This is a genomic window from Alcaligenes sp. Marseille-Q7550 (assembly GCF_965112015.1).
Genome location: NZ_CBCOPU010000003.1, coordinates 1 through 55,968 on the forward strand (window position 1 = coordinate 1; position 55,968 = coordinate 55,968).

General features: G+C 64.6%; 50 protein-coding genes, 2 tRNA genes and 2 pseudogenes (1 of these 54 only partly in view). 31 read left to right on the forward strand and 23 right to left on the reverse strand.

The annotated features are described in order from the left end of the window. Position 1 precedes the first annotated feature (1 nt). Both ACWPWO_RS16490 and ACWPWO_RS16495 read left to right on the forward strand, forming a co-directional pair. Positions 2-1,231: a RuBisCO large subunit C-terminal-like domain-containing protein gene (locus tag ACWPWO_RS16490; protein WP_454007519.1), complete on the forward strand. Its 1,230-nt coding sequence runs from the start codon at positions 2-4 to the stop codon at positions 1,229-1,231. 14 nt (positions 1,232-1,245) lie between these two features. Next, positions 1,246-2,589 carry a four-carbon acid sugar kinase family protein gene (locus tag ACWPWO_RS16495; RefSeq protein WP_454007520.1) on the forward strand — a complete coding sequence of 448 codons (1,344 nt, stop codon included), beginning with the start codon at positions 1,246-1,248 and terminating at the stop codon, positions 2,587-2,589. A gap of 69 nt (positions 2,590-2,658) precedes the next feature. On the opposite strand, the gene ACWPWO_RS16500 is transcribed toward ACWPWO_RS16495, so the two are convergent. After that, positions 2,659-3,096, reverse strand: a complete 438-nt coding sequence (locus tag ACWPWO_RS16500; protein WP_454007468.1) for an Lrp/AsnC family transcriptional regulator — start codon at positions 3,094-3,096, stop codon at positions 2,659-2,661. Positions 3,097-3,265: 169 nt separating this feature from the next. Here ACWPWO_RS16500 and rocF point away from each other — a divergent pair, with 169 nt between their 5' ends. Together rocF and ACWPWO_RS16510 are read left to right on the forward strand one after the other, a co-directional pair. Continuing rightward, complete coding sequence (gene rocF / locus ACWPWO_RS16505; RefSeq protein ID WP_454006352.1) at positions 3,266-4,285, forward strand: arginase; 1,020 nt, start codon at positions 3,266-3,268, stop codon at positions 4,283-4,285. 54 nt (positions 4,286-4,339) lie between these two features. Then, entirely contained in the window at positions 4,340-5,392 is a 1,053-nt protein-coding gene (locus ACWPWO_RS16510) for an ornithine cyclodeaminase (RefSeq protein WP_454007521.1), read from the forward strand. Between the two features lie 66 nt (positions 5,393-5,458). Here ACWPWO_RS16510 and ACWPWO_RS16515 read toward each other — a convergent pair. Next, a tRNA-Leu gene (locus tag ACWPWO_RS16515) sits at positions 5,459-5,543 on the reverse strand. Between the two features lie 106 nt (positions 5,544-5,649). On the opposite strand from ACWPWO_RS16515, the gene rnr reads away from it, so the two are divergent. From rnr to ACWPWO_RS16530, 3 genes are all read left to right on the forward strand, one after another. Continuing rightward, positions 5,650-8,127, forward strand: coding sequence for a ribonuclease R (gene rnr / locus ACWPWO_RS16520; protein ID WP_454007522.1), 2,478 nt, complete (start codon positions 5,650-5,652; stop codon positions 8,125-8,127). Positions 8,128-8,195: 68 nt separating this feature from the next. Continuing rightward, positions 8,196-8,942, forward strand: a complete 747-nt coding sequence (gene rlmB / locus ACWPWO_RS16525; RefSeq protein ID WP_454007523.1) for a 23S rRNA (guanosine(2251)-2'-O)-methyltransferase RlmB — start codon at positions 8,196-8,198, stop codon at positions 8,940-8,942. Positions 8,943-9,252: 310 nt separating this feature from the next. Then, the gene (locus tag ACWPWO_RS16530) at positions 9,253-10,488 is read left to right on the forward strand and encodes a cystathionine gamma-synthase family protein (RefSeq protein ID WP_454007808.1); all 1,236 of its coding nucleotides are present in this window, start codon (positions 9,253-9,255) and stop codon (positions 10,486-10,488) included. A gap of 21 nt (positions 10,489-10,509) precedes the next feature. Here the strand turns inward: ACWPWO_RS16530 and pdxR are convergent, their stop codons facing one another. Further along, positions 10,510-11,976 (reverse strand): MocR-like pyridoxine biosynthesis transcription factor PdxR, encoded by a 1,467-nt coding sequence (gene pdxR / locus ACWPWO_RS16535; RefSeq protein ID WP_454007524.1) that lies wholly within the window; start codon positions 11,974-11,976, stop codon positions 10,510-10,512. 315 nt (positions 11,977-12,291) lie between these two features. Here pdxR and ACWPWO_RS16540 point away from each other — a divergent pair, with 315 nt between their 5' ends. The 4 genes from ACWPWO_RS16540 to ACWPWO_RS16555 all read left to right on the forward strand — a co-directional run bounded on the left by ACWPWO_RS16540 (position 12,292) and on the right by ACWPWO_RS16555 (position 15,483). Beyond that, positions 12,292-13,836: a cytochrome D1 domain-containing protein gene (locus ACWPWO_RS16540; protein WP_454007525.1), complete on the forward strand. Its 1,545-nt coding sequence runs from the start codon at positions 12,292-12,294 to the stop codon at positions 13,834-13,836. A gap of 13 nt (positions 13,837-13,849) precedes the next feature. After that, complete coding sequence (locus ACWPWO_RS16545) at positions 13,850-14,194, forward strand: c-type cytochrome (RefSeq protein WP_454007526.1); 345 nt, start codon at positions 13,850-13,852, stop codon at positions 14,192-14,194. Between the two features lie 48 nt (positions 14,195-14,242). Further along, on the forward strand, positions 14,243-15,223 hold the full coding sequence (locus tag ACWPWO_RS16550; RefSeq protein WP_454007527.1) for a precorrin-2 dehydrogenase/sirohydrochlorin ferrochelatase family protein: 981 nt from the start codon (positions 14,243-14,245) through the stop codon (positions 15,221-15,223). 125 nt (positions 15,224-15,348) lie between these two features. Then, complete coding sequence (locus ACWPWO_RS16555; RefSeq protein WP_454007528.1) at positions 15,349-15,483, forward strand: hypothetical protein; 135 nt, start codon at positions 15,349-15,351, stop codon at positions 15,481-15,483. On the opposite strand, the gene nirJ is transcribed toward ACWPWO_RS16555, so the two are convergent. From nirJ to cobA, 7 genes are read right to left on the reverse strand one after another with little or no spacing between them, the layout of a single operon-like run. Continuing rightward, positions 15,446-16,591 (reverse strand): heme d1 biosynthesis radical SAM protein NirJ, encoded by a 1,146-nt coding sequence (gene nirJ, locus ACWPWO_RS16560; RefSeq protein ID WP_454007529.1) that lies wholly within the window; start codon positions 16,589-16,591, stop codon positions 15,446-15,448. The two genes, ACWPWO_RS16555 and nirJ, sit on opposite strands and share 38 nt — an antisense overlap. Before the next feature lie 2 nt (positions 16,592-16,593). Continuing rightward, positions 16,594-17,097 (reverse strand): siroheme decarboxylase subunit beta, encoded by a 504-nt coding sequence (gene ahbB / locus ACWPWO_RS16565; RefSeq protein ID WP_454007530.1) that lies wholly within the window; start codon positions 17,095-17,097, stop codon positions 16,594-16,596. Positions 17,098-17,099: 2 nt separating this feature from the next. Then, positions 17,100-17,585 carry an Lrp/AsnC family transcriptional regulator gene (locus ACWPWO_RS16570; RefSeq protein ID WP_454007531.1) on the reverse strand — a complete coding sequence of 162 codons (486 nt, stop codon included), beginning with the start codon at positions 17,583-17,585 and terminating at the stop codon, positions 17,100-17,102. Then, positions 17,578-18,573, reverse strand: coding sequence for a siroheme decarboxylase subunit beta (ahbB, locus tag ACWPWO_RS16575; RefSeq protein ID WP_454007532.1), 996 nt, complete (start codon positions 18,571-18,573; stop codon positions 17,578-17,580). Before ahbB (ACWPWO_RS16575) ends, ACWPWO_RS16570 begins: the two co-directional genes overlap by 8 nt. Further along, positions 18,563-19,720: a cytochrome D1 domain-containing protein gene (locus ACWPWO_RS16580; protein ID WP_454007533.1), complete on the reverse strand. Its 1,158-nt coding sequence runs from the start codon at positions 19,718-19,720 to the stop codon at positions 18,563-18,565. The genes ahbB (ACWPWO_RS16575) and ACWPWO_RS16580 overlap by 11 nt, the downstream gene beginning before the upstream one ends. Next, positions 19,717-20,067, reverse strand: a complete 351-nt coding sequence (locus ACWPWO_RS16585; RefSeq protein WP_454007534.1) for a c-type cytochrome — start codon at positions 20,065-20,067, stop codon at positions 19,717-19,719. The genes ACWPWO_RS16580 and ACWPWO_RS16585 overlap by 4 nt, the downstream gene beginning before the upstream one ends. Beyond that, positions 20,064-20,846, reverse strand: a complete 783-nt coding sequence (gene cobA / locus ACWPWO_RS16590) for a uroporphyrinogen-III C-methyltransferase (protein WP_454007535.1) — start codon at positions 20,844-20,846, stop codon at positions 20,064-20,066. Before cobA ends, ACWPWO_RS16585 begins: the two co-directional genes overlap by 4 nt. A gap of 489 nt (positions 20,847-21,335) precedes the next feature. Between cobA and ACWPWO_RS16595 the strand changes: the two genes are divergently transcribed. The 3 genes from ACWPWO_RS16595 (at position 21,336) to ACWPWO_RS16605 (ending at position 23,188) form a co-directional block, all read left to right on the forward strand. Continuing rightward, positions 21,336-21,608, forward strand: coding sequence for an HU family DNA-binding protein (locus ACWPWO_RS16595; protein WP_003799450.1), 273 nt, complete (start codon positions 21,336-21,338; stop codon positions 21,606-21,608). Positions 21,609-21,694: 86 nt separating this feature from the next. Then, positions 21,695-21,770, forward strand: a tRNA-Val gene (locus ACWPWO_RS16600). A 938-nt stretch (positions 21,771-22,708) separates the two neighbouring features. After that, the gene (locus ACWPWO_RS16605) at positions 22,709-23,188 is read left to right on the forward strand and encodes a low affinity iron permease family protein (protein ID WP_454007536.1); all 480 of its coding nucleotides are present in this window, start codon (positions 22,709-22,711) and stop codon (positions 23,186-23,188) included. A gap of 30 nt (positions 23,189-23,218) precedes the next feature. Here ACWPWO_RS16605 and ACWPWO_RS16610 read toward each other — a convergent pair whose 3' ends face one another. Further along, positions 23,219-23,830: a hypothetical protein gene (locus ACWPWO_RS16610; RefSeq protein WP_454007537.1), complete on the reverse strand. Its 612-nt coding sequence runs from the start codon at positions 23,828-23,830 to the stop codon at positions 23,219-23,221. 339 nt (positions 23,831-24,169) lie between these two features. On the opposite strand from ACWPWO_RS16610, the gene ACWPWO_RS16615 reads away from it, so the two are divergent. The 11 genes and pseudogenes from ACWPWO_RS16615 to ACWPWO_RS16665 all read left to right on the forward strand — a co-directional run bounded on the left by ACWPWO_RS16615 (position 24,170) and on the right by ACWPWO_RS16665 (position 34,951). Further along, positions 24,170-24,532 (forward strand): carboxymuconolactone decarboxylase family protein, encoded by a 363-nt coding sequence (locus ACWPWO_RS16615; protein ID WP_454007538.1) that lies wholly within the window; start codon positions 24,170-24,172, stop codon positions 24,530-24,532. Positions 24,533-24,691: 159 nt separating this feature from the next. Next, positions 24,692-25,686 (forward strand): annotated as a pseudogene (locus ACWPWO_RS16620) (sulfate ABC transporter substrate-binding protein). A gap of 24 nt (positions 25,687-25,710) precedes the next feature. Continuing rightward, positions 25,711-26,631 carry a sulfate ABC transporter permease subunit CysT gene (gene cysT / locus ACWPWO_RS16625; protein WP_454007539.1) on the forward strand — a complete coding sequence of 307 codons (921 nt, stop codon included), beginning with the start codon at positions 25,711-25,713 and terminating at the stop codon, positions 26,629-26,631. Beyond that, positions 26,628-27,515: a sulfate ABC transporter permease subunit CysW gene (gene cysW, locus ACWPWO_RS16630; RefSeq protein WP_454007540.1), complete on the forward strand. Its 888-nt coding sequence runs from the start codon at positions 26,628-26,630 to the stop codon at positions 27,513-27,515. Before cysT ends, cysW begins: the two co-directional genes overlap by 4 nt. A 21-nt stretch (positions 27,516-27,536) precedes the next feature. After that, positions 27,537-28,634: a sulfate/molybdate ABC transporter ATP-binding protein gene (locus ACWPWO_RS16635; RefSeq protein WP_454007541.1), complete on the forward strand. Its 1,098-nt coding sequence runs from the start codon at positions 27,537-27,539 to the stop codon at positions 28,632-28,634. A gap of 339 nt (positions 28,635-28,973) precedes the next feature. Next, on the forward strand, positions 28,974-29,747 hold the full coding sequence (locus tag ACWPWO_RS16640) for an energy transducer TonB (RefSeq protein ID WP_454007542.1): 774 nt from the start codon (positions 28,974-28,976) through the stop codon (positions 29,745-29,747). A 9-nt stretch (positions 29,748-29,756) separates the two neighbouring features. Beyond that, positions 29,757-30,602: a MotA/TolQ/ExbB proton channel family protein gene (locus ACWPWO_RS16645; RefSeq protein WP_454007543.1), complete on the forward strand. Its 846-nt coding sequence runs from the start codon at positions 29,757-29,759 to the stop codon at positions 30,600-30,602. A gap of 2 nt (positions 30,603-30,604) precedes the next feature. Continuing rightward, a complete protein-coding gene (locus ACWPWO_RS16650) occupies positions 30,605-31,117 on the forward strand; it encodes an ExbD/TolR family protein (RefSeq protein ID WP_394060173.1) in 513 nt (170 codons plus the stop codon). 85 nt (positions 31,118-31,202) lie between these two features. Continuing rightward, positions 31,203-31,877 (forward strand): response regulator, encoded by a 675-nt coding sequence (locus ACWPWO_RS16655; RefSeq protein WP_454007544.1) that lies wholly within the window; start codon positions 31,203-31,205, stop codon positions 31,875-31,877. A 45-nt stretch (positions 31,878-31,922) separates the two neighbouring features. Beyond that, positions 31,923-33,062 carry a sensor histidine kinase gene (locus tag ACWPWO_RS16660; protein WP_454007545.1) on the forward strand — a complete coding sequence of 380 codons (1,140 nt, stop codon included), beginning with the start codon at positions 31,923-31,925 and terminating at the stop codon, positions 33,060-33,062. A 2-nt stretch (positions 33,063-33,064) separates the two neighbouring features. After that, complete coding sequence (locus ACWPWO_RS16665) at positions 33,065-34,951, forward strand: potassium transporter Kup (RefSeq protein ID WP_454007546.1); 1,887 nt, start codon at positions 33,065-33,067, stop codon at positions 34,949-34,951. 8 nt (positions 34,952-34,959) lie between these two features. On the opposite strand, the gene ACWPWO_RS16670 is transcribed toward ACWPWO_RS16665, so the two are convergent. The 4 genes from ACWPWO_RS16670 to ACWPWO_RS16685 all read right to left on the reverse strand — a co-directional run bounded on the left by ACWPWO_RS16670 (position 34,960) and on the right by ACWPWO_RS16685 (position 37,338). After that, positions 34,960-35,649, reverse strand: a complete 690-nt coding sequence (locus ACWPWO_RS16670; protein ID WP_454007547.1) for a DJ-1/PfpI family protein — start codon at positions 35,647-35,649, stop codon at positions 34,960-34,962. A gap of 78 nt (positions 35,650-35,727) precedes the next feature. Beyond that, positions 35,728-36,378, reverse strand: coding sequence for a helix-turn-helix domain-containing protein (locus ACWPWO_RS16675; protein WP_454007548.1), 651 nt, complete (start codon positions 36,376-36,378; stop codon positions 35,728-35,730). A 150-nt stretch (positions 36,379-36,528) separates the two neighbouring features. Further along, positions 36,529-36,852 (reverse strand): ferredoxin family protein, encoded by a 324-nt coding sequence (locus ACWPWO_RS16680; RefSeq protein ID WP_454007549.1) that lies wholly within the window; start codon positions 36,850-36,852, stop codon positions 36,529-36,531. Between the two features lie 54 nt (positions 36,853-36,906). Continuing rightward, entirely contained in the window at positions 36,907-37,338 is a 432-nt protein-coding gene (locus tag ACWPWO_RS16685) for a cupin domain-containing protein (RefSeq protein WP_454007550.1), read from the reverse strand. Between the two features lie 211 nt (positions 37,339-37,549). On the opposite strand from ACWPWO_RS16685, the gene ACWPWO_RS16690 reads away from it, so the two are divergent. From ACWPWO_RS16690 to ACWPWO_RS16700, 3 genes are all read left to right on the forward strand, one after another. Beyond that, the gene (locus tag ACWPWO_RS16690) at positions 37,550-38,917 is read left to right on the forward strand and encodes an MFS transporter (protein ID WP_454007551.1); all 1,368 of its coding nucleotides are present in this window, start codon (positions 37,550-37,552) and stop codon (positions 38,915-38,917) included. Between the two features lie 467 nt (positions 38,918-39,384). Further along, positions 39,385-40,335: an IS110 family transposase gene (locus ACWPWO_RS16695; RefSeq protein ID WP_454005135.1), complete on the forward strand. Its 951-nt coding sequence runs from the start codon at positions 39,385-39,387 to the stop codon at positions 40,333-40,335. 235 nt (positions 40,336-40,570) lie between these two features. Next, entirely contained in the window at positions 40,571-40,729 is a 159-nt protein-coding gene (locus ACWPWO_RS16700) for a hypothetical protein (RefSeq protein ID WP_454007552.1), read from the forward strand. Here the strand turns inward: ACWPWO_RS16700 and ACWPWO_RS16705 are convergent. The 7 genes and pseudogenes from ACWPWO_RS16705 to ACWPWO_RS16735 form a co-directional block, all read right to left on the reverse strand. Then, the gene (locus ACWPWO_RS16705) at positions 40,723-40,881 is read right to left on the reverse strand and encodes a hypothetical protein (protein WP_454007553.1); all 159 of its coding nucleotides are present in this window, start codon (positions 40,879-40,881) and stop codon (positions 40,723-40,725) included. The genes ACWPWO_RS16700 and ACWPWO_RS16705 overlap by 7 nt on opposite strands. A 462-nt stretch (positions 40,882-41,343) precedes the next feature. Then, on the reverse strand, positions 41,344-41,760 hold the full coding sequence (gene mnhG, locus ACWPWO_RS16710) for a monovalent cation/H(+) antiporter subunit G (RefSeq protein WP_454007554.1): 417 nt from the start codon (positions 41,758-41,760) through the stop codon (positions 41,344-41,346). Further along, a complete protein-coding gene (locus tag ACWPWO_RS16715) occupies positions 41,757-42,038 on the reverse strand; it encodes a K+/H+ antiporter subunit F (RefSeq protein WP_454007555.1) in 282 nt (93 codons plus the stop codon). Before ACWPWO_RS16715 ends, mnhG begins: the two co-directional genes overlap by 4 nt. Next, complete coding sequence (locus ACWPWO_RS16720; RefSeq protein WP_454007556.1) at positions 42,035-42,520, reverse strand: Na+/H+ antiporter subunit E; 486 nt, start codon at positions 42,518-42,520, stop codon at positions 42,035-42,037. Before ACWPWO_RS16720 ends, ACWPWO_RS16715 begins: the two co-directional genes overlap by 4 nt. Next, positions 42,520-44,154 carry a monovalent cation/H+ antiporter subunit D gene (locus tag ACWPWO_RS16725; protein WP_454007557.1) on the reverse strand — a complete coding sequence of 545 codons (1,635 nt, stop codon included), beginning with the start codon at positions 44,152-44,154 and terminating at the stop codon, positions 42,520-42,522. Before ACWPWO_RS16725 ends, ACWPWO_RS16720 begins: the two co-directional genes overlap by 1 nt. Then, positions 44,151-44,492 (reverse strand): Na+/H+ antiporter subunit C, encoded by a 342-nt coding sequence (locus ACWPWO_RS16730; protein WP_454007558.1) that lies wholly within the window; start codon positions 44,490-44,492, stop codon positions 44,151-44,153. The genes ACWPWO_RS16725 and ACWPWO_RS16730 overlap by 4 nt, the downstream gene beginning before the upstream one ends. Next, positions 44,492-47,418 (reverse strand): annotated as a pseudogene (locus ACWPWO_RS16735) (monovalent cation/H+ antiporter subunit A). Before ACWPWO_RS16735 ends, ACWPWO_RS16730 begins: the two are co-directional and overlap by 1 nt. A 196-nt stretch (positions 47,419-47,614) precedes the next feature. Here ACWPWO_RS16735 and hemN point away from each other — a divergent pair. Together hemN and ACWPWO_RS16745 are read left to right on the forward strand one after the other, a co-directional pair. Further along, positions 47,615-49,036 (forward strand): oxygen-independent coproporphyrinogen III oxidase, encoded by a 1,422-nt coding sequence (gene hemN, locus ACWPWO_RS16740; RefSeq protein ID WP_394060142.1) that lies wholly within the window; start codon positions 47,615-47,617, stop codon positions 49,034-49,036. 112 nt (positions 49,037-49,148) lie between these two features. Further along, positions 49,149-50,297, forward strand: coding sequence for an NAD(P)H-dependent flavin oxidoreductase (locus ACWPWO_RS16745; protein ID WP_454007559.1), 1,149 nt, complete (start codon positions 49,149-49,151; stop codon positions 50,295-50,297). Positions 50,298-50,316: 19 nt separating this feature from the next. On the opposite strand, the gene ACWPWO_RS16750 is transcribed toward ACWPWO_RS16745, so the two are convergent. Continuing rightward, a complete protein-coding gene (locus ACWPWO_RS16750; RefSeq protein ID WP_454007560.1) occupies positions 50,317-50,865 on the reverse strand; it encodes a hypothetical protein in 549 nt (182 codons plus the stop codon). Between the two features lie 359 nt (positions 50,866-51,224). On the opposite strand from ACWPWO_RS16750, the gene ACWPWO_RS16755 reads away from it, so the two are divergent. After that, a protein-coding gene (locus ACWPWO_RS16755; RefSeq protein ID WP_454007561.1) for an alpha-2-macroglobulin family protein crosses the window boundary here: on the forward strand, positions 51,225-55,968 show its 5' portion. It continues 1,163 nt past the right edge of the window; only the first 4,744 of its 5,907 coding nucleotides appear in the window; it begins with the start codon at positions 51,225-51,227; the stop codon falls past the right edge of the window.

The following is a 55,968-nucleotide window of genomic DNA, read 5'->3' on the forward strand; positions in this document are numbered from 1 at the left end:
GCTGCCGCCTGAACAGGTCGCCGAAGTGATCGCCGGCGAACAGTCCTGCGGCACCTTCACCCGCGTGGCCGGCGAGACCGACGAACTGCGCGAACGGGCCCGCGCCACCGTGGAACGCATCCTGGAGCTGGACAGCGCGCCGCTGCCCAGCCTGTCCAATGCCCTGCTGGAGCGGCGCGGCATACGCGGCCCCTGGCGGCGCGCACAGGTGGACATCCGTTTCCCCATCGCCAACATCGGCGCCAACCTGCCCACGCTGGCGGCCTGCGTGACCGGCAATCTGTTCGACCTGGGCGAGGTCACGGGCCTGCGCCTGGAATCCCTGGAGCTGCCCGCCCACTATCGCCGCCGCTTCGATGCGCCGGCCCTGGGCATTGCGGGCACGCGCCGGCGCACAGGCGTGGACCAGGGCGCCCTGGTCGGCACCATCATCAAGCCCAGCGTGGGACTGCGCACGCCGGACATCGTCCAGCTGGTGGAAACCTTATGCCGGGCCGGGGTGGACTTCATCAAGGACGACGAGGTCTGCGCGGATCCGGCGCACTCTCCCTTGGATGAACGCATACCGGCCGTGATGGGCGTAATCCGGGACCACGAGCAGCGCAGCGGCAAGCATGTGATGTACGCCTTCAACATCAGCGACGAGACCGACGCCATGAAACGTCATGCCGATCTGGTCGAGCGCGAAGGCGGCAGCTGCGTGATGGTCAGCCAGAACTGGGTGGGCTACTCGGCGCTGCAGACCCTGCGCCGCCACACCGGACTGGCCCTGCACGCCCATCGCAACGGCTACGGCGCACTGTCACGCCATCCCTTGCTGGGCATTTCCGTCTCGGCCTACCAGACTCTGTGGCGACTGGCCGGCGCGGACCATATCCACGTCCACGGCCTGGAGGGCAAATTCGCCCAGCCCGACGCCGAGGTGCGCGAAGCCATCGCGCACTGCCTGCACAGCTTGGACGACTGGAGCGACGACCGCGTATTGCCCGTGGTGTCGTCAGGCCAATGGGCCGGCACCGTGCCCGCGACCTGGGAGGCCGCCGGCGGCACGGACGTGCTGTTCATGGCCGGCGGCGGCATCCTGGCCCATCCGGACGGCGCGCAGGCCGGCGTGCTGAGCCTGCGCCAGGCCTGGGAAGCGGCCGGCCAGGGCCTTGCCCTGCAGGACAAGGCGCGCGCCTGCCCCGAGCTGGCGCACGCGCTGGAATTCTTCGGTCCCAAGGTGGCCTGACCAGGCGGATGCACATGACTTCCGGTCCACTCCGCCCGCGCTACGCCTGGTACGGCGACGACTTCACCGGCGCCAGCGACACCCTGGCCACCTTGAGCCAGGGCGGCCTGCGCGCCGTCCTGCTGCTGGGCACGCCAACCCAGCGACGCCTGGCGCAACTGGCCGGCGTACAGGCCGTAGGGCTGGCCGGCGCCACCCGTTCACTGGAACCGGCCCGCATGCGCGCCGTCCTGGAGCCCGCCGCCCGTTTCTTCGCCGCGCTGCAGCCGCAGGTGCTGCACTACAAGATCTGTTCCACCTTCGACAGCGGCCCGGAAGTCGGCAATATCGCCACAGCCCTGGATTGCCTGCGTCCGGCCGCCCAGGTTCCGGTGACGCCCATCCTGGGCGGGCAACCGAGCCTGGGACGCTACTGCGTTTTCGGGTATCTGTTCGCACGGGCGGGACAGGACGGCGACGCGCACAGGCTGGATCGCCATCCCACCATGAGCCGTCATCCCGTGACCCCCATGCAGGAAGCGGACCTGTTGCGGCACCTGCAGGCGCAAGGGCTGACGAACCTGATCGCCATGCCCTACACGGAATACGGCAGGCCGGACTGGACAAGCCGCGGGCAGACGGACGCCTGGCTGCAGGCCGCCGTACGGCAGGGCCATCTGCATCCGGTGCTGGACATCAGCCGGGACGAGGATATCGCCCGCGCCGGTGCGCTGCTGGAGGAACTGAGCCATGTCGGCACCGTACTGGCAGCAGGCGCCAGCAGCGTCGCCCAGGCCTACTTGAGCCGGCAAGGCGATTTGACGCCCCTGTCGCAGACCAGCCTCCAGGCCGCGGCCAAGCCGGCTCTGATCGTCGTGGGCAGCCAGTCGCCCGTCACTGCCATGCAGGTGGCGCGATGCCGCCAGGCGACGGTGCTGGACCTGGATCCACGGCAATTGCATCAATCGCCGACCTACGCGCAGGAACTCCAGGAGACGGTCTGCCGCATGCTGCAGCAAGGCCGCCACACCTTGCTGAAAACGCGTACGGCCGACGCCTCGTCACCCCTGCCGGTTGACCTTGTATCCCAGGATACGGCACGGCTGGTGGGCGGCCTGGCGCGACGTCTGCGGCGCGAGGACATGCTGTCGCGCCTGTGCATCGCCGGCGGCGACACGTCCAGCCTGAGCACGCAAGCGCTGGGCATCTGGGGATTGAGCCATCTGGGCCAGGTCAGCCCCGGCGTCTCGCTATGCCAATGCCACAGCGACGACGAGCTGCACGGCCTGGAGCTGGTGCTCAAGGGCGGACAGATGGGGCAGGAAGACTTCTTCGATCGGGTTATCCTGGGCGAATCCCCGAGCCTGCACAGCTCATAGAAAAACCGGCTGTCTTTCGACAGCCGGTCTTCTTTCAGATCAGCCATGACACCGACAACAGGTCTGCGTCTATCTGGCGTCGGGCGCGGCGCGCAGGGTCTCCAGGTGGATGCTGGTTTCCGAATTGCTGATGCCCTTGATCAACCGTATCCGCTCAAGTGCATGAGCCAACTCCGGCAAGGTCGCCACCTGCAGCTCGACCAGCAGGTCCCATCGTCCATTGGTGGCGTGCAAGGCCAGCACGCTAGGCTCCCCCAGCAAGGATGCGGCCACGCGACGGGCGTCGTTTCCTTCGATCGCGACGCCCATCCATGCATGCAAACCGCCGGTTTCTGTCTCGGGACGCAAACGCACGGTGTAGCCCACGATCACGCCGCGCTCCTCCAGTCTGTTCAGGCGGTTGGTCACGGTGCCCCGCGACACGCCCAGGCGCGACGCCAATGTGGCCACGCTTGCGCGCGCGTTGTGGCGCAAATGCGCGATCAATTGCTGGTCGATCTTGTCCAGACTGTTCATTTTGCCAATCCAACCTGACTTAATGGCAATAATTATGCAATGTGACAGCAGAATTTGCCATTTTGTTTGTCTCTCTTCCGTGGGATGCTATGCGCATGTACGGATGGAAACGATGTTGCGCGCATGCTGTCTGTACTTTCATGAGGAGCCGTGTCCAAAAATGAGCGACCATCAATTTCCCACCAGCCCCGACCAACCCTTGACCCGAGTCACCCTGATCGGCGTGCCCACCGATGTAGGCGCAACCAGGCTGGGCGCGTCCCTGGGTCCAGACGCGCTGCGTGTCGCGCAGCTCGGGCCCGCCTTGAAACGCTTCGGGGTCGACGTTCGCGACCTAGGAAACCTGGCCGGCCCGCCCAATCCGCAGGGCGCCCGGGATCCGCAAGCACAAGGCCTGCGCAACCTGGCCGAATGCATAGCCTGGAACCGGGCCGCACACGACGCCGTGCATACGCAGTTGATCGAAGGCCGCGTTCCCATCATGCTCGGCGGCGACCATACATTGGCGACCGGATCCATCAGCGCCGTGGCGCGCTACTGCCGCGCGGCAGGCAAACGCCTGCGCGTGCTCTGGCTGGATGCGCACTCGGACTCCAATACGCCCGAAATCTCTCCCAGCGGGAATGCCCATGGCATGCCGGTGGCCAATCTGTATGGACTGGGACCCGCGGCGCTCACAGGCATGTCTGGAGCAAGGCCTGCACTGCGGCCTGGCGAGGTCTGCCAGATCGGCTTGCGCAGCGTCGATGAAGCCGAGAAACGCATGATCCAGCAGCTCGGCCTGGAGGTCTACGACATGCGCGCCATCGACGAGCTGGGCATGCGCGAGGTCATGCGCAGCGCTCTGGCGGGACTGGACGGGGAAGACGCCGACAAGGTGCACCTGCATCTGAGCTTCGACATCGATTTTCTCGATCCCGAGATCGCCCCCGGCACCGGCACCATCGTGCGGGGCGGACCCAACTACCGCGAAGCGCAGCTCTGCATGGAAATGATCGCGGACACGGGCAGGCTGGCCTCGCTCGACATCGTCGAACTCAACCCCGCGCTCGACATCCGCAACCAGACCGCCGAACTTGTCGTTGACCTGGTGGAAAGCCTGTTCGGCAAGAGCACGCTGGTACGCCCATGGAAGCGCGAGGAGCAAGCACGCGGGCGGGATTCGTCGCCAGCAACTTGATCCTCCGGCGTACTGGTCCGGCAGGCGGGGGTTCATTCCAAGGAGAGTCCAACCATGACGCGTTTCATCGATGTGTCCACCATGTCGCAACTGATCGAAACGATCGGCGCCGATACCTTCATCGCCGATCTGGCCGACAACATAGAAAGCGACTTCATCCGCTGGCCGGAATTCGACAAATCGGCCCGCGTCGCCAGTCATTCGGACATAGGCGTGATCGAATTGATGCCCGTCTCCGATACCCACCGTTATGCCTTCAAGTATGTCAACGGCCATCCCCGCAATACGGCGCGCGGCTTGCATACCGTCATGGCATTCGGCGTCCTGGCGGAGGTCGAGACCGGTTATCCGATACTGCTGTCCGAGCTCACCGTGGCCACCGCCCTGCGCACCGCCGCCACCTCGCTGATGGCGACGCGCGCCCTGGCGCGCCCCGACTCACGCCGCATGGCGCTGATCGGCAATGGCGCACAAAGCGAATTCCAGGCGCTGGCCTTTCACAAGCATCTTGGCATTCGGGAAATCGCGGCCTACGACATCGACCCGGGCGCCACTGCCAAGCTGATGCGCAATCTGGCCGAATACGCCGACCTGTCCATCCGGCGCGTCGAATCGATAGCAGAGGCGGTGCAAGGCTCCGATATCGTGACCACGATCACTGCCGACAAGGCCCGCGCCACGATTCTCACGCCTGACATGATCGAGCCGGGCATGCATATCAATGCCGTTGGCGGGGACTGCCCTGGAAAAACCGAACTGCACGCCGACGTCCTGCGTGCAGGACGCGTATTCGTCGAATACGAACCTCAGACGCGCATCGAAGGCGACCTGCAACAGATGCCCGCCGACTTTGCGGTTGAACAACTCTGGCGGGTTCTGGCAGGAGAGACGCCGGGCCGCCGCAGCCGGAGCGAGGTGACGATCTTTGATTCGGTCGGGTTCGCCCTGGAAGACTATTCCACGCTGCGCTATATCAACGAACAAGCGGAGAAACGAAACTTCGGCGTCAAGATCGAGCTGGTGCCCTGGGTCGATGACGACCCCAAGGATGTATTTCGCCATACCCGTGGCCGCGGCTCCAGCGCGCGCATCCGCCGCGTCGCCTGAGTGAACGCATAGGCCGGATAAAGCAAAAAGCCGGCTGTCTTTCGACAACCGGCTTTTCAAGGAATCTGGTGCCCAGGAGAGGACTCGAACCTCCAAACCTTGCGGCACATGGACCTGAACCATGCGCGTCTACCAATTCCGCCACCTGGGCATAACGTTGTATGCTTATGTCTGTGCCAAAAGCCTGCAACGTCTTGCTGCGTGAGCAGCAAAGAAAAGGATTATAGGCATAATTTTTTAATAATGGAAGTGTCCTTTTGATCAAAAAATTCCAGAACAGTACCGAGGACCTGATTGAACCAACGGGTCGTTACGAATTGCCGCCTGATTTCGACCCCGATACCCCTTCGCGGGAGCGTATCCTGGCGGTGGTGCGGGATTTCTCGGAAGCGCAGGACATTCAAAGCCTGGCTCTCAAGCTGGGCCTTGCGTTGCCGGTTTCGGTGGGGTTCGAGCGACGCGTGCGCGCCATGGAGCGCGACGGCCAGCTGCTAGTGGGAGCCGATGGCAAGATCCGCAAGAACACGCAGACCGGCTTCATCGCCGGCCGGGTGTTGGGCCATCGCGACGGCTTCGGCTTTCTGCAGCGCGACGATGGTCAGCCCGACCTGTTCCTGTCGCCTCGGGAAATGGCCAAGGTATTGCATGGCGACCGCGTCCTGGTACGCATCGACGGCGAATATCGCGGCAAGCCCGACGCCTCCATCGTCGAGGTCACCGAGCGCCATACCAGCAAGCTGGTGGGGCGCTTCCTGCGCGAGCGCGGCGCCTTCATCGTGGTGCCCGAGGACCAGCGCATCAAGCACGACATCCTGATCCCGCCCGGCGAACAGGGCGAGGCCGAGTCCGGCCAGGTCGTGACCGTACAGATCACGCAGCAGCCCGAGCGCCATCGTCAGCCGCTGGGCCGCGTGATCGAAGTGCTGGGGGAAATCGACGATCCCGGCATGGAAATCGAGATCGCCGTGCGCAAGTTCGAGGTGCCGGTGGATTTCTCCGAGGCCGCCCTCAAGCAGGCCGCCCGCATCCCGGCCAAGGTCAAGCCGACCGAATACAAGGGGCGCGTGGACCTGCGCGACGTGCCGTTCATCACCATCGACGGCGAGGACGCGCGCGACTTCGACGACGCCGTGTATTGCGAGCAGGTGGACATAGGCACCGGCAAGCGCCGCCGCCTGGCCTGGCGCCTGCTGGTCGCCATTGCGGACGTCAGCCACTACGTGCGCTCGGGCGACGCCCTGGATGCCGACGCCCTGGAGCGCGGCACCAGCGTGTACTTCCCGCGCCGCGTGATCCCCATGCTGCCCGAGAGCCTGTCCAACGGCATCTGTTCGCTCAACCCGGCGGTGGACCGCCTGGTCATGGTGTGCGACATGGTGGTGCTGGCCGACGGGCCCAAGTCGGGCACGGTGTCGGCCTACCAGTTCTATGAGGCCGTCATCCATTCGCATGCGCGTACTACCTACACCGACATCTGGAGCGCGCTGCAGCAGCCCACCGGGCCGGCCGCCCAGCAGATCCAGCACGTGCTCGAGCCCGTGCAGAATCTCTATGCGCTGTATCGCCTGCTGGCCGAGCGTCGCGCGGCGCGCGGCGCCATCGACTTCGACACGGTCGAGACCAAGATCATCTGCAATCCGCTGGGCCGCATCGAGCGCATCGAACCGCTGGTGCGCAACGACGCGCACAAGCTCATCGAAGAATGCATGCTGGCGGCCAACACCTGCGCGGCCGATTTCATCGCCCGCAACCGCCGCAACGGCCTGTACCGGCTGCACGACGGCCCCACGCCGCCCAAGCTGGAAGCGCTGCGCGAGTACTTGCGCAGCCTGGGCCTCGCGCTGGAAGGCGGGGACGAGCCCACAGCGGCCGACTACGCCAAGGTGGTGGCCGCCGCGCGCGGGCGGCCGGACTTCGCGGTGATCCAGACCATGTGCCTGCGTTCCATGCAGCAGGCCATCTACAGTCCGGAAAAGACCGGCCACTTCGGCCTGGCCTATCCGCTGTATGCGCATTTCACCTCGCCCATCCGACGCTATCCGGATCTGCTGGTGCATCGGGTCATCAAGTCCATCCTGAAGGACGAGCGCTACGTACCGGCCATCGAGGACGAGCCGGGCGATGCGGCCTTGCCGGCCAGCAAGCGCGACTTCGCCCGCTGGGAGCGGCTCGGGACCTTGCTGTCGGCGCGCGAGCGCCGCGCCGACGAAGCTTCCAAGGATGTGGAAGCCTGGCTCAAGTGCTGGTTCGTCAAGGAGCACGTGGGCGAGGAGTACTCCGGCAAGGTCAGCGGCGTCACCAGCTTCGGCCTGTTCGTCACGCTGGATACCCTGTACGTGGAGGGTCTGGTGCACGTGTCCGAGCTGGGCGCCGATTATTTCCAGTACAACGAGACCTTGAACGAGCTGCGCGGCGAGCGCACCGGGATACGCTATCGCCTGACCGATCCGGTGCAGGTGCAGGTTGCGCGCGTGGACCTGGAAGCGCGCCGCATCGAGTTCCGTCTGGTCAAGGGCACGGGCTATAAGGCTTTGAAGGCGGCGGCCGCCGCGCCCGAGCAGCCCGAGCGCCACATCAAGAAGGCTGCCTCCGCCAAGCCGGAAGCCCTGAAGGGCACGACCGCTTCGCAGCGGCGCGCCACCCAGAAGCAGACCGCCCGCGACGAGAAGCGCGCCACCGAGAAAGCCGCCAAGGCCGCCAAGTCCACGCGCAGCCCCAGGGGGCGGCGCCGATAGGCGTACAATACAGGGCCGGGCGCACCTGTCCGGCTCTGTCTTTGCCCTCCGTTTCTTCAAGGATTGTTATGCCCCAGCAGGTTTTGGCCGGCTTTCATGCCGTAGTAGCCCGAGTTCGTCACGCCGCCTCGTCGGTGCGCGAGGTATACGTGGACGAGACCCGGCGCGACAAGCGCATGCTGTCCTTCATCGACCAGATCCAGCAGGCGGGGCTGAAAGTCATCCCTGTGCAGGCGGAACGTCTGAACGGTCTTTCCAAGGGCACCCGCCACCAGGGCGTGGTCGCGCTGGCCGACGAGCAGGAGCTGGCGGTGGATGTCAACGAACTGCTGGACGATCTGGAGGAAGCCGGACAGGTTCCTTTCCTGCTGATCCTGGACGGCGTCACGGATCCGCATAATCTGGGCGCCTGTCTGCGTACCGCCAATGCGGCCGGCGCGCATGCCGTGATCGCCCCGCGCGATCGCGCCGTCGGCCTGAACGCCACGGTCTCGCGCGTGGCCTGCGGCGGCGCGGAGTCCACGCCTTACATCACCGTGACCAATCTGGCGCGCACCATGCGCCAGTTGCGCGAACGCGACGTCTGGCTGGTGGGTACGGACGACCAGGCCGCGCATTCGCTGCACCAGGTCGACGCGCGCCGACCCATGGCCTGGGTCATGGGGGCGGAGGGCGAGGGCATGCGCCGCCTGACCCGCGAAACCTGCGATGAACTGGTCTCCATCCCCATGATGGGCGCCGTGGAGAGCCTGAATGTCAGCGTGGCCAGCGCCGTGTGCCTGTACGAAACGCTGCGCCAGCGCAGCTCGGCTTAGGGCGGCGAGTTCGCTACATAACTTATCTGTATAAAAAACTCAGGCTGACCGTCTGCGCTTCCCAAGATAATAGATAGTCAGCCGCCAGAAACGCGAAGCCCAGGCTTCGCTTTTTTGTCGCCGGACCACCCCAAGACAAAACCCCCCCTCTGGGGATGGGCACGGACACGTTGCAGCCCCCGCGGACTGTGGCGCGCCTGGCCAACCGGAGCGGCATACAGGCCGCGAGGCGGGCGGCAAGCAGGCATGGCCTGCGCGGCGTGGGGCATTCTTCATCTGGCGCACGCAAACTTAGGTTTTGAACACGATCATGGACGAAAACGGCTTTACTACTTCCACCCTGCATTCCGACCGCCGCCTGGGCACTCAGCACGGCGCCATCCACCAGCCGCTGCATCCGTCCACCGAATATGGTTTCAGCGATGCCCGCGAATTGGCGGCCGTTTTCCAGGGCAAGGCCGGCTTTACCTACTCCCGCCAGGGCACGCCCACCACGGCGGCGCTGGAGGCCAAGGTCACGCGCATGGAGAAAGGCGTGGGCAGCGTCAGCTTTGCCACCGGCATGGCGGCCTTGACCGCGACCTTCTTCACCCTGCTGCGCCAGGGCGACCACCTGATCACCAGCAAGTACATCTTCGGCAACACCAACAGCCTGCTGGGTACGCTGCGCGAGCTGGGCGTGGAGATCACGTTGGTGGATGCCACCGACCTGGCACAGGTGCAGGCCGCCCGACAGCCCAACACCCGCATGGTGTTCGTGGAAACCATCGCCAATCCGGGCACGCAGATCGCCGATCTGCAGGGCGTGGGGCAGTGGTGCGAAGAGCAGGGCCTGGTCTACGTGGTGGACGCCACGCTGTCCTCGCCCTACCTGCGCCCGTCGCGCGATTTCAAGGCCTCCCTGGTGGTCAACTCCCTGTCCAAGCACATCGGCGGCCATGGCAATGCCCTGGGCGGCATGGTCACGGACACGGGGCTGTTCGACTGGAGCGACTATCCCAATATTGCCGAGGTCTACCGCAACGGCAATCCACGCTCCTGGGGGCTGACCCAGATCAAGAAAAAAGGCCTGCGCGACATGGGCGGCACCTTGTCCTCGGACGTGGCCCATCGCCTGGCCGTGGGTTCCGAGACCCTGCCTTTGCGCATGGAGCGCATCTGTTCCAACGCCCTGGCGCTGGCGCGCTTCCTGCAGGCGCATCCGCGCGTGCGCAAGGTGCAGTATCCCGGCCTGGAGGATCATCCCCAGCACGAGCGCGCCGCCGATTTGTTCGGCAATCGTTTCGGCGGATTGATGAGCGTGGTGCTGGCCGAGGACGTGGAGGTGTTCGATTTTCTGAATCGCCTGAACGTGTTCATCCTGGCCACGCATCTGGGCGACAACCGCAGCCTGGTGCTGCCGGTGGCTCACACCATCTATTACGAGATGGGCGCCGAACAGCGCGCCATCATGGGCATTGCCGACAATCAGCTGCGCATTTCCGTCGGCATCGAGGATATCGCCGACCTGACCGGCGACTTTGATCAGGCGCTGGCCCGGTCCTGATCGCCGGCCGGGCGGTGCGCTTCAGGTGATGGCGCGCTGCACGGCTCCCAACAGTTTCATGGCCTGGCGGATTTCGACGCATTCCAGGCGGGCGTAGCCGAACAGCAGATGGCGGGGATCCGCCGTGTCGGACTCCCGGCTGGCCGCCTGGGCTAGTGGATAGAGCCGGATGCCGTGGCGCAGCGCCGCATTGGCCAGGATGTGGGCGCCGGGACTGTGGTCTGGAAGGCGGAAGGCCAGGTGCATGCCGGCATTCTGGCCGCTGACGGTTCCCGCATCGCCCCAGATGTCGGCCAGCCCCTGCAGCAGGGTGTCGCGCTGTTCCAGGTAGCGGCGTCGCAGGACCTGCAGGTGGCGGGCGAAACTGTATTCGTCGAAGTAGCGCGCCAGCACGGCCTGGGCCAGCCAGGGCGAGCCATTGTTCAGCAGCGCCTTGCGTTCGATGAAGTCTCGCGCCAGCGCCGGCGGACAGACCATGTAGCCCAGCCTCAGGCCCGGCCCCAGCGTCTTGGAAAAAGAACCCAGGTAGATGACCTGCCGCGGGCTCATGGCCGCCAGCGGCGGGGGCAGGGCGGGACCGGAGCAGAAGTCCCCGTCGTAATCGTCCTCGATGATGATGGCGCCCGTGCGTCCAGCCCACTCCAGCAGTTGCCGGCGCCGCTCCATGGACAGGGTGTGGCCCAGCGGGTATTGGTGGGACGGCGTGACGAATGCCAGGCGCACTGGCGCGTCGGGCAGGAGATCCGTGCGCAGGCCCTGTTCGTCCACGGGCACGGGGCAGGCCTGCGCCCCGTGGCGGCGCAACAGGTTGTAGAAGCCGGTGTAACCCGGCGATTCGTGCACGGCCGCGCTGTTGTGATCCAGGAAATGCGAGGCGATCAGGCTGAGCGCCTCCTGGCTGCCCGCCGTGACGATGACGTGTTCAGGATCGGCCTTGATCCCCTTGGTGGCGGCCAGGTAGTCGGCGATCTGCAGCCGCAGGCCCCACAGACCTTCGGGCGGCGTGTAATCGGCCATGGCCGAGCCGGCATGGCGCAGCAGTTGGTTGGACAGATGGATGAACTGGCGCAGCGGAAAAGCATGCACGGACGGACGGCCCACCTTGAAGTCGAACCGTATGGGCACGGGCGGCGGAGGGACGTGCACGCCGCTGGCCCTGGCCAGATTCACCGGATCCGTATGGACGGAGGCCGGTCCATCCTGCACGAAATCAGGATCCGCGCTCTTGGAAGACCCGCGTCGATGCGCGGTGACGAAGAAGCCGCGGCTGGGCTCGCTGTGGATCAGGTTGGAGTCGATGAGCAGGTCGTACGCTCCCATGACGGTGTTCTTGGAGACCTGGAGCAGGGAGGCCATGCGGGTGATGGAGGGCAGGCGGTTGCCGTCCTGCAGGCGGCCGGAGCAGATGAGGGTTTCGATCTGGCGCGCGATCTGCCGCTTGTAGGGCGAGCCGTGCGCATGAGTCAGGGTGATGGGCAATGAGAACATGGCATGGAACGGGTAAATCGGAGGCTGTCTGCAATCGAGCCGTACCCTACGACTATAGGCCTGAGGCAGGCATTGGGGCCTTGCGCTGCGTCAAGCAGTCATTCGTTCGTGATAAATATGTCCAGCCTGCACACCAGGGACGCTGAGTAGGGCCTGAAAGCCAAGCCGGCCTGCGTTTTGCGCCTGAGTCAATCCGTAACCAGCGGCGATCCTGTATCTGTACCTTTTCAAGAAAAAATCACAATCGTTATAGTGCAGTCGGCCTTGCCGTTCTGCAGGGCGATTGTTGGAGGTACTAGGATGTACAGAAAGCTCATGACTCTGGCGCTCCTGCCGGCCGCGGTCGGTTCGGCCCTGGCCGCAACGACCGAGGAGCAGGTTCGGGTCGATCATTTGTTTCAACAGAATTGCGCTGTCTGTCACGGCGCGGACCGGGGCGGCTATATCGCTCCCGCCCTGACCAGCGACAGGCTGGTGCAAAGCGAGATCGCCTTGCGGGGCACCATCATGACCGGCATACCGGACACCTTGATGCCGCCGTTCGCCGGACGCCTGGCCGACGAGGACGTCCGCGCGCTGGCGCACCTGATCAAGACGGAGCCGGCGGCGGATCTCAAATGGGGCATGGACGAGATCCGCGCCAGCGTCAAAGTGCTGGTGGACGAGGCCACGCTGCCCGCCAAGCCTGCCTATGCCATCGATTCGGTCTACGACCTGATGGTGGTCATGGCGCGCGGCCGCTACGGCCGCGGCGACGAAGGCAACAATGCCCGCACGGTGTTCCTGGACGGCAAGACCAACCAGGTGGTGGGCGAGATCGCCACGCCCAGCGCGCCGCACATCATGGACTTCAGCCCGGCCAGCGAACGCTGGGCCTGGCTCAAGAGCGATGACGGTCACGTCTACAAGATCGACCTCTACACGTTGCAGATCGTGCGCCAGGCCAAGGTCGGCCTGACCGGGCCGGGCATCGCCGTTTCCAAGGATGGAAAATGGCTTGCCATCAGCTCCTTCGTGCCGCGCAGCGTCGCCATCCTGAAGGCCGACACGCTCGAACCGGTCAAGTACATGGACCTGGAGGGCGAGGACCCCGATGGCAAGTTCGTCAAGTCCGCTGGCGGGCCCGTCATCGGCAGCCGCATCAACAACAAGTTCGCCCTGACGCTGCGCCAGGCCGGACAGATCTGGATCATCGATCCGGACAAGCCCGGCATGCCGGTGACCAAGCTCAAGAAGGTGGGCCGCCTGCTGCACGATACCTTCCTGACGCCCGACGGCCGCTACTCCATGGTGGCGTCCTACGACGACAACAAGTTCGTTGCCATCGACCTGAAGGAAGACAAGGTGGTGCGCGACATACCGGCGGGCTGCCAGCCGCATGTAGGCTCGGGCTCGGTAACCGAGATCAATGGCCGCATGCTGGCGTTCGGCACCAATATGGGCACGTGCAAGAAAGGCTCCGTGGTCACGGTCTGGGACCCCAAGGATTTCTCGGTGGTCAAGCAGATCCCGGTGGCCGGCGCCACGGAGTCGCCGGCCGCGCACCCGAATGCGCCGGACGGGGCGGGGGACATCGTGGACAAGGACAAGCCCGCCCCCTGGATCCAGCTCATCGACAAAAACACACTGGAAGTCGCCAAGACCCTGGACGTGGGCGGCCATTCCTTCTTCCCGAACTACAACCGTACGGGCGATTTCCTGTACGTCAGTTCCGGCTACTGGGGAGACCGCCTCAAGATCTACGACAGCCGCACGCTGGAACTGGTGGCCGAACACAAGATGGAAAGCCCCTCCGGGATATTCTCCCGGGCCCGTACGCGCTGGCTGACCATAGGCCAGCCTGAAACCCAGAAATTCTGATGAAGGGGAAACCATGAAATCGATGCTTGGAACCGCCATCGTGCTGTGCGGCCTTGGCCTGGGCCAGGCCTGGGCGACGGACGCGAAGCCCGAACTGGTCGGCGAGACGCCGCAGACCGATCTTTCCGTACAGGCGGGCTCGCTATTGCCCATGTGCGCTTCGTGCCATGGGGGCGATGGAATCAGCAGCGTGGGCCTGTACCCCAATCTTGCGGGGCAGAAAGCGGAATACCTGGTCAAGCAGTTGCATGCGTTCAAGACCCGCGAGCGCAACGACCCTGTCATGAGCTCGATGGCGGAGCCGCTCAGCGATGAAATCATCCGCGAGCTGGCAGAGTATTTCGCCGGCCTGAAGTAATTCTCGTACCGGCGCCGGGCCATCCCGGCGCCGCAAGGATAGTGTGGAATGAACCTGTTTCCTTTGTTCTTCGACCTGGCGGGCAAAGCGGTCACCGTAGTGGGCGGCGGCGTGGTGGCCGAACGCAAGGTCAGACTGCTGCTGCGCTCGGGCGCCAACGTCACCGTGGTGGCGCCCGAGCAGACGCCCTGGCTGCGGGCCAGCGCCCAGGCGGGCGCTTTGCGCAGCGTATTCGCCTTGTTTGCGCCCGCCCACCTGGAAGGCAGTTGGCTGGCGATCGCCGCCACCGGTCGGCGCGACGCCAACCAGGCCGTGGCGACGGCGGCCCATCAGTTGCGCATGCCGTGCAATGTCGTCGACGATGCGCAATTGTCTTCCGTCCAGGTGCCGGCCATCATCGATCGTTCGCCCCTCATGGTAGCCGTGTCGTCGGCCGGTTCGGCGCCCGTACTGGCGCGCCGAACCAGGGAGCGCATCGAAGGCGTGCTGGAGGAATCACTAGGCCTGCTTGCCGCGCTGGCCGCGCGCTACCGGCGCGATATCAAGCTGGCTTTCCCCGACGTGAACGCCCGGCGCCGCTTCTTCGACTGGCTGCTGGACAGCGAGGCGCAGGCGCTGCTTGCCGCCGGCAGGACAGACAAGGCCGAGGCCTTGCTGGAATCCGCCTTGCAGGCCCGCACGCAGCTCGGACAGGCGCAGGTCAGCATCGCCGCCATTGCGGATCTGCCGGCGGCCGATCTGTTGACCCTGCGTGCATTGCGCGCCCTGAACCAGGCGGATCGGGTCCTGTACTTGCCCCAGACCTTGCCGGAAATACTGGAGAAGGCCAGGCGCGACGCCGGCTTGCTGGCGCTGGACGAAGCCGGCGGCGTTCTGCAGGGGGATTTGCTGGATGCGCCGTTCTGGCAGGGTCTGTGCCGATCCTGGGCGCGGGGCGAGCGCATTGTCATCACATGGAAGTCCACTTGGGACGCCCAGGTGCTGGCCGCGCTGCTGGCGCAACAGGGCGTATGTTGCACAGTGATCTGAGCCTGGCAAGCTGATTCTTCAGGTTTAACTCGGATTTTCATGGCGATTTGCAATGTCGTGGCTTCCCAGGCCCATGCGCCGGGGAAGCATCTTGATGCGCGTTCGGGAGGGCTTATTTCTTTTTCGTGCTGCTGCTGCTGCTGCTGCTGCTGCTGCTGCTGCTGCTGCTGCTGCTGCTGCTGCTGCTGCTGCTGCTGCTGCTGCTGCTGCGCTCAGCCTGGCTCAGGCCGTGCCGGGCGCAGCGATCTCCTGTTCCGTAAGGTAGCAGCCGGGATCTTCCGCCCAAAGGTCGCCTGTTTTCTTCTGGGCGCGGGTGCGGGTGTTGCCATTGCAGATGGCCAGGTAGGCGCAGCGGGCGCAACGGCCTTTGACGGGGCGGGGACGTTGGCGCAACTGGGCCAGAAGCGGTTCGGACGTGTCTGCCCAGATGGCCGAGAATGGGCGCGACAGGACGTTGCCCAGCTTGTGGTGCCACCACATGGTGTCGGGGTGTACATTGCCGCGATTGTCGATGTTGGCCACATTGACGCCCGAAGCATTGCCGCCCCACTGGAGCAGCCTGGCCTGGATCCGGGCTGCCTGTTCGGGATAGTGGCGTCGCACCCAGTGCAGGAAGAATACGCCGTCGGCATCGTTGTTGCCGGAGGTGAACTCCTTGGGCTGACCGGCCTGCATGTAGGCCAGGCAGGCTTCGAAGACCTGCTCCATGGCTTGCCGGGTCATCTGGTGGTGGCTGTCCTGCCGGCGGTGGCGCGCGCCCCGGCCGGCGTAATTCAGATGGGACAGATAGAAGCGGTCTATGTCTTCGTCGCCCAGCAAGTCCAGCAGGCCGGGCAGATCGACGGCGTTTTCCTGCGTCAGGGTGAAGCGTATGCCCACTTTCAATTGCCGGTCGCGGCATAGCCTCAGCCCCTTCAGGGAGGCGGAATAGGCGCCGTCCTGGCCGCGGATGCGATCGTGGCGCGCTTGAAGTCCGTCCAGGGAGATGCCTACGTAATCGAAGCCGCTGTCCGCAATGGCATCGATGTTGTCCTCCTTGATCAGGGTGCCGTTGGAGGACAGGCCCACGTACAGTCCCAGGCTGCGGGCGCGGCGGGCGATGTCGAAGATGTCGGGACGCAGCAGGGGTTCGCCGCCGGACAGGATCAGGGCGCGCACGCCGAAGGCATGCAGGTCGTCCATGACGGAACAGATCTGGGCGAATGAGAGTTCGCCGGGGAAGTCCTTGTCCACGGAGGCGGAATAGCAGTGGCTGCAATGCAGGTTGCAGCGCCGGATCAGGTTCCAGATCACGACCGGGCCGTAACGCGGTGGCATCGGGGGCGTGGGGTTCTGCAATTGGGCGATGAAACTGGAAATGCGAAACATGGTCAGTCGCTCCGTAGACGCAAGCCGGTTTTCTTCAGGATGGCGGTCGAGAAAAGAATGTCGCGCTCCCGCAGGGCGCCGGGCAATGCCGCGTGCAACATTTCAGTGATGGCGCTTGCGCGGGCGCGCACGGCTTCGTGATCCGTGCCGTGCAGCATGGCGAAGAGGTTGTAGGGCCACAGCGGGCGGTGCCGGGGTCGGCGATAGCAGTGGCTGACGTCGGGCAATGCGCCCAGCAATTGGCCGGCCTGGTCGACCTGGTCGTCATCTACGTCCCAGACGCACATGCCGTTGGCAACGAAGCCCAGGGCGTAGTGGTTGGGCACTGCGCCGATGCGGCGTACCAGGCCTTGTTCAAGCATGGCCTGCAGCCGGGCCAGCACCTGGGCCTGGGGTACGCCAAGGCGCAGGGCCAGGGCTTCGTAGGGAGCCGGCTCCATGGGCAAACCGGCCTGCGCGGCGCGGATCAGCGCTGCGTCCGCAGGGGCAAGACGGCGTGAAGTCATCGTCAAAGCTCCAGTTTCAAGTGCAGGAAATATTCGCGTTCCTTGGGAAAGGCCAGCACGGGCAGCCCGGTCTCACGTTCGATGGCGCGCAGGCAGGACTGGATGCCGGCCATGGAGTCGGCGGCCAGCACGAACCACATGTTCAGCGCGTGGCCCCGCCTGTAGTTGTGGGCGACCTCTTCGTGCCGGTTGCCGGCTTGCACGGCGGCCTCCCACTGGGCGTCGGGCACGGTCATGGCGGCCAGGCAGTATGCGCCGCCTGCGGCTTCGATCTGGAACAAGGGGCCGAAGCGGGTCAGGACGCCGGCCTGGCGCAGGCGCGCGAGGCGGGCGATCAGTTCGGCTTCCGTCAGGTTCAGCGCGGGCGCAGCCTGGGCGAAAGGGCGAGGGCAGATCGGGAAGCCGCTTTGCAAGGCGTTGATCACGCGGCGGTCCGTATCGTCCAGTGTCAGGGGAGTGAAAGCGGAGTGCCTGGGCTGTTCAGTCATGATGGACCTGTGCGGGAGTCAACAGGGCCCCGCGTTGCTTGAAGCAGCGGGTCGAGAACAGTACGGCGTGGGGAAAGGCTTCCAGCCCCAGGCGCCGGGACAGCCGCTCGTGCTGCTGGAGTGCCTGTGCGCGGTCCTTGCCATGGATCATGCAGAACAGATTGTGGGTCCATTGGGGAAGGTGGGGGCGGCGACGGTAGCACAGCGTCACGCCGGGTTCGCGTCCGAGCTGCATTCCCACCGAATCCACGATGTCGTCGGGTAGGGTCCAGACGCACATGGCATTGGCCGTGTATCCCAGGGAGCGATGGTGCAGGACGACGCCGAAACGGCGGAACAGGCCTTGTTCCAGCCAGGCGCCTAATTGATCCAGCACCTGTTTTTCCGCCATGGCCGCATGACGGGCCAGCTCCTGGTAGGGTTCCGGGTGCAGTTCCAGTCCGTGCTGCACGGCGTGAAGCAGGGCCTGTTGCGGGCTGCCTTCGGCCGGCAGAGGACAGCAGGGCGGCATGGCGGCAGCAGTTTTCCAAAAGGAAGGCGCCAGGTTGAATCCCAGGTCTATGTGGTAGGCCGACTGCATGGGCAGGGACAAGGGATGCAGGCCTGTCTGGCCGGCCAGTTCATCCAGCCGGGCCTGCAGCGCCTGCGGGTGGGGGCAAGCCATGACGAACCAGAGATTGACGGGGTGTTCGCGTTCGTAGTTGTGGTTGACTTCGGGCATCGCGCTGACTTGCGCCGCTACGTCCTCCAGGCGCGAGGAAGGCACTTGCAGGCCGACCAGCGTGCTGCTCATGCAGGACGGGTTCAGCACGGGGCCGATCCGGCTGAGCAGCCCGCTCATGCGCCATTGCCGGAAATAGTCCAGCACGATTTGCTCGCTGAGCCCCACGCTCAGCCCCAGCTTGCGGAAAGGGCGGGAAATGAGCGGGAATCCGTGTTGCCAGGCATTGAGCAGTTGGAAGGCGGATGGGGACAGATCAGAAACCAATGCGATTGCTCCGATGGGTGAAGAAGATGCCGCTTGGCTGCGGGATGGTCAGAGAGCTGATGCGGGTCAGCGTGCGTGTGTCGTAGACGGCCACGGCGTCGTCGTCACGGGCGGAAATCCATACGGCTTCTCCCCGGGGGGTGAACTCCATGTGCAGCACCGCCTTGCCGGGGGCCAGCGTATGCGCGACCTGCAGCGTGTCCACATCTATGACCTGCACCAGGCCGTTGTCCGGAAAGGCGAAGTTGACCCAGACCCTTCGGCCGTCAGGCTGGGCAATGACGAAGACCGGCTGGCCCAGGACGGGGATGCGGCCTGTTTCGCGCCAGCTCGCGGCGTCCGCAACCAGCACTTCATGGCGGCCGATGGCGGGCAGGAACAACTGCCGGCCGGCAAGCGCCCAGCCGCGCAGGTGGGGCATCTTGTAGACCGGCAGAGCCTGTTTTCCACGCCCGTAGCCCGACAGAATCCTGCGCACGCCGGCTTCGGGATGCCACAGGTCCAGCATGGCCAGGGCGTCCTCGCCGAACAGTCCGGCGATGTAATGGCGTCCGTCAGGGGTGACCATGGCGTCGTAGGGCTGGCGGCCCGCCTGGTAGCGTTGCGTGACCGGACGCAGTGGATCGGACAGGTCCGTGACCCAGATCTCGCCGGCCTCGAACAGCGCGTAGGCAAACTTTTGGCCGGGTAGGTCCGCCAGTCCGACCACCTTGGAGCGTTTGCCGGGCAGGTATTCGGCGGGCACCTCGCTGATGAAGTCCAGCGTATCCGCGTCGAAGACCTTGATGCCGCCCGGTTCGTAGTTCTGCACGACGACCAGCCTGCCGTCCTGGGAGATAGCGCCTCCTATGGCGTTGCCCGACTGGATGAGACGGCGTTCGATGCGTTGGCGCAGCAGGTCGATCTTGCTCAGGCCGCCGTCGCGGCCGAATACGTAGCCGTAGCGACCGTCGCGGGAATAGGCGACGTGGGCGTGGGACAGATCGCCCAGCCCTTCGACGCGGCCCAGTCGACGGTGGTGGCTGGTTTCCACCACGGAAACGCTGCCTGTTCCGCGTTCGATGACGAGGCCCAGATCGTTCGTGCCTCTGGGCAGGGGAGTGCAGGCGTGCAGCAGAATGGCAAGAAGGAAGATGAGCGGTTTCATGGCTTGAAGGTCAAGGCGTCGCCGTCCAGCAGGAGCTGGGCCAGCCATCGGGTTTCGGCAGGTTCGAGAAAAGTGCGCCACGCCGGCATGGCAGTGCCGGGCCGGCCTTCCAGGATGGTGCGGGCCAGTTCTTGTGCCGAGCGTCCGGCCAGCGCGGAGCGGGTCAGGGCGGGCCCCAGCCCGCCTTTCAGGCGCAAACCATGGCAGGATCCGCAATCCTGGCGCAGCAGATGGATCAGGATGCGCTGGCGTTCGGGGGAGGGCTGGAGATCCTGCGCTGCGGACCGAAGGGGAAACGCCAGGACTGCGCCGAGAAGCAGGCTCGCGGCGACGCGGCGCATGGTCATGTCTGCGCACATGGCTGGGGCATGGAGCCGGCGTGCTGGGAGGGCTGACCGGCGGATGTGTAGTCGGGGTGAAGTCGCACGACATCGCCGATGATGAGCAGGGCGGGCGGATGTAATTGCCCAATGGCCGCGGGTATCTGTTCCAGGGTGGTGAGGACCCAGCGCTGCCGGGACAGCGTGGCGTCCTGGACCAGGGCGGCCGGGGTGCCGGCAGGACGGCCGTGGGCGATCAGGGAGGAGGCGATGTGCGCGCTGTTTGCGATCGCCATGTAGAAGACTAGGGTACAGGATGGGTCGACCAGGGAGCGCCAGTCCAGTTGCAGGCCGTGGTTGTCGCGCAGGTGGCCCGTAACGAAGCGCACGCTGGTGGCAAGCCCCCGATGGGTCAGCGGAATGCCGAGCGACGACGCGCAACCGGTGGCCGCGGTAATGCCCGGCACGACCTCCGCGCGGATGTTGTTATGGTTCAGGTAGAGCAGCTCTTCGCCTCCTCGGCCGAAGATGAACGGGTCGCCGCCCTTGAGCCGCACCACACACGGGTGGGCGGCGGCCAGCGTGCGCAGCATGCCGTGGATGACATCCTGCATGTGGGAACCGCACCCCGCGGTCTTGCCAACGTCATGGGTGATGGCGCGGGGGTTGATGCAGTCCAGGATGGCTTTGCCCACAAGCCGGTCGTAGACGACGGCATCAGCGTTCTGCAACAGGCGCAATGCCCGCAGGGTGAGAAGTTCGGGGTCGCCGGGGCCGGCGCCGACCAGATAGACTTTGCCGTTCAAGGCCGTGCTCCTTGGCAGCCCTGGGCTGCTGAGTCAGAAAAACGGATGAAAAAATTGTAAGCGGCCATATCGATGAAGCATGGGTATGGTTGGCGCTCGCGCCATGGGTGCGCGTATCCGTTTTGGCCATGGGGGGACGGCAGCCTTCAGCAGTTGCGGGCAGCTTGAAGCTTAAGCGGCCTGATGACGGCCTGGGCAGCGGTCAAATAGCATATTTTCGGAATCGTGTTAAGGGCGGCGTCCAAAAAAGTGAAAAGACCGGCAAGAATTGTGAAAAGTGAGCAATGATGCGGGTTACAGGCGCTTTTTTGCTTGACACGCCTTTTAATCATAGGCTTAATACGCGGTAGCCATCCGGGCCGTCATGACGCCTGGTTGCAAAGGCAGTCGGCGGTGGTTAGGTCCCTGTCGCCTGCCCGGTTAATGTGGCAGTAACAGACCGGCCCCCGTTGGGGGCCGGTTAAAATAATTTTCTGGGGTATTTTCTCAATGAATAAAACCGAGCTTATCGAATTCATTTCCACCAAAGCCGATCTGTCCAAGGCTGACGCCGGTCGTGCACTGGATGCGTTTATCGATGCCGTGACCACCACGCTGAAAGAAAAAGATACGGTTACTCTGGTTGGTTTCGGCACCTTCGCCGTTTCCGAGCGTGCTGCCCGTTCGGGTCGTAACCCACGCACCGGCGAAACCATCGAGATCGAAGGCGCCAATGTGCCCAAGTTCCGTCCCGGCAAGGCTCTGAAAGACGCTGTGAATTAATTAAAAATTACGGCGCAAGGCTTGCAAAAGAATCTGTATGCTCCTATAATCTTCTTTCTTCACAGGAAGAGTGGCATCACAGAAATGGGTGCTTAGCTCAGCTGGTAGAGCGGCGCCCTTACAAGGCGTAGGTCGGGGGTTCGAACCCCTCAGCACCCACCACTTCTTTTGTGATCCAAATCAAGCACTTAGCATAAGCTAGGTGCTTTTTTTATGCCTGCTTGTTTTATTTGCGGGCCGCCCGGGCCATTTGAAATCGGCGTGCTGCCGGTCGTGCAGTAAAACGGCACCGATACGCAAACGAACAAGGTACGCAACAAGAACTCTGGAAATTCGAAGCCTGCTTCCAGGGCCGGCTGTTGCGCAATGCAAGGCCGGCCGCTGTTTGAAACCGCGCTACTGGAGCGGTTTCTGGTGCGTTGGGCCCCGTATGATTCTCTGGGTTTCAGCGGGGTCGGGAGATCTGTACGGCTTGCGTCCGCTGGACCGATATTCAGTCAGATCGCCTGTCCATAGCTTGAAGCCCAGGCAGGACTGCCACTTGTCCTTTTGGTAAAGCCAATGCGTATGGCAGACTGAACATCGATAAAGGCTTTGGGCGCCTTCTTCCCCGAAATCCTCCAGACGCGTGACCGGGTGCATATGCACATGCCCGGGCGTGTGAGGTTTGGACAGCGGTAATGTTTGGCACAGCGTACACATGGTGCCGTGGTCTAGCCTTCCCATACGACTCCTCCTGTCGGTGCGTTAATCAAGTACCCAGCACGATGCTGCCAGAATTTTTTAAAATAAACAACAAAAAAATAAATAGCGTATTCAATATAAAATTTTTTCTTTACGGCTAAGTTTGGAATTTTCCATCTTATTGATGAGCTTGAGTTTCAGCTTAATACTTGATTTTCAGTCTGAACATAAGCTTGTACGCTGGTTTTGGTTTTTGGGTAAATTTTCATATTTGATTTTTTATTTGATCAAGGCCGAGCTTGTGATTCCTGGAATTCGGCGATCCCGTTTTCATTGGAATGGTTTTGTAGCAACTGGTTATTTTCTTCGCCTTGGAAGAGGTAGAGTTCACCTGTTGCAACGAACAGGAGATCGTCATGGCTAAAGATACTCGACCTGCGAAGTCCGATGCCTGCGAGCAGGAGCAGCCTGCACCGGTCGATCCGCCTTTTGTGGAACCGTGTGAGCCTCATACGCTGGATGGTTTCTTCGATCGCTTCGCCAAATGGGTCACGCGCTTTGCAGGTTCGCCCATCATGTTCGGCGTTGCGGTGCTTGCGGTTGTGATCTGGGCTTGCTCAGGCCCTTATTTCAAATTTTCCGAAACCTGGCAGTTGATCATCAATACGGGAACGACCATCGTTACATTTTTGATGGTATTCTTGATTCAGCAAAATCAGAATAAAGACAGCAAGGCTATTCACGTCAAGCTTGATGAGCTGATTCTTTCTTTGACGGATGCCAATGAGCGGCTGATTGATGTGGAAGAGCTCGACGAAAAACAATTGCAGAGCCTGGAAGAATATTATTCCGCCGTTGCGCTGAATGCGCGCCGCAAGCGAGAAAGAAAATCCTGAAAAAGAAGGGCCGCCAGGGCCCTTTTTCTTTTACAGCAGCTTGTCGCGCTGCTGTTCCGCCCGGGCTGCGCCGATGGCGGTTTCAACCTGCTTCTGTTCTTCGGGCGGGGGCAGAACGGCTGGATAGCCCAGGGACTCTATCCATAGTTCACGCGACCAGCCTTGGGTGTGATAGAGGTGGTGCCCCTCGTCAGGCGCCACCGCGTCGTAGGCCTGTTTCAGGATGTCGGCCAGGTCCTTGTCTTTGGTCTTGCTGGCCGCCACGCCGATAAGATCCCAGTTCATGTGGTCTTTGGTTTCGGCCAGGACCACGCATTCGGCGGCAACCAGTTGCGCTGCCTGAGGATCTCCGGCCTGGGCCGCCATTTCCATGGCCTTGACCAGCGAGTTCGCGATGTGGGAGAGCACCTTGCGGCCTGGCGTCTGAGTGGCGGGATCCAGTTTAAGCTGCTCGAGCACGGAGGTCAGCACACGTTGATGGGTCTGGGTTTCTTCCAGATAGCCCTCCCACTCCTCTCGCAGGTCGTCGTTGACCGCACAGCGGATGGCTGCCTTGTAGATCAGTTCGCCCCCCAGTTCAGTCTCCAGGGCTTGATAGAGTAGTTCCTGCAGCTGCTGGGCATTGTCTTGTGCTTTCGCCATGACGCCTCCTGATTCGTTGTGAAAAGAAGAGGCTTCACCCTAGCGCGACTCTCGCCTGCGAGTCTGGCGCTTTGCAAACGGGTGCAACGAAGTGTTGGAAGTGCAACAGATCGAGTTTGAGTTTCCTGCGACACCGATTCTCCGGTTTCGATGATGTGATTGAAAATAAACGGCTTTTGGCAGGATCGAGCGTTCGTCGCCGGCAACCCGCCCGGTCGACGCGGCCACAAGCGGGGGCGGTGTGTTTTGGCTACTGATTGACGCGTTTTGTGTGATGCAGCGCGTATGCGACAGCCTTAAGATGGATTTCTTTCATCGCATTTTTCCAGGGGACGCGCCATGCTCGATTGGGAAACCTATCGCCAGCAGCTTGCTGGCCGTATCAAGGAATTCGGCGCCTTGAGTCCGGACGCGGTAAAGGGCTATGCCAGCCTGTCCAGGGCCGGGTCGGGGCAGGGGCATCTGGATGCCAAGACGCGCCAGTTGATCGCCATGGCCATAGCCGTCACCACGCGCTGCGACGGCTGTATCGCGGTGCACGCCAAGGAAGCCGTCAAGGCGGGGGCCAGCCGGCAGGAGCTGGCCGATGCGCTGAGCGTAGCCATTGCCCTGAATGCCGGGGCCGCCATGGTCTACAGCGCGCGCGCCCTGGATGCGTTCGAAGGCCTGCTGCCCGACCAGGACGCCCCGGCCGGCGGCTGAACGCGTTTCATCCTGGGTCGCGCACGGACTGTAGTGAGCGCACGCTATATCTAATCAAGGAATCGGTATTTCGTCGCCCGAAAGCCGCTTGCTAGACTCGTTTCCACTGTCTCAACATAGTTTTACTGGGGATTGGAAGCGATGTCGGTACTACAAAAAATGAAGATGTTTCGCAGCGCGGCGTTGCTGACGATGGTCGTGGCGGCGGCGTCCGCCGTGGCTGCCGAGGTCAGCATCCTGAATGTGTCTTATGATCCGACGCGCGAGCTGTACGTCGAATTCAACAAGGCGTTTCAGGAACACTACAAGAAAGAAACGGGCGACACCATCACCATCCGCACTTCGCACGGCGGCTCCAGCAAGCAGGCGCGCACCGTCATCGACGGCGCACCCGCCGACGTGGTGACCCTGGGCATTTCCTCGGACATCGACCAGATCGCCCAATCCGGCCTGATCGACACCCGATGGCAGAGCCGCCTGGCCGACAACAGCACGCCGTACACCTCCACCATCGTGCTGCTGGTGCGCAAGGGCAATCCCAAGGGCATCAAGGACTGGGACGACCTGATCAAGCCCGGCATCAATGTGGTCACGCCCAATCCCAAGACCTCGGCCGGCGCGCGCTGGAACTACCTGGCGGCCTGGCTCTACGCCCTGAAGCAGCCGGGCGGCGATGAGGCCAAGGCGCGCGAGGTCGTGCAGGCCGTGGACAGGAACGGTGTCTTATATCGGGCGCACGCGGCTCCACCACCACTTTCGTGGAGCGCGGCATCGGCGACGTGCTGATCGCCTGGGAGAACGAGGCCTTGCTGTCGGTCAAGGACCTGGGTCCGGACAAGTTCGACATCGTGGTGCCTTCCAGCAGCATTCTGGCCGAGCCGCCCGTAGCCGTGGTGGACAAGAACGCCGTCAAGCATGGGACGGAGAAGGTGGCCAAGGCCTACCTGGATTATCTCTACAGTCCCGAAGGCCAGGAGATCGCCGCCAAGCATTTCTATCGCCCGCGCCTGGAGTCGGTGGCCGCCAAGTACCGCGACCAGTATCCGCAGCTCAAGCTCTACACCGTGGACCAAGAGCTGGGCGGCTGGACCAAGGTGCAGGCCGAGCATTTCGCCGACGGCGGCGTGTTCGACAGCATCTACCTGAAGAAGTAAATCCGGTACCGGCAAGGAGTTTCCATGGCTTCGCAAGCAAGTCTGGTCCGCTTCTTTCCCGCACGGGGGGCCAAGGGCCCCCTGCCGGGTTTCGGGCTGACCTTCGGCTTCACGGTGACCTACCTGAGCCTGATCGTCCTGATTCCGCTGGCGGCGGTGTTCCTGAAGACCACCGCGCTCAGCTGGGAACAGTTCTGGGCGACGGTGACCGCGCCGCGCGTGCTGGCTTCCCTGAAGCTGACCTTCGGCACGGCGGTGGCCGCCGCATTGATCAATGGGGTGTTCGGCGCGATCCTGGCCTGGGTGCTGGTGCGCTACCGCTTTCCGGGCCGCCGCATCGTCGACGCCCTGATCGATCTTCCCTTCGCCCTGCCCACGTCGGTGGCGGGCATTTCCCTGGCCGCCATCTACGCGCCCAACGGCTGGATAGGCGCCTGGGCCGAACCGTACGTCGGGCGCATCGCCTTCACGCCCTGGGGCGTGCTGATCGCGCTGACCTTCATCGGGCTGCCCTTCGTGGTGCGGACCTTGCAACCCGTGCTGGAAGAGTTCGAGAAAGAGCAGGAAGAGGCGTCCGCCTGCCTGGGCGCCAGCCGCTGGCAGACCATACGCAAGGTCATCGTGCCGTCGCTGTTGCCCGCGTGGCTGACGGGCGTGGCGCTGGCCTTCGCCCGCGGCGTGGGCGAATACGGCTCGGTCATCTTCATCGCCGGCAATGTGCCGCTGGTGTCGGAAATCACGTCCTTGCTGATCGTCATCAAGCTCGAGCAGTTCGATTATGCGGGGGCGGCGGCCCTGGCCGTGGTCATGCTGGTCCTGTCCTTCGTCATCCTGCTGCTGATCAATCTGCTGCAGTGGTGGCTGCAGACCCGCCATTCGGGCCGTGCATCGGCCGGCGAACGGGTCCCCGCCACCTCCACCTTGTCCGCCGGGAGCGTCTCATGAGCGATACCCTGACCCTGCGCCCCGACGCCTACGTGCCGGCCCGCATCCAGCCGGTGCGCGACCATGCGCGCGACGAGAGCATTGAAGTCAAGATCGTGCTGATCGGCGTGGCCCTGTTGTTTTTTGTCCTGTTTCTGCTGCTGCCGCTGGTACTGGTCTTCGCCACGGCGTTCAGCAAGGGCGTTGCGCCGTACCTGTCCGCCCTGCAGGACGCCGACACCTTGCACGCGGTGCGCCTGACCATTCTGGTGGCTCTGATCGCCGTGCCGCTGAATATAGTTTTCGGATTGGCGGCGTCCTGGGCGATCGCGCGTTTCGAGTTTCGAGGCAAAAGTCTGCTCACAACCCTGATAGACTTGCCATTCTCGGTCTCGCCGGTGATCGCGGGCCTGGTGTTCCTGCTGATTTTCGGACGGCAGGGGCCGCTGTGGGACTGGCTGGATGCGAATAATATACGTATTGTGTTCGCTTTGCCGGGCCTGGTGCTGGCAACCTTGTTCGTCACCTTTCCCTTCGTTGCGCGCGAATTGATCCCCTTGATGCAGGCGCAGGGCAGCGAAGAAGAGGAAGCGGCCCGCGTGCTGGGGGCGAGCGGTTTCCAGTTGTTCTGGCGCGTGACCCTGCCCAAGATCAAGTGGGGCCTGCTGTACGGCGTGATCCTGTGCAATGCGCGGGCCATGGGCGAGTTCGGCGCCGTGTCGGTGCTGTCGGGCCATATCCGCGGCCAGACCAATACGCTGCCCCTGCACGTCGAGATCGAATACAACGATTATCACACCGTGGGCGCGTTCGCGTCGGCCTCCGTGCTGGCCTGCCTGGCCCTGGTGACCCTGGCCCTGAAGCTGTGGGCCGAACGAAAAATGGTTCAAGACGGCGATCGCTGATCGCTGCTTTCGGAGTTCGCAATGAGTATCGAAGTTCGTCATCTGGTCAAACGCTTCGGCGCCTTTACCGCGCTGGGCGACGTCACCCTGGATTTCCCGCCCGGCGAGCTGGTGGCCCTGCTGGGGCCCTCGGGCTGCGGCAAGACCACCTTGCTGCGCATCGTGGCGGGCCTGGAACACGCAGACTCGGGCCAGGTGCTCATCAACGGCAAGGACGTGGCCGCCGTGGGTACGCGCGACCGCCAGGTCGGCTTCGTGTTCCAGCATTACGCCTTGTTCCGCCACATGACGGTGTTCGAGAACGTGGCCTTCGGTCTGCGCATCAAGCCGCGCAAGCAGCGCCTGCCCGAGGCCGAGATCCGGCGTCGCGTGCATGAGCTGCTGGAACTGGTGCAGCTGGACTGGCTGGCGGACCGTTATCCGGCGGCGCTGTCCGGAGGGCAGCGCCAGCGCATCGCCCTGGCGCGCGCCCTGGCGGTCGAGCCGGGCGTGCTGCTGCTGGACGAACCCTTCGGCGCCCTGGACGCCAAGGTGCGCAAGGAGCTGCGGTCCTGGCTGCGCCGCCTGCACGACGACCTGCACATCAGCACGCTGTTCGTCACTCATGACCAGGAAGAGGCCATCGAGGTGGCCGACCGCATCGTCGTGCTGAACAAGGGCAGGGTGGAGCAGCAGGGCGCGCCGCAGGAGGTGTATGACCATCCGGCCAGTCCTTTTGTGTACGAGTTCCTGGGCGCCGCCAATCGCCTGCCCGGCCAGTTCGCCCGCGGCGGCTTCGTGGCCGACCCGCAACTGGGCCAGTTCGAATCGGCCGACGCGCTCAACGGACGGCCGGCGGGGCAGGGCGATGCCGTCGGCTACGTACGTCCGCATGACCTGGACCTGCAGCGCAAGCTGGACGGCCAGGGCATCGCGGTGGCGGTGCAGCGCATCATTCCGCTGGGCGCCACGGTGCGCGTGGAATTGGCCCTGAACGAAGGCGACACGCCCTGGGAGGCCGAATTCGACCACCAGAGCTGGTCCCGGCTGGACCTGCGCCCCGGCGAGCGCGCCCTGGCCCTGCCGCGCAAGTTCAGCGCTTTTCCCATCGAGGCCAAGCCGGACGCCATTGCGGTGTGAATGAAGCAGAACGCAAAGACCGGGCCAGGCCCGGTCTTTTTTGTTTCGTGCCGGTTCCAGCTCGATGGAGCGAGACCGGGACTTTGGTAGATGGACGATCAATCAGGGAAGGCTCGATTGCCCCACCGGCTGCTGGCCAGGTAGTTGCGCAATCGGGTGTTCAGGTACGGCAATACGGCTTAATTATTGCTTATTGATTGTATTGAGAATCGTTCCTATTTCTGTTAAGATTCGAAGCCTTACTGGGCATCCTGTCCAGCCCCGTCATGATCCATGCGGGTTGCGGAATGTGTAGAACGGATTATGACCCGTATTGCCTCTGAAACGAATACCCGTCCGATGCTGGCCCTCAAGGTGACGGGCCTGGCGCTGGCCTTGGGACTGCACGTGGGCGTGTTTGCCACGCTCTTGTGGACCGAGCAGCCCAAGATGGTCGGGGAGCCGGCGCCCATGGATGTCATCGGCGTCACCTTGCTGGAGCAGGACGAGCCTCAGGTGCAGGAGGAGCCGGCGACGGCGCCTCCTCAGGAGACGGTTTCCGAGCCTCAGCCCGAGCCCGAGCCGGAAGTCGAGCCGGAGCCGGAGCCCGAGCCGGTGGTCGAGCCGGAACCCGAGCCCGAACCGGTAGTGGAAAAGCCGCCGGTGCCGGAGCCGCCCAAACCCAAGCCCAAACCAAAACCCAAGCCTAAACCCAAGCCCCAGCCTCAGCCGGAAAAGCCGGTGGAAACGCCGCCGCAGCCGGCTCAGCCCGCCGCGCCCGCCGCTCCTCCCGGTCCGGCCACCGACAGGCCCGCGCAATCCGCGGCCGCGGCCCGTTCCACCGAAGGCGACCAGCCCAAGGTGATCGGACGCGTGGACTATCTGGGGCGGCGTCCCGTGCCGGTCTATCCGCGCGCCTCGGAGCGGCGCCGCGAGCAGGGCCGGGTGGTGGTCCGGGTCCTGATTTCCACCCAGGGAACGGTGCTGGAAGCCAAAGTGCAGCGTTCATCGGGTTACGAGCGTCTGGATGAGTCCGCCCTGAAAGCGGTGCGTACGGCGCGTTTCAAACCTTATACGGAAAATGGCGTGGCCTATCGAGCCATGGCTGATATTCCTTTCGACTTCGTTTACTAGGATATTTCAATGATGCAGGAAATACTTCAAAGCGCATGGGTAGGCCTGGCACAGGTCGCTGGACCTGTCGCCGACCAGGCAGCCGCCGCCCAGGAGGCCACCGGCGTGCTGCACTTCATCCAGCAAAGCGATGCCGTGGGCAAGACGCTGTTCGTGATCCTGGCCCTGATGTCGGTGGCGAGCTGGTACCTGATCATCGTCAAGGGGATCCTGTCCTTCCGCCTGAAGCGTCGCTCGCAGAATTTCGTGCGCGAGTTCTGGTCGGCCAGCTCGCTGGAGCAGGTCGAGAACGAAATCGCCACGCATGGCGCGCGCGACCCGTTCAGCCACCTGGCCAGCCATGCCATCCATGCCCAGAAGCATCACGCCAAGCACGGCGCCATGCGCCTGGAGGAAAAGGGCTCCACCGACGCCTTCGTGTCGCGCATCATGCGCAAGGTCATCGACGAGGAAACCGCGCGCCTGGAGAACGGCCTGACCCTGCTGGCCTCGGTGGGCTCCACCGCGCCTTTCGTGGGTCTGTTCGGCACGGTGTGGGGCGTCTATCACGCCCTGATCAACATCGGCCTGTCCGATGGCGTCACGCTGAACAAGATCGCCGGTCCCGTGGGCGAGGCCCTGGTCATGACCGGGCTGGGCCTGGCCGTCGCCATTCCGGCCGTGCTGGCCTACAACGCCTTCGTGCGCACCAACCGGGTCTATCTGGCCCAGCTGGACGCGTTCGCCCATGACCTGTTCACCTTCCTGACCACCGGCCAGCAGGTGCAGGAGAGCCAGCCCGTGCTGCGCCGCGTGCCCACCTCGGGCGGCGGCGCGGCCTCGTCCTCGGCGGCCGCCGCCAAGCGGGAGCACTGAACATGGCTTTCGGTAGCTTCGACAATCGCAATTCGGGCTCCGCCCTGTCCGAAATCAATATGGTGCCGCTGATCGACGTGATGCTGGTGCTGCTGGTGATCTTCCTGATCACGGCGCCGCTGCTGTCGCACTCCATCAAGATCCAGCTGCCCCAGGCTAGCTCCGAGCCTGTGCAGCAGGATCCCAAATCGGTGGACCTGGCCATCGATGCCATGGGCCAGGTCTTCATCAACGAGCAGCCCGTGGCCCTGGAGGATTTGGCTTCGGCCCTGGCTCCATTCGCCAAGGAACAGCCCCAGCCCGAGCTGCGCATCCGCGCCGACACCGACACGCGTTATGAAGTGCTGGCCCAGGTCATGAGCCGATCCAAGGCATCCGGCCTGACTCGCCTGGGCTTCGTCACCCGTCCGGCGCCGAGCCAGCCGGCTGCGGCCGCGCAACAACAGAACGGCGCCGCCGGCCAGCCTTCGGCCGCCGCGACGCAGCAGGCGCAGCCGGCCCAGGCCCGCCCCTAGCCGCGGTATACGCCTGTACTTTTTTCTTGGCCCGTCGCGTTGTTGCTGCAGCGCGGCGGGCCGATTTCGTAATAAAATCCCCCGCATGCGAGTACTAGTCATCGAAGACGACGCCACATTGGGCGCCGCATTGCAAGAGTTCCTCAGCGACCAGGGCTACGCCGTCGATTGGCTCCAGGAAGGGAAAAGCGCCCTCAAGGAGCTGGGCGCGCAGGTCTACGACCTGCTCCTGCTGGACCTCAATCTTCCGGGCATCAGCGGCCTGGACGTGCTGCGCCATCTGCGCCAGCAGGGCAACCCCATCCCGGTCCTCATCCTGACCGCGCGCGACGGCATCGAGGATCGCGTCTCCGGCCTGGACGCCGGCGCCGACGACTATCTGATCAAGCCCTTCGATCTGTCCGAACTGGCGGCGCGGGTGCGTGCCTTCGGCCGGCGCCGCAGCGGCCAGGCCCAGCCCGTCATCGAGGTCGGCCCGCCCAGCTTCGACACGGTGGGACGCGAACTGCGTTGCGCCGGCCAGCGCATCAGCCTGTCGGTGCGCGAGCTGTCCGTGCTGGAAATGCTCATGATGCGCGCCGGGCGCGTGGTCACCAAGCAGCAGATCGTCAATTCGCTGTCGGCCTGGGACGCCGATTTCAGCGATAATGCGGTCGAAGTCTACGTGTACCGGCTGCGCAAGCGGCTTGAGGGAACCGGCGCCGTCATCCAGACCGTACGCGGCTTCGGCTACCTGCTGGACGTCGAGAGCGAGGCCTGATCGTGGCCGGGGCCGCTTCCCGTCGTCAGTCCCCATAGGTCATCCATGCCCGATCAATCCGCCACAGACATCGCACGCCTGCCCCTCTGGCGGCGCCTGCTCCTGCGTTTCCCGGCCCCCGGCTCGCTGGCCCGCAAGCTCATGGGGCGCCTCTTTCCCCCGATTTCCATCCTGGTTGTGCTGGACCTGAGCGTCACCTGGATCCTGACCCGGCGCATGAGTCTGGAGGACTGGCTGCTGCGCGACATCTTCTGGACCATGGTGCTCAGCCAGCTGCTGCTGGTGGGGCTGATCGCATGGGTGCTGTTGTCGGGCATACGCTCGGGCCTGGCGTCCATCCACGATCTTTCGCGCCAGATCCGCCATCGTTCCGACGAGGACTTCGAGCGCCTGGATCCGCGCGGCTTGCCGGCCGAGGTCGTGCCCCTGGTCGAGCACTTCAATGAATTGCTCGAGCGCCTGGGCGACACCCTGCAGGCGCAGAAGCGCTTCATAGGCCATGCCGCCCACCAGTTGCGCACGCCCCTGAGCGGACTGCGCCTGGAGTCCGAGCTGATGCTGGCGCGGCCCCTGCCCGAAGACATACGCCAGCGCGCCGAGCGCATCAAGAGCGTGTCGGACCGCATGATACGCATGGGCCAGCAATTGATGGCGCTGGCGCGCGCCGATTCCACCGTCAACATCAAGGACAGCTTCGTGCGCCTGGACCTGTGCGAGTGGGCGCGGGAGGAGGGCGGCGACTGGTTCCTGCAGGCCCGCCAGCATGGCGTGGAGATCCACCTGACCGCGCCTGAGCTGCCGGTCTGGATCGATGCCGAGCCGGTGCTGTTGCGCGAGCTGCTGTCCAACCTGATGGACAATGCCCTGCGCTATGGACGCGGTACGGACGCCATTGTGCTGCGCGTGGCCAGCAATCCGCCCTCGCTGTCGGTCGAGGACCACGGGCCGGGCATCGCGGGCGAGGACAGGCTGCGCGTCTTCGACGCATTCTATCGTTCACCGGGCAGCCAGGCGGAGGGTTCCGGCCTGGGCCTGGCCATCGTGCAGGAGATCGCCCGCGCGCATGGCGACTGGTGGAGCCTGCTCAGCCGGCCCGACTTTCCCGGCACACGCATTACCATTGTATTTCCCGGTCCGCGCATCGGCGCCAGGCTGACGCGGACTGAAACTTTGAGCGGAAACTGAGCATGCCTCACCTTACGGCCAATCCCAAGAACGGGGCGCGCACGGCGCTGGTGATGGGCGCCCTGGGCGTCGTATACGGCGACATCGGCACCAGCCCCCTGTACACCATGAAAGTGGCCTTGGGGGCCTATGCCCATCCGGGGGCGGAGCAGGTCTATGGCGTGCTGTCCCTGCTGTTCTGGCTGCTGACGCTGGTGGTGACCGTCAAGTACGTCACGGTCGTGCTGCGGCTGGACAACAAGGGCGAAGGCGGCACCCTGGCCCTGATGGAACTGGCTGCGCGCGGCCTGCAGGGGCGGCGCCGCTGGGTCATCATGGTGCTGGGACTGATCGGCGCATCGCTGTTCTATGGCGACAGCATCATCACCCCGGCCATCTCGGTGCTCTCGGCCATCGAGGGGATAGGCATGGTGTCTCACGTGCTTGATCCGTGGGTCGTGCCCCTGGCGGTCGCCGTGCTGGTGGCCCTGTTCCTGATCCAGTCCCACGGCACAGGCACCATGGGCAAGCTGTTCGGCCCCATCATGCTGGCCTGGTTTCTGGTGCTGGGCGGCTTGGGGCTGTGGCGCATCATCGAGCACCCCCAGGTGCTCGCGGCCCTGGACCCGCGCTGGGCCTGGGCTTTCATCGCTCAGGCGCCCTGGGAGACGTTCTTGCTGCTGGGCGCGCTGGTCCTGGCCCTGACCGGGGCCGAGGCCCTGTACGCCGATATGGGGCATTATGGAAGGTCGGCCATACGCCGGGCCTGGTTCGTGGTGGTCATGCCTTGCCTGGTGCTGTGCTATTTCGGCCAGGGCGCGCTGCTGATCTCCGACCCATCCGCGATACGCAATCCCTTCTTTCACCTGGCGCCGTCCTGGGCGCTGGTGCCGCTGGTGATCCTGGCCACGGTGGCCACCGTCATCGCCTCGCAATCCGTGATCTCGGGCGCCTTCTCCGTCACCCGGCAGGCTGTGCAGCTGGGTTTCTGGCCGCGCATGGTCATCCAGCACACTTCGGCCCGCGAAGAGGGCCAGATCTACCTGCCGCGCGTCAACCTGCTGCTGTTCCTGGCCGTGATGGTGCTGGTGGTGAGCTTCGGCTCGTCCGACCGCCTGGCGCACGCCTACGGCTTCGCGGTGACCGGCACCATGCTCATGACCAGCCTGCTGGCCGTGTCCATGCTGCCGCGCGGTTCCACCGGCCTGAAGCGCTGGGGCTGGTTCCTGCTGCTGGGCTTTTTCATGCTGCTGGACACGCTGCTGTTCTCGGCCAATGCGCTCAAGCTGCTGGACGGCGGCTGGCTGCCTTTGCTGGTCGCCATCTGCCTGCTGACCTTGATGATGACCTGGAAACAGGGACGCCAGGCCATTCACGACACCCTGATCGAAAACCAGCAGCCCCTGAAGGAATTCATGGCGGGACTGGAGCAATACCCGCCAACCCGCGTGCCGGGCACGGCCGTCTTCATGAGCATGCTGGTCAATACGGTGCCTCCGGCCCTGCTGCACAACCTGAAGCACAACAAGGTGCTGCACGAGCAGGTGCTGTTCCTGACGGTGGACAGCGCCGGCGTGCCCTATGTGCCCTTTGCTGAGCGCTACAAACTGGAGCGCCTGAGCCGCGACAGTTGGCAGGCCGTGGCCACCTGGGGCTTCAAGCAGGAGCCCAATGTGCCGCAGTTGCTGCAGCAGATCGCCCAGGAGCATCCGGAGCTGAACCTGGAGCCGATGGCCACTTCTTTCTTCCTGTCGCGCCAGACCGTGATGATCCAGTCCCGCAAGCCCTGGTACATGGGCTGGCGCCGGCGGCTGTTCGCCTTCATGGCGCGCAACGCCAGTCGCAGCACCCGCTTTTTCAAGATTCCGCCCAATCGCGTGGTGGAGATGGGCATGCAGATGGAACTTTGAGGCCTGGTCTAGGCCGGCCAGACCTTTCTGGCGGCGTCCTGCACGGAGGGCGGTTCATCCGCGCCCGTTGCGATGCGGCGGATGATTTGCGGCAGACGGGCCCGATTGGCGGCGCGCGCCGCGTCGTACTCCATGATGTGCGCGGTGCGAGCGGCCAGTTCGGCGCCCACAAAGCGCTCCAGCAGATAAAGCGTCAGGTCCACGCACAGGCTGACGCCGCCGCCGGTGATGATGTCGCCCTCGTCCACCAGCAAGGCGTGCTGCACGGCGCAGCCGGGCTCCAGGTCCGCCAGCGTCGCCAGGGGAGGGGCCTCGGGGGCGGCGTAGACCGCCTTGGTGGTCGCCTGCCTGCCCTGCAGCAGGCCGGCGCGGGCCAGCAGCATCGCGCCGGTGCATACGCTGGCCAGCACTTCGCCTCGTTCGTGCCGGTCGCGCAGAAAGTCCAGCAGAGCTGTGTTGCGGGCCTGGGCCTGCCACCCGGGTCCGCCGGTGATCATCGTGACCTGCGCGGGCGGGGCCTGCTCGAAGCTGTACTCGGTCTCCAGGACCAGGCCATTGCGCAGGCGCACCAGGCCGCCAGACTGGGAAACGGTGTGATAGCTCAGTTCCGGAGCCAGACGCCGGGCCATGGACAAGGTGCCCATGATGCCGACCTCGATGGGTTCCACGTCGTCGTACAAGACAATGCCGATATGCATGAGGAAACTCCTGTGAGAATGTTTCCTCATGCTATTTCAATGTTTCCTGATTGGCAACATAAAAAGGCCTGTGCCTGATCATGCGTCGGCAGGCGGTTCAATGATCACGACCAGCGCTTGGGCCTCGCCGTCCAGCGCCCGACCGCGGTGCGGCGCGCTGGGTTCGACGTACATGCTGTCCCCGGCTTCCAGCACCACTTTGGCCAGTTGGCCGCGTATCTTGAATTCGAACTCTACCTTGCCGGTCAGCAAATAGACGAATTCCTCTCCGGCATGTTCGAAGAAGACCTGGGGATTGGTGTGCTGGGGAAACGTGAACATGAAGGGGTCCATGTTCCGGTTGGCTTTCTTGTGGGCCAGGCTGACGTAGTCGTAGCCATAGTCGCTGCCTCCCCGGCTGACCGGCTTGCGCTCCCATCTGTGCACCACGGATATGGGGGAATCCGGCGTCAGGGCCAGCGGAAGGCTTTCCTGGCCGGGGTCCACGAAGAAGCTGCTCAGGTCCACGCCCATGGCCCGCGCAATGCGCGCCAAGGTGCCGATAGGCGGGGCCTTGTTGCCGTTTTCGATCTTGGACAGATAGCCCTTGGTAAAGCCCGAACGCTCGGCCAGCGCATCCAGGGTCAGGCGGTGTTCGCGCCGCAACTCGCGCAAACGCTGGCAGACGGCGGCTTCTTCTTCATCGGGGGCATCATTGGTAGGGATAGGGTTGCTAAGGTCCTCGGTCACGCCTGATTCCACGTCTGATCGGTAAGATGGGCAGGTCCGACGCCGCAGCGCGCGGCGCCGGACCTGCAGGTAACGAAGGCGGCCCCGCGCCGTCCGGGCGACGGGGCCAGTCCAGATCATACCGTATGCGCCCGACGGCGCGCAGAGCTTTCAGCGCATCAGCAGCGCGTGCTTGTCGCGCCGTTGCGCCCAGTGATCCGCATCGGGCAGGGCGGGCGTACCGCTTGCCGCCACCGGCCATATTTGCGACAGCTCGTCGTTCAGCGCGATGTAGTGGCGACGGTCGGGGGGCAGCTCATAGTCGCTGGCGATGGCCTGCACCGGGCAGGCCAGGACGCACAGGGTGCAGTTGATGCAGACGTGCGAATTGATGACCATGAAATTGGGTCCGCGATGGAAGGCATCGGCGGGGCAGACGTCCAGGCATTCTCCATACTGGCAGTTGATGCAGGGATCGGTGACGACGCAGGTCATGGCAGCTCCTGGCGGGAGCAGGGCGCGCGGCGCCCTGCGGGAAGGCGCGCCGGTTCAGGCGGCCCGGAATCCGGCTGTGCCGAAGAACACATTGGGCTTGCGGTAGACCGCCAGCAGGATGCAGCCTTCGTCGGAATGCGTCTCGTGCAAGGAGCCCGGTTTGCGCCAGACGTACTGGCCGGCCCGGCAGATGCCGTCGTGATCATAGAAAGAGCCTTGCAGCACGAAGCTCTGCTCGATTTCGGGATGGCGATGGAAGGGCAGCACGGCGCCGGGTTCCCATTTCAGCAGGACGGTCATCTCCCCTTCCTCGTCGTTGCGGTACAGCACTTTCATCGAGATCTTCTCGAACTGGGATGGCTGCCAGTCCATGGATTCGGGGTCGATGTAGATGGAACCGCCCTGTGTGGGTTCCAGCTTGCCTTTCAGACGCTGGGCGTAGTGCGTGTTCTCGTCGGTCTGTGCGGTTGCGGCTTGGGTGTTCATGATGTCTCCTAGGTTGGACCGCCCCTTTGGGTCGGTTGGGGATAATCTAGCGTCGTGTTTTCTATTAGTCAACTTTTTCAGGGGAAATTTTAATATGTTTACTTATAAACCCTAATTTAAGCTTAAAAAGTTTCCTGTCAGTATTTGCTCACCGTATGTTTTTCCTGCGGTTACGCAAACAAGGGCCGGCCGGCCCGGCAACCAGGAGACAATGATGAGCATCACAGTCAAGGCGGATAAGCTGGATGAGTCCGCTGCACAGGAGCGGCTCGCGCAGGAGGACGAAAAGTCCATGCGCCGGGTCGTGATGGCCAGCGTGATAGGCACGACGGTGGAGTGGTACGACTTCCTGCTGTATGGGACCGCGGCGGCGCTGGTGTTCAACAAGATATTCTTTCCCGGACTGGATCCCTTGATGGGCACGCTGGCGGCCCTGGGGTCTTTCGCGGTGGGCTTCATCGCGCGCCCGCTGGGCGGCATCGTGTTCGGACACTTCGGGGACCGCGTGGGCCGCAAGTCCATGCTGATGCTGACCATGTTCCTGATGGGCGGAGGAACCTTTGCCATCGGCCTGCTGCCCACCTACGAGCAGATCGGCGTCTGGGCGCCCATTGCCCTGATCCTGCTGCGTGTCATCCAGGGTTTTGGCATAGGCGGGGAATGGGGCGGCGCCGCGCTGATGGTGATCGAGCATGCGCCGCGCCATCGGCGCGGTTTCTACGGCAGCCTGGTGCAGGTCGGGTTTCCGCTGGGCATGCTGGCCTCCACCGGCATCCTGGCCTGGTTGACCCGCCTGCCCGAGGACGAGTTCCTGAGCTGGGGATGGCGCGTGCCTTTCCTGCTGAGCGTGGTCCTGGTGGCCCTGGGTTTCTACATACGCCTGCAGGTGGTGGAGTCGCCCGTCTTCCAGGCCAGCCAGAAAGAAAGCGGAAATGATGGCGCGCGGCCTGACTCCGACAAGGCGCCCTTGTGGCGGATCCTTTCCGAACACCGCCTCAACCTGTTCCTGAGCATAGGATTGAAAGTGTGCGAGGTGGCCTGGGTCTACATCCTGACCGTGTTCGTGATCGTCTATGGGACCAGCGCGCTGGACCTGCCCAAGGGGCTGATCCTGGACGGCGTGCTGCTGGGCGCCGCGCTGGAGGTGGGCTTCATTCCCCTGTTCGGCTGGCTTTCCGACAAAGTAGGGCGCCGGGCCATGTATTATTTCGGCGCGACCTTCGTGCTCCTGTCGGCCTATCCCCTGTTCCTGTGCCTGGAGACCCGAGATCCGCTGATCATCATGGGCGCGATCGCCGCCTGCATGACGTTGGGGCACGGCGCCATGTACGGACCGCAGGCCGCCTATCTGCCCGAGCTGTTCGGCACGCGGGTGCGCTACAGCGGCGCGTCCCTGGGGTGCCAGGTGGCGGCGGGCGTGGGGGGCGGACTGGCGCCCATGCTGGCGACCTGGCTGCTGGCCCGCCAGGGTCATTACTGGGGCGTGGCGGTCATGGTCGTGCTGCTGGCCCTGGTCACCTTATGGGCTACGCGCCGCAGTCCCGAGACCTATCGCGACGACCTGACCCAGACCCAGTAGGGCATGAGCAGACTGGGCCGCCCGAAAGCGCGCCTTCAGGGACGGGCCAGGGGGAGTCGAGCGCCTGAAGGCGAAAAAAGAGGTTCTTTGAAGAATTCCGGGGATTCTTCCGTGTTTGGCGAGCCGTTTGGGCCAAGCGGAAAGAAACTCGGGTTCTCGCGAAGCAGGCCGCGGCGGACCGGCTAGGCTGGGGCCTTCGCCCGCGCTGTGCGCGGGTTCCCTGGTCAGGATACGGGGGCGGGCGGGGCGCGAACTTGTATGGTTAAGGTGTCGGGGTGGAGGGACACTGTGAACTATCGGCCATCGCCGGACCGACACTGCGAGAACTCTCCTGCCCCACCCATCATCGTCGATAAGGAACTGAGCGGCGCTGTTCCTTGAACCGCGACCGCCGATCTGAACGCAAGTTAACGAGCCCGATGGCGTACACCCCGACATTGTTCATAATGCGCTCAGGAGGTGCTCCCATGCAAACGACTAGGCTTTATATCGGCGCCGATGTCGCCAAGGCTGACGTGGTCATCAGCGTAGCGGGCGAACGGCCCTGCACCATTGCCAACACGGCGGCTGGTATTACGCGCTGGTTAAAGACGGTGCCCGAACAGGCTCAAATTGCGATGGAGTCAACGGGCCGTTATCACGCCTTGCTGGCTCAGTTGGCTCATCTTCATGGCCTGACGGTGTTTATTCTGAACGCTCGCGACGTCTTTTACTATGCGCGGGCCTTGGGCAGCCGGGGCAAGACCGACAGCCTTGATGCCGAGGTGATTGCCCGCTACCTGCAAGAGCATCAATCCAGCTTGCAGGCCTGGCAACCGCTCAGCATCCAACAGCAACAGCTACGCCAGCTGCTGTCTCGTCGCGCTCAAGTCATCGCTCACCAGGGCGCCTTACGTCAGGCGTTTGCGGATGTGGATGTATCGGGTGTGGATATCCACGCGTTGCAGCAGGGGTTTGAGGCTGTTCTGGCTTCAATGGATCGGCCAATACAGCGCTTGATTGCCGGCGATCCACAGCTCGAACAGGGGTATCAACGCTTGCGCAGCGTCACGGGCATTGGCCAGCAGACAGCGTCCGTGTTAACGGAGCTGCTCAATCGTATCCCCTTCGCCAACGCGGATGCCTTGGTGGCGTATAGCGGATTGGATCCCCGACCCAATGACTCCGGGGCCAAACGAGGACGTCGCCGTATCAGCAAGCGTGGGCCAGCCCTGCTGCGCCGACAACTGTACTTGGCAGCGATGTCGGCGTGCCGTAGTACGGCATGTAAACCGCTGTATGAGGCGTATCGAGCTCGAGGCCTGGCGGGCACAGAGTCGATTGTGATTCTGGCGCGCAAGCTGTTGCGCATCGCCTATGCGGTATGGAAAAGCGGACAAGCCTTCGATCCATCCAAGTTATTGCCTAAAACGACTTGACCCAAACCATAGAACCTCGCAGAGTGATTCGTCCACTGGACGAATCACAAGCGTCCTGCTCGAGCAGCACGCCCCTTGCCTCCCGCCCCAGCATCCCGCCTGCGGCGAAGGCCCTGACTCGCCCGCCGGCCCGCCCCAGCCCGCCTCGCGAGAACGTCACCGCTGTCGTTGGCCCAAACGGCGGGACGTCCGCGCAAGCCGTGCCAACCTTACATCCCGCTGAGCTTTTTGCTTGATGAATGACGCCTGTGGCCGGGGCGATGCCATCGGCATCTTCAAAAACCAGTTCGGCATCGACTTGGCAATTCAGTCCCCGGAATTCTTCGAAGAACCAAAAAAAACAGCGCCTCGTGCAGAGGCGCTGTGTTTGTCGGGCGCTGCGGCTTTTTATTGAGGCGCCGGCACCACGGTGGTGGTCTCGCGCAGGATGCCGCCGCCTTCCACGCTGCCGCGGATGGTGGTGTCCTGGCCGGACATGGTCTTGAGGCAGTCCTGCTGCTGGCTGGCCGGCAGGCGCTGGCAGCGGGCGTCGCGGTTGGCTTCCATGTTCGCGCCGGGATTGGTCAGCTTGTTCTGGCGCTCTGCCTGCAGGGCGGCTCCGGCCTGCGCGGCGGCCGGTGGTGCGGTGCTCGCCGGTGAACTGTTCGCAGCGCTGGATGCTTTGCTTGTACTCGGCGGCGGCGCTTTGCGCCCAGGCGGCGGAAGACATCATGCCCAGGCCGAGCAGGCAGGCGCCGAGCAGTTTGGGTGCGGATGGCAGTTTTCGTGGATTCATCAATCTATCTCCTTTTCAGGGTTGGGGAATCACACGGCAAGGGTCTCTGGCGGCGGAACCGCCTTTGGCCGTGCGGGGCGTGGTGCGCCCCTGATCCGGAAGATTTCCGCCCGCGAGGGTTTGCGGGCAGGCTCACGACCTAGTATAAGCGCCCTTCCTGTAACAGGGTGCAAGGGAAGTTGTCCAATGCCTGAGATCGGACGCGGGAACCGGCTCGAGGTTCTTGCGCAGTCCTAAGGACGCGGCGCGGTGCCTGCATCATCGACAGGCGGGGACGGCGCCTTGTTGGGCACGCTCATGTAGCCGGGCTCGTCCGGCGCATAGTCGGCCAGGCGCTGGCGCAGTTCGCGCTTGATGGCCGCGCGCATCAACAGGATGGCCGTCACCGGCGAGGTGATGACCAGCAGCAGGGTGATGATGATGGGATGCAGGATGGGGCGGCTCAGCAGGTAGCTGGAGCTGATGGCCACCGCCAGGATCATGAAGAACACGCCCAGTGTGTTGCCCAGGGTGGGCGCATGGATGCGTGAATAGAAATGTTTCAGGCGCAGCAGGCCCGCCGAGCCGATCAGGGACACGAGGCCGCTGAGCACCAGCAGCAGGGCGACCGGGATGGCCAGCCACCAGGGCAGCAGAGCAGTGGTGTTCATGGTTCGATGACCTCCGCGCGCAGCAGGAACTTGGCCATGGCCGCCGAGCCCACGAAGCCGAACAGGGCGATCAGCAGGGCGATGTCGAAATACAGGTTGGAATCGAAGCGGATGCCCAAGGCCAGCAGAGCGAGCATGCCGTTGATGTACATGGTGTCCAGCGCCAGCACCCGGTCGGCGGCCGAGGGACCTTTGAGCAGGCGCACGACGGCGCAGCACATGCCCAGCACGAAACAGCCCAGGGCGAACTGGCAGGCCCAGTAGACGATATCGATCATTGGAAAATCTCCAGCAGCGGTGCTTCGTAGCGCTTCTGAATGGTGTCGAGCCAGACCTGCTCGTCCTGCAGGTCCAGGATGTGCAGGGTCAGGGTGTTGCTGTCCTCGTCAAAGCCCGACCATACCGTGCCGGGAGTGTAGGTGATGATGCAGGCCAGGGCGGCCAGGCCGTGCGGGTCGGTCATGCGCAGGGGGATGCGCAAAAAGCCCGGCCGGGGCGCCTGGGGGCCCTTCAGGACGATGCGACCCACGGCGATATTGGACAGGACGATGTCCCAGGCGACCTGGCCGATCAGCTTGAGCGCGACCAGGGGACGGCGCATGCTGGCCTTGACGGGGCGGAACGGAATGGCCGCCAGGCTCAGCCAGATGGCCAGAAGAATGCCCAGCACCACGTAGCCGGCGGACAGCGAGTCGTTCAGCAGCAGCCAGATGGCCAGCAGCAGCAGGGGCAGGAACAGGTGCTTGATGGAGCGCTTCATCACAGGCCTCCCGCTTCAACAGGACGCAAGGGGTTCTGGCGCAGCACCGAGCCGATGTAGGTGCGCGGCTCGTCCAGTTGACGGGCCGTCTGCTCCGGGTAGGTGGTGATGGGGCCCGCGTGCCAGCTCAGCACGGCGCAGGCCAGGATGATCGCGCCGATGGGGGCGGCTTCGATCAGTTTCAGGCGCGGGATGGCCATGTCGCTGTTGCTCCAGAACAGGCGTATGCCGGTGCGCACCATGGCGATCAGGCCGGCCACGCCAGACAGCAGCACGGCGCCGGTCAGGATCCAGGCGTTGAGCGGTTCGGGCGACTGGCCCGAGGCCTTGAGGGCGGCCGTCAGCAGGGACAGCTTGGCCACGAAGCCCGAGAGCGGCGGCAGGCCCACGATGAGCAGGGCGCAGGCGATGAAGGACATGCCCAGAAAGACCATGACGCCGGGGATGGCCAGGCCCACCACGTCATCGCTGTGGTCCTCGGATTCCGGATCGTCCACGTCGAATACCTCCTGGCTGACCGCCAGCAGGTCGGCCCCGAAGGGCTTGGTGCGGCTGACCAGTTCCAGCAGCAGGAAGAAGGCGCCCAGCGCCATCACGCTGCTGAGCATGTAGTACAGCGCCGGCCCGGTCAGGATGACGCCGGGCATGCCCAGCGCCGCCAGCAGCGTGCCCGAGGAGACGATGATGCTGTAGCTGGCCAGGCGTTCGGGCTGCCGGGCCGCCAGCATGCCCACCGCGCCCACGGCCAGCGTGGCGATGCCGGCCGGGAACATCCAGGCGCCGCCGAAGGCGGCCGGCGCGCCCGTGGGCAGCAGCAGCGAGCCGATGCGCAGCAAGGCGTAGATGCCGACCTTGGTCATGATGGCGAACATGGCGGCCACGGGCGCGCTGGCATTGCCGTAGGCGCCGGGCAGCCAGAAGTTCAGGGGCCAGGCGGCGGCCTTGATCAGGAAGGCGATGCCCAGCACGGCGATGGCCGATTCGAACAGCAGGCGGTCCGAGTTGGGCAGCGAGCCGGCGCGCAGGGCCAGATCGGCCATGTTCAGCGTGCCCGTCACGCCGTAGATCATGGCGATGGCGATCAGCAGCAGGAAGGAGGACACCAGGTTGACGGCGATGTAATGCAGGCCGGCGCTGACCCGCGCGGGACCCGAGCCGTGCAGCATCAGGCCGTAGGAGGCCGCCAGCAGCACTTCGAAGAAGACGAACAGGTTGAACAGGTCGCCGGTCAGGAAGGCGCCGTTCAGGCCCATGAGCAGGAGCTGGAACAGCGGGTGGAAGTGCACGCCGACGCGGTCCCAGCGCGCAAGGGAATAGAACCAGCAGCAGAAGGCCAGCACATTGGTCAGCACCAGCATCAGGGCCGAGAGCCGGTCCACCACCAGGACGATGCCGAAAGGCGCGGGCCAGTCGCCCAGCAGATAGACGCCCACGGCCTGCGGCCAGATGGGCGCCAGCGTGCCATCGGCCAGCAGGAGCAGGTAGACGGCGCAGAACAACTGGGCCAGCAGGGAGGCGAAGGCGATCAGCAGCTTGTAGTGGCGGCGCTTGTCGCGCAGCATGATCATCAGCGCCGCCGCCATCATGGGAATGGCGACGGGGAGAATCGGCAGGTGTTGGTTCAGCAGGTTCACAGATCGTCTTCCTCGCGACCGTCGACGTGGTCCGTGCCCGTCAGGCCGCGGCTGGCCAGCAGGACGACGAGAAACAGGGCCGTGGTGGCAAAGCCGATCACGATGGCGGTCAGCACCAGGGCCTGGGGAAGCGGGTCGGCATAGTCGGCGACGGCCTCGCCGGCATTGATGACCGGAGCGGCGCTGATCTTGAGCCGGCCCATGCTGAAGATGAACAGGTTGACGGCATAGGACACCAGGGCCAGGCCCATGATGACCTGGAAGGTGCGCGGGCGCAGCAGCAGCCAGACGCCCGAGCCCGCGAGCACGCCGATGGCGATAGAGAGGACGATTTCCATTAGTTTTGCTCCGTCGCGGAAGAAGAGGCCGAAGCGGGGCGCGCCGCCGGCAGCTTGCGGTAGAAGCGCAGCGACTGGTGGGCCAGGGCGACCAGCATCAGGATGGTCGAGCCGATGACCAGCATGAAGACGCCGATGTCGAAGATCAGGGCGCTGGAGGTGTGGACCTCGCCGACCAGCGGCAGGTGCAGGTCCCAGCTCTGGGCGGACAGGAAGGGCTTGTTGAACCACCAGACCAGCATGGCGGCAAAGCCCGCCGTCAGCAGGCCGACGGCGATCCAGGTCTGGGGCTGGATGAGCGGACGCGACTCCATCCAGACCACGCCGCTGACCATGTACTGCAGGATGATGGCCGTGGCCATGATCAGGCCGGCCACGAAGCCGCCGCCCGGCAGGTTGTGGCCGCGCAGCAGGAAATACAGGGAGATTAGCGTGGCGACCGGCAGCAGCAGGCGCAGCAGCACGGCGGGGAAGGGGAAGAAGGCGGCGGGCAGCAAAGGTTCCGGGACGGGGGCGGAGAAGACCGCTTCGTGCGTGTCGCGCACGTTCTGGCGGCGCACCAGCGGCATGGCGATGGCTTCGACAGGCGGACGGAAGCGGCGCAGCAGCGCGAACACGGTGATGGCCACGATGCCCAGCACGGTGATCTCGCCGAAGGTGTCGAAGCCGCGGAAGTCCACCAGGATGACGTTCACCACGTTGGCGCCGCCGCCCAGTGGCAGGGATTTTTCCACGAAGAAGGGAGAGATGCCGCTGGGGTGCGGGCGGGTCATGACGGCGAAGGCCAGCGCCGCGACGCCGGCCCCGGCCAGGACGGCGATGGTCAGGTCGCGGCCGCGGCGCAACAGCGCGCGGCCGCTGTGCCCGGTGCTGCCGGGCATGTCGCTGACGCGCTGCGGCAGCCAGCGCAGGCCCAACAGGATCAGCACCATGGTCACCACTTCCACGGCCAGCTGCGTCAGGGCCAGGTCGGGCGCCGACAGCCAGGCGTAGGTGAGACTTGTGACCAGGCCGGCGCCGCCGGCCAGCAGCAGCGAGGCGGGGCGGTGGAACTTGGCCTGGCGCGCCGCGCCGATCGCGCACAGAACGCCCACGGCCCACATCAGGGCGAAGAGGGGATCCAGGGGCGTGAAGCGCACGGTCTTGATCCAGTCGCCGCGGGTCAGCGGCAGCGCGGCCACGCACAGGGTCACGACCAGGATCAGCAGGATCTGGCGCTGCAGCCGCGGCGAATACAGCTTGCCCGCGGCCCAGTTGGCCGCGACTTCCAGGTATTCCATGGTCAGCTCGAACAGGCGGCGGCCGTCGGCGCGCGTGAGCAGGGGCGTGCGGCCCTGGCGGTTGCGGTAGAAGCGGTTGATGAGCAGAACCAGGATCACCCCGGCCAGGGTGGCGACCAGGCTCATGATCAGGGGCAGGTTGACGCCGTGCCACAGGGCCAGGTCGTATTCAGGGGTTTCCAGTCCCAGGATGGCGTTGGCCGCGGTATGCAGGAAGGGACCGAAGGTCAGGCCCGGAATCACGCCCACCAGCAGACAGGTCAGCACCAGGATGGCGCTGGGAATGAGCATCTGGCGCGGCGGTTCGTGGGGCTTGCGCGGCAGGTCGGTGGCGACCGGACCGAAGAAGACCTGGGCGATGAAGCGCAGCGAATAGGCCACGCTGAAGGAGCCGGCCACCACGGCCACGCCCGGCAGCAGGTATTCCCAGGTGCTGCCGTTGCCGGCCAGGATGGTCTCGGCGAAGAACATCTCCTTGGAGATGAAGCCGTTGAGCAGCGGCACGCCCGCCATGGCGGCGGCCGCCACCGTGGCCAGCGTGGCCGTCAGGGGCATGGCGTGGCGCAGTCCGGACAGGCGGTTCAGGTTGCGCGTGCCCGTTTCATGGTCCACGATGCCGGCGGCCATGAAGAGCGAGGCCTTGAAGGTGGCGTGGTTCATCATGTGGAACAGGGCGGCCACCAGCGCCAGCGGGCTGTTCAGGCCCAGCAGCAGGGTGATCAGCCCCAGGTGGCTGATGGTGGAGTAGGCCAGCACGCCTTTCATGTCGCGCTGGAACATGGCCACGTAGGCTCCCAGGGTCAGCGAGCACAGGCCCGCCCCGCCGATGATGAAGGCCCATTCGGTGGTGCCTGACAGCACCGGCCACAGGCGCGCCAGCAGGAATACCCCGGCCTTGACCATGGTGGCCGAGTGCAGGTAGGCGGACACCGCCGTGGGCGCGGCCCTGGCATGCGGCAGCCATATATGGAAGGGGAACTGGGCGCTTTTGCTGAGCGCGCCCAGGGCGATCAGCACCAGCATGACGGTGTACCAGGGGTGGTTGCGTATCTGCTCGCCCGATTCGAGCACCACGCCCAGGTCGTAGCTGCCGGCCGCCTGGCCGAGCATCAGCACGCCGGCCAGCAGGCAGAAGCCGCCCGTGCCGGTGATCACCAGCGACATGCGCGCGCCGCGCCGGGCGTCCATGCGGTGATACCAATAGGCGATCAGCATGAAGGAGGACAGGCTGGTCAGCTCCCAGAAGACCACCAGCTGGATCAGGTTGCCCGAAAGCACCACGCCCAGCATCGAGCCCATGAAGGCCTGCAGAAAGGCGAAGAAGCGCCGCACGGGGTCCTGGGCGGACAGGTAGTAGTGGGCATAGAGGGCGATGAGCGCGCCCATGGCCGTGATGATGAAGCTGAACAGCCAGGCGTAGCCATCCATGCGCAGCTTGAAGGTCAGGCCGTGGGCGGGAATCCAGGCGCGCGAGGATTCGATGACCTCGCCGCGGGCGACGTCGGGATAGGCGTACAGGGTGAGGAGGGCACAGGAGACTGCGACGGCGCCGGCCAGGGAGGCCTGAAGTTTCGCGCATGCGCGGGCAGCAGGGAAGATAGCAAGCTGCCGGCAAAGGGCAGCGCTAGGATCACGAGCAGATACATCAGGCTCCAACGGGCGGTAAATTAGGCGGTTAGCGCTTAATGATACGATATATGACGCTAATGTCAGCCTGTCGTCAGCTAAAAAAGTAAATTTTTTACTTGTCGCGGTCTTGATGCAGGTCAATTGGCTCGCCAGGGTTTTCTCTCACAATGAGTGCTTATCAAGAAGAAAAGGCCTCTTGCTGGAGAATCCGCCATGCCCAGTATCCTGGAAGAACCCGACGCACCGGCGCTCGGCAATCCCGACATCGAAATCTCCGAAGCCCTGATCCGGCGTTTCGACCGCACCGGCCCGCGCTACACATCCTACCCGACGGCCGATCGCTTCTTTCAGGATTTTCCTGCGCAGCCCTATATACATGAACTCTCGCGCCGCGCCCTGAGCAGCAGCAACCCGCCCTTGTCGGTGTACCTGCACATTCCGTTCTGCCAGTCCTTGTGCTACTTTTGCGCCTGCAACAAGGTCATCACCCAGGACCGCAGCAAGAGCGAACAGTATCTGCGCTACCTGCTGCGCGAGATCGACATGGTCACCCAGTATATGGGCGAGGACCGGCGCACCGAACAACTGCACCTGGGCGGGGGTTCGCCCACTTTCCTGGAACATGCGCAACTGGCGCGGCTGATGGAACGCCTGCAGGCGCGTTTCCAGTTTACGCCCGATGCCGAGCTGGGCATAGAGATCGATCCGCGCACCCTGGCCGACGGCACCTTGCAGGGCCTGGCGGAACTGGGCTTCAATCGCACCAGCTTCGGCGTGCAGGATTTCGATCCGCGCGTTCAGGAGGCCGTCAACCGCATCCAGCCCTTCGACATGGTGCGCCGCGCCGTGCAGGACGGCCGCGCCGCGGGCTTCCAGTCCATCAATACCGACCTCATCTACGGCCTGCCGCTGCAGAGCCTGGACAGTTTCGCGGCCACCATCGATTCACTGGTGGAACTGCGCCCCGACCGCATCGCCTTATACAACTATGCGCACCTGCCCAATCGTTTCAAGGCCCAGCGCCTGATACGCGAGGCCGACCTGCCCGACGCCGAGCAGCGCCTGCAGCTGTTCCTGATGTCCTCGCAGCGCCTGCTGGACGCCGGCTATGTCTATATCGGCCTGGATCATTTCGCGCTGCCCACGGATGAATTGAACCTGGCGCGCCTGGACGGCAGTCTGCACCGCAACTTCCAGGGCTACACCACGCGCGCTTCCTGCGACCTGGTGTCCTTCGGGGTGTCCTCCATCGGCCATGTGGGCCCCATGCATGTGCAGAACGTTCGCAGCCTGCGCAATTACTATGCAGACCTGGACCGCGGCCGCATTCCCGTGGAGCGGGGCATCGTCATGCAGCAGGACGACCGGCTGCGCGCTGAAATCATCATGAACCTGATGTGCAGCGTGCCGGTGCAAATCGCCCGCCTGGAGGCGCGCTACGGCATCGACTTCGCCAGCTATTTCGCCACGGAACTGCAGGAGCTGCACACCTACGAAGAAGCCGGCCTGGTGGCGGTGGACGGCGAGTCCATCCGCGTGCTGCCCAAGGGCCGCCTGTTCGTGCGCGCCCTGAGCATGGTGTTCGACAAATACCTGGCCCAGGCCACGACGGCCCGCTACTCCCGCCTGATCTGACGCACCGGCCGCCGGCCGACGTCCATTGCCCTGTTCCCGGCCCCGACGTGGCCGGGCAGCTTCTTGCATCAACTTAAGGTATAACATCGTGCTAAAGACGGATTTGCGTCTCATGTCCCTGAAGGGAAAACTGCTTCTGCCCATCGTCCAGGGGGGCATGGGGGTCGGCATCTCGGCGTCCCGGCTGGCCGGCGCGGTGGCGGCGCTGGGCGGGTTGGGAACGATTTCCAGCGTGGACCTGCGGCGTCACCATGACGACCTCATGGACAATACCCGGGGCGACGTGCCCAAGGACGTGGTGGACGCCGTCAATCTGCAGGCCCTGGACCGCGAGATCTGCAGTGCGAGGGAGCGCTCGGGCGGGCAGGGCGCGGTGGCGGTCAATGTCATGAAAGCCGTGTCCCAGTATCCGGCCTATGTGCGCCAGTCCTGCGAAAGCGGAGCGGATGCGGTGGTGGTGTTCGCCGTCCTGCCGCTGGACCTGCCTGAACTGGTCCAGGACCATCCCAAGGTGGCCCTGATCCCCATCCTGTCCGACGTGCGCGGGGTCACGCTGCTGATCAAGAAGTGGCTGCGCCGCAAACGCCTGCCCGACGCCGTGGTCATCGAGAACCCGCGTTACGCCGCGGGGCACCTGGGCGCGCCCGACGACCGGTCGCTCAGCAAGCCTGAATATGCGTTCAAACGCGTGCTGGAGGGGTGCCGGGCCCTGTTCCGCGAGCTGGGCCTGGAAGCCGAACGCATCCCCCTGATCGCCGCCGGCGGGGTGTACCGCCCCGAGCAGGTGCGCGAACTGATGGGTTGGGGCGCGGACGGCGTCCAGCTGGGCACGGCTTTCGCGGTCACCTCCGAAGGCGACGCCCACGTCAATTTCAAGCGCGTCCTGCTCGACGCCGAGCCCAAGGACATCGTCACCTTCATGAGCGTGGCCGGCCTGCCGGCGCGCGCCGTGCGCACGCCGTGGCTGGACGCCTACCTGCACAAGGAAAGCAAGCTGCAGTCCGTGGCGCGCGAGCGGCCCTGCACGGAAGGCTTCGACTGCCTGGCGCATTGCGGCCTGCGCGACGGCGTGCAGCGCCATGGGCAGTTCTGCATCGACCGACAGCTGGCCTACGCCTTGCAGGGCGATGTGCAGCGCGGCCTGTTCTTCCGGAGCTCGGAGGCTTTGCCCTTCGGCAAGGCCATGAAGTCGGTGCGCGAATTGATGGATTACATGCTCAACGGGCGCAGCTCCGACGCCGTCCAGCCGGCGGCGGGCTGAGCCCTTCGGCGGCCCCGGCTCATCGTGCGCCGGAGTCGCCGACCTCGCGAATCAGCCCGTCGGCATGGCCATCCAGCGTATGGACGGCGTGCTGGCGTTGTTGCTCCAGCAGGAGCCGGCGGGCAGTCTCGTAGCATTCATCGATGTGCTGGTTGCCCACCTTGCGCAGCACCACGAAACTGATCGTGGATGAGATCGCGCTGCCGATCAGCGGCACATACTTGGCGCCGTATTTGCCGGCCAGTTTCTTGGCTCCCATGCGCACCAGCATATTGACGACCCGGTCGGTCGTCAGCACCCGGCCCACCAGGCCCACGCCCATGCTGGCGCCGCCCACGATCACCAGTTTCTTCAATTCCGGGCTCAGGCTTTCCACGTCCTCGGCCGACAGGCCGAAGCGGGCGTTGATCATGGGGATGATTTTCATCAGGATGGCGACGTCCGTGCCCACGTCCACGCCCGGAATGGGCACCACGGCCGCGGCAGCCGACAGCAAGGCGCGCTGGCTGACCAGTTTGCGGCAGTCGTTGCGGATGTCGTCCAGTTTCTCCAGCGTTATTGGGCTCATGGGCATGTCCTGAAAACAGATTCTGGCAAAGGCCGCAAAACCGTGCGACCCGAGTAGTATATGAGGGCGCGGCGGCTGTTTTCCAGACCGGGGGGTTGGCTGGCAAAACCGATGCCCATGATAGTGCCGGCCGGGCCCGCGGGCCTGAATCAGCACCTTTGGACGCATTTGAAATCTTTGCTTTCAAATGCGTCAGACTCGTCAAATGCACATCGAATCAGGACTCTACGCGGGCTCGGCCCGCAGTGGAACCGGGGATGGCGCGGCGGTGGCGGATACGGCCCAGGTTTGCCTGCCTCAGGCGGACCGATTTCCTCTACACTGTGCGCCGAAAACAGTTCGTCTACAGGGGAAGAACGATGAAGCGCCACGCTTTGCTTGGTTTGACGCTTTTGGCGGGCGCGACGTGCGCCCAGGCCGTGTCCTTCAGCAGCTTTTCGCCCAAGGGAGCGACCAGCGAGCTGCGGGACGTCAAAGTCACTTTTGCCGCCCCGGTCGTGCGCTTCGGCGATTCGCAGCTGCCGCCGCCCGTGCTGGTGCAATGCGACGATCCCGAGGTCACCGGCCAGGGACGCTGGCTGGACGCGCGCCGCTGGATCTACGAATTCACGGAGCGGCCAGGTCCGGGCCTCAGTTGCACCGCGACCGTCTCCACGACGTTCCGCAGCCTGTCGGGCGAGGCCATCAGCGGCCCGGCGCAGTACCGCTTCAACTCCGGCGGCCCCGTTCTGGACAGCAACCGCCCGTACTATTCGACCATCTCCGAAGACCAGGCCTTCCTGTTCAGCTTCACGGCTCCCGTGGATGCCGCCTCGCTGGTCAAGCACGGCTATTGCCGCGTGGAAGGCATAGGCGAGCGCATTCCCCTGAAGACGCTGGATGCGGCCCAGCGCGACGCCTTGATCAAGTCCGAATACTACGTGGACGAGGTGGACGAGCGCTACCAGGCCGTGCAGTGCGCGCGCACCTTGCCGGCGGGCGCCGACGTGTCGGTGGTGCTGGATCCCGGCATCCTGACCAAGATCGCCAATCGCAAGGGCGTGCCCAGTTCGGATCGCTATGCCTTTGATTTCTCGGTGCGCCCGGCGTTCAGCGCGTCGCTGTCCTGCCTGCGCGAACGCGCGGACGCTCCCTGCACTCCGGTAGGCAGCCTGAGCGTGCAGTTCTCCTCGGCCGTGGAGTATGAACAACTGTCCCAGTTCCGCCTGAAGGCGGGCTCGCAGGAATGGAAGCCCGCATCCGACGAGGGCGAGGGCTGGCAGGATCGCGGCGCGAGCGATACGGTGCGTTTCGAAGGGCCGTTTCCCGAGAACGCGCAGTTGCAGATCGTGGCTCCGTCCGGCCTGAAGGACGATGCCGGCCGCAGCCTGAGCAATCCGGAGCTGCTGACGCAGGGCGTGCGCACCGGCACGTATCCGCCGCTGGTCAAGTTCGCCGTGGAGCCGTTCGGCATCGTGGAGCGTTTCGGCCATGCTTCGTACGAAGGCTCGGACGATTCGGATCCGCCGGCCCTGGGCTTGAGCCTGCGCAATGTGGAGCCCAACCTGGTCACGCAGGACATGGTGGTGTCGGCCGGTCAGGTGGGCGACATGGTGCTGCGCGACGACAAGCAGGTGCTGGAGTGGTATGCGCGCCTGCGCCAGCTGGACTACGGCTGGAATATCCAGGCCGAACGCCTGAGGACCCTCATGGGGAACGGCTACAAGGTCAACGGCCCCGTTGACGAGAATGGCATGCTGGACCTGCGCGGCGAATCCTTGCTCAAGGGCCAGAAGGTTCAGCAACTGACCTTGCCCGGCATGGACCAGAAGGGCGAGCGTCCTTTCGAACTGGTCGGCGTGCCGCTGCGCGAGCCTGGCTTTCACGTGCTGGAAGTGGCCTCGCCGCGGCTGGGCGCATCCCTGCTGGAATCGGGCAAGACCATGTATGTGCGCACCTCGGCCCTGGTCACCAACCTGGGCGTGCATATCAAGAAAGGGGGCGATGACCTGATGGTCTGGGTCACGACCCTGGATGACGCCAAGGTCGTGCCAGGCGCGCTGGTGCGCGTCATGAACTGCCGCGGCGAAGAGCTGGTGGAGGGCCGGACTGACGAGAACGGGCTGTTCCACCATCCCCAGCCTGTGGCGGCCGTGGATTACTGTGATGACAGCCAACTCTCCGGCCTGTACGTGACGGCTCGCATCGACAAGGACAATCCCATGGCCCGCGGCAAGGACGATTTCAGCTTCGCGTTCAGCGACTGGAATTCGGGCATCGAGCCTTGGCGTTTCAATGTGCCTTACGCCTGGGGCAGCCGCGACGGCATGGTGGCCCACACCGTGCTGGACCGCAACCTGTTCCGCGCCGGCGAAGTGGTGCACATGAAACACTATCTGACTGATCGCGTGCGCTCCGGTTTCGCCGCGCCCGACCGCTACCCCAGCACCATGGTCCTGGAGCACCAGGGCACGGGCAAGCGGATCGAGCTGCCCTTGAAGTGGCACACTACGGCCGCCGGCAGCACGTTCGCCCTGAATGACTGGAAGATCCCCAAGGACGCGGAGCTGGGCGTATACACCCTGTCCACGCAGGGCGACGATCAGTATTTTTCCTTCGGCGAGTTCCGCGTCGAGGAATTCAAGCTGCCCGTGCTGGGCGGCTCGCTCAAATTGAGCGACGGGCAGGCGCATCCCTATCTGGTGCGGCCCGAATCCATGCAGGCGGACATGCAGTTGCAGTACCTGTCCGGAGGCCCGGCCGACTTCCTGCCCGTGCAGCTTTCCGGCGTGGTGCGCACCCGCGCGCCTTCGTTCAGCGCCTACGATGATTTCACCTTTGCCGCACCGGACGAGGGCGACAGTGCGTCCTCCGAGCCGCGCGTGTTCCTGAACAAGAAACGCTTCCAGCTTGACGCCCAGGGCGGCCTGCGGGCGGAACTCAAGGAACTGCCGGCGGTGAAACAGCCTTCCGAGTTCGTGGTGGAAGCGACCTTCGCCGATCCCAATGGCGAAATCCAGACATTGATGCAGACCGTGCCGGTATGGCCGGCCGACGTGGTGGCCGGACTGCGCGCCGGCAGCTGGCTGAAGGCCGGCTCCAGCACGACGCTGACGGTGCTGGCGCTCAGCCCCGACGGCAAGCCCGTGAAGGATGCCGCGGTACGCGTGGATGCGGCCAACGTGGTGCGCTACTCCACCCGCAAGCGCATGGTGGGCGGCTTCTACAGCTACGACAATCAGGAGGAGCGTCAGGACCTGGGTACGCTGTGCAAGGGCCGCAGCGACGAGCGCGGCCTGCTGCAGTGCGAGGTCAAGCTGGAGAAGGGCGGACAGGTCGAGCTGCGCGCCGTCGCCAGCGACGCCCAGGGCCGCGAGTCCGTGGCCGCCAGCAGCGTCTGGGTCAGCGGCTCGGGCGAATTGTGGTTCGGCGGCCAGAACGACGACCGCATCGATGTGATCCCGGCCCGCAAGAGCTGGGAGCCCGGCGAGCAGGCCCAGTTCCAGGTCCGCATGCCGTTCCGCGAGGCCACGGCGCTGGTCTCCGTGGAGCGTGAAGGCGTGCTGCAGGCCCGCGTGGTCCAGCTGGAGGGCGAGAATCCCACGGTCAGCGTGGACATCAAGCCCGAATGGGGACCCAATGTCTATGTGTCGGTGCTGGTCCTGCGCGGCCGCCTGCGCGAAGTGCCCTGGTATTCCTTCTTCACCTGGGGCTGGAGCCAGCCGTTGAACTGGTACAAGGCCTATTCGGAAGGCGGCGGCGAGTTCGTGGCGCCGACCACCTCGGTGGACCTGTCCAAGCCGACCTATCGTTTCGGCCTGGCGGGCATCGAGGTCACCAGTCAGCAGGACGCCCTGGACGTGAAGGTGAGCACGGACCGCTCGCAGTACGCGATCCGCGAGCAGGCCAAGGTGGACATCCAGGTGCTGGGCAAGGATGGCGCTCCGGCTGCCGGGGCCTCCGTCGCACTGGCCGCGGTGGATCAGGCCTTGCTGGAGCTGAGCCCCAACGGGTCGTGGGACCTGCTGGGCGCCATGCGCGCTTTGCGCAACTACAACGTGCTGACAGCCACGGCGCAGTCCGAGATCGTGGGACGCCGGCACTATGGCCGCAAGGCGGTCCCGGCCGGCGGGGGCGGCGGCAAGAGCCCGACCCGCGAGCTGCTGGACACCTTGCTGCTCTGGAAAGGCAATGTGGAACTGGATGAGCAGGGCCGCGCCACCGTCACGGTGCCGCTGAAGGACGCCTTGACGCGGTACCGCATCGTGGCCGTCGCCGACCTGGGCGGCAAACGCTTCGGCACCGGCTCGGCCGAGATGGGGACCACGCAGGACCTGCAGATCATTTCGGCCTTGCCGGCCATCGCCCGCGAGGGGGATCGCTACGAGGCGCAGGTCACGGTGCGCAACAGCAGCCCGCGCGCCATGAAGGTGGAGCTGCAGGCCCAATATGATGGAGCCGGGCTGCCGGGCGCCAGCCTGCCGGCCAAGACCATCGAGCTGGCTTCCGGTTCGGCGGCCCTCGTATCCTGGCCCATGACGGTACCCGCCTCCAGCGGCACGGCGCCTTCGCACATCCTGGGCTGGACAGTCCAGGCCCGCGAGCTGGGCCAGCCGGGCGCGACCCGGCCCGCCCAGGATCGCCTGGCCATCAAGCAGGAAATCTTCCCCGCCACGCAGGTGTCGGTCCAGCAGGCCACGCTGGCCGCCGTTTCGGCCGAACAGGCCCTGACTTTGCCGGTGCAGGCGCCGGCCGGCGCCTTGCGCGACGAGCAGGGCCGCATCCAGGGCGGTCTGCAGATGCTGTTCCGCTCCTCGCTGGGCGGAGGGCTGGAAGGCGTGCGCGCCTGGTTCGAGCGCTACCCTTACACCTGCTTCGAGCAGCTGGCTTCGCGTTCGCTGGGCCTGCGCGCCGAGCAGGATTGGGCGGCCCTGATGCAGCGCATCCCGTCCTACATCACCCAGGACGGACTGCTGCGCTATTTCCCAAGCCCCTACGCCTCCGGCAGTCGCGTCCTGACGGCCTACATCCTGGAAATCAGCGACATGGCGCAGGCTCAGGGCCTGAACTTCGCCATTCCCGAGGTGTATCGACATGAGATGCTGCAAGGTCTGCAGAATGCGG

What these genes read in the sequence shown, in the direction of transcription:
- ACWPWO_RS16495 (WP_454007520.1), top strand. Translation starts at nt 1,246, where the DNA reads ATGACTTCCGGTCCACTCCGCCCGCGCTACGCCTGGTACGGCGACGAC.
- rocF (WP_454006352.1), top strand. Translation starts at nt 3,266, where the DNA reads ATGAGCGACCATCAATTTCCCACCAGCCCCGACCAACCCTTGACCCGA.
- ACWPWO_RS16510 (WP_454007521.1), top strand. Translation starts at nt 4,340, where the DNA reads ATGACGCGTTTCATCGATGTGTCCACCATGTCGCAACTGATCGAAACG.
- rlmB (WP_454007523.1), top strand. Translation starts at nt 8,196, where the DNA reads ATGCCCCAGCAGGTTTTGGCCGGCTTTCATGCCGTAGTAGCCCGAGTT.
- ACWPWO_RS16530 (WP_454007808.1), top strand. Translation starts at nt 9,253, where the DNA reads ATGGACGAAAACGGCTTTACTACTTCCACCCTGCATTCCGACCGCCGC.
- pdxR (WP_454007524.1), bottom strand. Translation starts at nt 11,976, where the DNA reads ATGTTCTCATTGCCCATCACCCTGACTCATGCGCACGGCTCGCCCTAC.
- ACWPWO_RS16540 (WP_454007525.1), top strand. Translation starts at nt 12,292, where the DNA reads ATGACTCTGGCGCTCCTGCCGGCCGCGGTCGGTTCGGCCCTGGCCGCA.
- ACWPWO_RS16545 (WP_454007526.1), top strand. Translation starts at nt 13,850, where the DNA reads ATGAAATCGATGCTTGGAACCGCCATCGTGCTGTGCGGCCTTGGCCTG.
- ACWPWO_RS16550 (WP_454007527.1), top strand. Translation starts at nt 14,243, where the DNA reads ATGAACCTGTTTCCTTTGTTCTTCGACCTGGCGGGCAAAGCGGTCACC.
- nirJ (WP_454007529.1), bottom strand. Translation starts at nt 16,591, where the DNA reads ATGTTTCGCATTTCCAGTTTCATCGCCCAATTGCAGAACCCCACGCCC.
- ahbB (WP_454007530.1), bottom strand. Translation starts at nt 17,097, where the DNA reads ATGACTTCACGCCGTCTTGCCCCTGCGGACGCAGCGCTGATCCGCGCC.
- ACWPWO_RS16570 (WP_454007531.1), bottom strand. Translation starts at nt 17,585, where the DNA reads ATGACTGAACAGCCCAGGCACTCCGCTTTCACTCCCCTGACACTGGAC.
- ACWPWO_RS16580 (WP_454007533.1), bottom strand. Translation starts at nt 19,720, where the DNA reads ATGAAACCGCTCATCTTCCTTCTTGCCATTCTGCTGCACGCCTGCACT.
- ACWPWO_RS16585 (WP_454007534.1), bottom strand. Translation starts at nt 20,067, where the DNA reads ATGACCATGCGCCGCGTCGCCGCGAGCCTGCTTCTCGGCGCAGTCCTG.
- ACWPWO_RS16595 (WP_003799450.1), top strand. Translation starts at nt 21,336, where the DNA reads ATGAATAAAACCGAGCTTATCGAATTCATTTCCACCAAAGCCGATCTG.
- ACWPWO_RS16605 (WP_454007536.1), top strand. Translation starts at nt 22,709, where the DNA reads ATGGCTAAAGATACTCGACCTGCGAAGTCCGATGCCTGCGAGCAGGAG.
- ACWPWO_RS16610 (WP_454007537.1), bottom strand. Translation starts at nt 23,830, where the DNA reads ATGGCGAAAGCACAAGACAATGCCCAGCAGCTGCAGGAACTACTCTAT.
- ACWPWO_RS16615 (WP_454007538.1), top strand. Translation starts at nt 24,170, where the DNA reads ATGCTCGATTGGGAAACCTATCGCCAGCAGCTTGCTGGCCGTATCAAG.
- cysT (WP_454007539.1), top strand. Translation starts at nt 25,711, where the DNA reads ATGGCTTCGCAAGCAAGTCTGGTCCGCTTCTTTCCCGCACGGGGGGCC.
- cysW (WP_454007540.1), top strand. Translation starts at nt 26,628, where the DNA reads ATGAGCGATACCCTGACCCTGCGCCCCGACGCCTACGTGCCGGCCCGC.
- ACWPWO_RS16635 (WP_454007541.1), top strand. Translation starts at nt 27,537, where the DNA reads ATGAGTATCGAAGTTCGTCATCTGGTCAAACGCTTCGGCGCCTTTACC.
- ACWPWO_RS16640 (WP_454007542.1), top strand. Translation starts at nt 28,974, where the DNA reads ATGCTGGCCCTCAAGGTGACGGGCCTGGCGCTGGCCTTGGGACTGCAC.
- ACWPWO_RS16645 (WP_454007543.1), top strand. Translation starts at nt 29,757, where the DNA reads ATGATGCAGGAAATACTTCAAAGCGCATGGGTAGGCCTGGCACAGGTC.
- ACWPWO_RS16650 (WP_394060173.1), top strand. Translation starts at nt 30,605, where the DNA reads ATGGCTTTCGGTAGCTTCGACAATCGCAATTCGGGCTCCGCCCTGTCC.
- ACWPWO_RS16655 (WP_454007544.1), top strand. Translation starts at nt 31,203, where the DNA reads ATGCGAGTACTAGTCATCGAAGACGACGCCACATTGGGCGCCGCATTG.
- ACWPWO_RS16660 (WP_454007545.1), top strand. Translation starts at nt 31,923, where the DNA reads ATGCCCGATCAATCCGCCACAGACATCGCACGCCTGCCCCTCTGGCGG.
- ACWPWO_RS16665 (WP_454007546.1), top strand. Translation starts at nt 33,065, where the DNA reads ATGCCTCACCTTACGGCCAATCCCAAGAACGGGGCGCGCACGGCGCTG.
- ACWPWO_RS16670 (WP_454007547.1), bottom strand. Translation starts at nt 35,649, where the DNA reads ATGCATATCGGCATTGTCTTGTACGACGACGTGGAACCCATCGAGGTC.
- ACWPWO_RS16680 (WP_454007549.1), bottom strand. Translation starts at nt 36,852, where the DNA reads ATGACCTGCGTCGTCACCGATCCCTGCATCAACTGCCAGTATGGAGAA.
- ACWPWO_RS16685 (WP_454007550.1), bottom strand. Translation starts at nt 37,338, where the DNA reads ATGAACACCCAAGCCGCAACCGCACAGACCGACGAGAACACGCACTAC.
- ACWPWO_RS16690 (WP_454007551.1), top strand. Translation starts at nt 37,550, where the DNA reads ATGATGAGCATCACAGTCAAGGCGGATAAGCTGGATGAGTCCGCTGCA.
- ACWPWO_RS16695 (WP_454005135.1), top strand. Translation starts at nt 39,385, where the DNA reads ATGCAAACGACTAGGCTTTATATCGGCGCCGATGTCGCCAAGGCTGAC.
- ACWPWO_RS16700 (WP_454007552.1), top strand. Translation starts at nt 40,571, where the DNA reads ATGAATGACGCCTGTGGCCGGGGCGATGCCATCGGCATCTTCAAAAAC.
- ACWPWO_RS16705 (WP_454007553.1), bottom strand. Translation starts at nt 40,881, where the DNA reads ATGGAAGCCAACCGCGACGCCCGCTGCCAGCGCCTGCCGGCCAGCCAG.
- mnhG (WP_454007554.1), bottom strand. Translation starts at nt 41,760, where the DNA reads ATGAACACCACTGCTCTGCTGCCCTGGTGGCTGGCCATCCCGGTCGCC.
- ACWPWO_RS16715 (WP_454007555.1), bottom strand. Translation starts at nt 42,038, where the DNA reads ATGATCGATATCGTCTACTGGGCCTGCCAGTTCGCCCTGGGCTGTTTC.
- ACWPWO_RS16720 (WP_454007556.1), bottom strand. Translation starts at nt 42,520, where the DNA reads ATGAAGCGCTCCATCAAGCACCTGTTCCTGCCCCTGCTGCTGCTGGCC.
- ACWPWO_RS16730 (WP_454007558.1), bottom strand. Translation starts at nt 44,492, where the DNA reads ATGGAAATCGTCCTCTCTATCGCCATCGGCGTGCTCGCGGGCTCGGGC.
- hemN (WP_394060142.1), top strand. Translation starts at nt 47,615, where the DNA reads ATGCCCAGTATCCTGGAAGAACCCGACGCACCGGCGCTCGGCAATCCC.
- ACWPWO_RS16745 (WP_454007559.1), top strand. Translation starts at nt 49,149, where the DNA reads ATGTCCCTGAAGGGAAAACTGCTTCTGCCCATCGTCCAGGGGGGCATG.
- ACWPWO_RS16750 (WP_454007560.1), bottom strand. Translation starts at nt 50,865, where the DNA reads ATGAGCCCAATAACGCTGGAGAAACTGGACGACATCCGCAACGACTGC.